Annotated in this window: 52 protein-coding genes and 2 pseudogenes (1 of these 54 cut by a window edge); 24 read left to right on the forward strand and 30 right to left on the reverse strand. The window is 67.2% G+C overall.

Annotated elements, in window-relative coordinates; translation table 11 throughout:
- Positions 1–147: 147 nt before the first annotated feature.
- Both ACFU8W_RS40650 and ACFU8W_RS40655 read right to left on the reverse strand, forming a co-directional pair.
- Positions 148–2061 carry a propionyl-CoA synthetase gene (locus ACFU8W_RS40650; RefSeq protein WP_384048896.1) on the reverse strand — a complete coding sequence of 638 codons (1914 nt, stop codon included), beginning with the start codon at positions 2059–2061 and terminating at the stop codon, positions 148–150.
- Between the two features lie 68 nt (positions 2062–2129).
- Positions 2130–2825, reverse strand: a complete 696-nt coding sequence (locus ACFU8W_RS40655) for an acyclic terpene utilization AtuA family protein (protein WP_384048899.1) — start codon at positions 2823–2825, stop codon at positions 2130–2132.
- 81 nt (positions 2826–2906) lie between these two features.
- Here ACFU8W_RS40655 and ACFU8W_RS40660 point away from each other — a divergent pair, with 81 nt between their 5' ends.
- Entirely contained in the window at positions 2907–3323 is a 417-nt protein-coding gene (locus ACFU8W_RS40660) for a hypothetical protein (protein WP_384048902.1), read from the forward strand.
- Here ACFU8W_RS40660 and ACFU8W_RS40665 read toward each other — a convergent pair.
- The 4 genes from ACFU8W_RS40665 to ACFU8W_RS40680 form a co-directional block, all read right to left on the reverse strand.
- Complete coding sequence (locus ACFU8W_RS40665; protein WP_384048905.1) at positions 3215–3733, reverse strand: DivIVA domain-containing protein; 519 nt, start codon at positions 3731–3733, stop codon at positions 3215–3217. The two genes, ACFU8W_RS40660 and ACFU8W_RS40665, sit on opposite strands and share 109 nt — an antisense overlap.
- Positions 3734–3791: 58 nt before the next feature.
- Positions 3792–4898, reverse strand: a complete 1107-nt coding sequence (locus ACFU8W_RS40670) for a globin domain-containing protein (protein WP_384048908.1) — start codon at positions 4896–4898, stop codon at positions 3792–3794.
- Between the two features lie 101 nt (positions 4899–4999).
- Positions 5000–5413: a globin family protein gene (locus ACFU8W_RS40675; RefSeq protein WP_384048911.1), complete on the reverse strand. Its 414-nt coding sequence runs from the start codon at positions 5411–5413 to the stop codon at positions 5000–5002.
- A gap of 198 nt (positions 5414–5611) precedes the next feature.
- A complete protein-coding gene (locus tag ACFU8W_RS40680) occupies positions 5612–6073 on the reverse strand; it encodes a MarR family winged helix-turn-helix transcriptional regulator (protein ID WP_384048914.1) in 462 nt (153 codons plus the stop codon).
- A gap of 65 nt (positions 6074–6138) precedes the next feature.
- Here ACFU8W_RS40680 and ACFU8W_RS40685 point away from each other — a divergent pair, with 65 nt between their 5' ends.
- Complete coding sequence (locus ACFU8W_RS40685) at positions 6139–6507, forward strand: VOC family protein (protein WP_384048917.1); 369 nt, start codon at positions 6139–6141, stop codon at positions 6505–6507.
- A gap of 88 nt (positions 6508–6595) precedes the next feature.
- Here the strand turns inward: ACFU8W_RS40685 and ACFU8W_RS40690 are convergent, their stop codons facing one another.
- The 6 genes and pseudogenes from ACFU8W_RS40690 to ACFU8W_RS40715 form a co-directional block, all read right to left on the reverse strand.
- Complete coding sequence (locus ACFU8W_RS40690) at positions 6596–7444, reverse strand: ISAs1 family transposase (RefSeq protein WP_384049037.1); 849 nt, start codon at positions 7442–7444, stop codon at positions 6596–6598.
- A complete protein-coding gene (locus tag ACFU8W_RS40695; RefSeq protein ID WP_384048920.1) occupies positions 7444–7866 on the reverse strand; it encodes a transposase family protein in 423 nt (140 codons plus the stop codon). Before ACFU8W_RS40695 ends, ACFU8W_RS40690 begins: the two co-directional genes overlap by 1 nt.
- Positions 7867–8086: 220 nt before the next feature.
- Positions 8087–8543 (reverse strand): annotated as a pseudogene (locus ACFU8W_RS40700) (IS5 family transposase); the annotation flags it as partial.
- A 100-nt stretch (positions 8544–8643) separates the two neighbouring features.
- Positions 8644–9645, reverse strand: coding sequence for a ribokinase (locus tag ACFU8W_RS40705; protein WP_384048923.1), 1002 nt, complete (start codon positions 9643–9645; stop codon positions 8644–8646).
- 395 nt (positions 9646–10040) lie between these two features.
- Positions 10041–11471 (reverse strand): MFS transporter, encoded by a 1431-nt coding sequence (locus ACFU8W_RS40710; protein WP_384048926.1) that lies wholly within the window; start codon positions 11469–11471, stop codon positions 10041–10043.
- Positions 11468–12454, reverse strand: coding sequence for a nucleoside hydrolase (locus ACFU8W_RS40715; protein ID WP_384048929.1), 987 nt, complete (start codon positions 12452–12454; stop codon positions 11468–11470). Before ACFU8W_RS40715 ends, ACFU8W_RS40710 begins: the two co-directional genes overlap by 4 nt.
- A 169-nt stretch (positions 12455–12623) precedes the next feature.
- Here ACFU8W_RS40715 and ACFU8W_RS40720 point away from each other — a divergent pair, with 169 nt between their 5' ends.
- The gene (locus ACFU8W_RS40720; RefSeq protein WP_384048931.1) at positions 12624–13673 is read left to right on the forward strand and encodes a LacI family DNA-binding transcriptional regulator; all 1050 of its coding nucleotides are present in this window, start codon (positions 12624–12626) and stop codon (positions 13671–13673) included.
- 431 nt (positions 13674–14104) lie between these two features.
- Here the strand turns inward: ACFU8W_RS40720 and ACFU8W_RS40725 are convergent, their stop codons facing one another.
- Both ACFU8W_RS40725 and ACFU8W_RS40730 read right to left on the reverse strand, forming a co-directional pair.
- On the reverse strand, positions 14105–14779 hold the full coding sequence (locus ACFU8W_RS40725; RefSeq protein ID WP_384048934.1) for a response regulator: 675 nt from the start codon (positions 14777–14779) through the stop codon (positions 14105–14107).
- Positions 14776–16422: an ATP-binding protein gene (locus tag ACFU8W_RS40730; RefSeq protein WP_376667585.1), complete on the reverse strand. Its 1647-nt coding sequence runs from the start codon at positions 16420–16422 to the stop codon at positions 14776–14778. The genes ACFU8W_RS40725 and ACFU8W_RS40730 overlap by 4 nt, the downstream gene beginning before the upstream one ends.
- 97 nt (positions 16423–16519) lie before the next feature.
- Here ACFU8W_RS40730 and ACFU8W_RS40735 point away from each other — a divergent pair, with 97 nt between their 5' ends.
- The 5 genes from ACFU8W_RS40735 (at position 16520) to ACFU8W_RS40755 (ending at position 21166) form a co-directional block, all read left to right on the forward strand.
- Positions 16520–17524: a Bug family tripartite tricarboxylate transporter substrate binding protein gene (locus tag ACFU8W_RS40735; RefSeq protein ID WP_384048937.1), complete on the forward strand. Its 1005-nt coding sequence runs from the start codon at positions 16520–16522 to the stop codon at positions 17522–17524.
- Positions 17521–18054, forward strand: coding sequence for a tripartite tricarboxylate transporter TctB family protein (locus tag ACFU8W_RS40740; protein ID WP_384048940.1), 534 nt, complete (start codon positions 17521–17523; stop codon positions 18052–18054). The genes ACFU8W_RS40735 and ACFU8W_RS40740 overlap by 4 nt, the downstream gene beginning before the upstream one ends.
- A complete protein-coding gene (locus ACFU8W_RS40745) occupies positions 18054–19544 on the forward strand; it encodes a tripartite tricarboxylate transporter permease (protein WP_384048943.1) in 1491 nt (496 codons plus the stop codon). Before ACFU8W_RS40740 ends, ACFU8W_RS40745 begins: the two co-directional genes overlap by 1 nt.
- Before the next feature lie 20 nt (positions 19545–19564).
- Positions 19565–19960 (forward strand): universal stress protein, encoded by a 396-nt coding sequence (locus ACFU8W_RS40750; protein WP_384048946.1) that lies wholly within the window; start codon positions 19565–19567, stop codon positions 19958–19960.
- A 78-nt stretch (positions 19961–20038) separates the two neighbouring features.
- Positions 20039–21166, forward strand: coding sequence for a DUF475 domain-containing protein (locus ACFU8W_RS40755; RefSeq protein ID WP_384048949.1), 1128 nt, complete (start codon positions 20039–20041; stop codon positions 21164–21166).
- Between the two features lie 254 nt (positions 21167–21420).
- On the opposite strand, the gene ACFU8W_RS40760 is transcribed toward ACFU8W_RS40755, so the two are convergent.
- The 4 genes from ACFU8W_RS40760 to ACFU8W_RS40775 form a co-directional block, all read right to left on the reverse strand.
- Positions 21421–22104, reverse strand: a complete 684-nt coding sequence (locus ACFU8W_RS40760) for a hypothetical protein (protein ID WP_384048951.1) — start codon at positions 22102–22104, stop codon at positions 21421–21423.
- 864 nt (positions 22105–22968) lie between these two features.
- The gene (locus ACFU8W_RS40765) at positions 22969–23400 is read right to left on the reverse strand and encodes a protein-tyrosine phosphatase family protein (protein ID WP_384048954.1); all 432 of its coding nucleotides are present in this window, start codon (positions 23398–23400) and stop codon (positions 22969–22971) included.
- On the reverse strand, positions 23397–23597 hold the full coding sequence (locus tag ACFU8W_RS40770; protein ID WP_384048957.1) for a hypothetical protein: 201 nt from the start codon (positions 23595–23597) through the stop codon (positions 23397–23399). Before ACFU8W_RS40770 ends, ACFU8W_RS40765 begins: the two co-directional genes overlap by 4 nt.
- 11 nt (positions 23598–23608) lie before the next feature.
- Positions 23609–23902 (reverse strand): hypothetical protein, encoded by a 294-nt coding sequence (locus tag ACFU8W_RS40775; protein WP_384048959.1) that lies wholly within the window; start codon positions 23900–23902, stop codon positions 23609–23611.
- 98 nt (positions 23903–24000) lie between these two features.
- Between ACFU8W_RS40775 and ACFU8W_RS40780 the strand changes: the two genes are divergently transcribed.
- Positions 24001–24168, forward strand: a complete 168-nt coding sequence (locus tag ACFU8W_RS40780) for a hypothetical protein (protein WP_384048962.1) — start codon at positions 24001–24003, stop codon at positions 24166–24168.
- Here the strand turns inward: ACFU8W_RS40780 and ACFU8W_RS40785 are convergent.
- On the reverse strand, positions 24165–25664 hold the full coding sequence (locus tag ACFU8W_RS40785; protein ID WP_384048965.1) for an APC family permease: 1500 nt from the start codon (positions 25662–25664) through the stop codon (positions 24165–24167). The genes ACFU8W_RS40780 and ACFU8W_RS40785 overlap by 4 nt on opposite strands.
- A 727-nt stretch (positions 25665–26391) precedes the next feature.
- Here ACFU8W_RS40785 and ACFU8W_RS40790 point away from each other — a divergent pair.
- From ACFU8W_RS40790 to ACFU8W_RS40820, 7 genes are all read left to right on the forward strand, one after another.
- Positions 26392–27312, forward strand: a complete 921-nt coding sequence (locus ACFU8W_RS40790) for a LysR family transcriptional regulator (protein ID WP_345517040.1) — start codon at positions 26392–26394, stop codon at positions 27310–27312.
- 144 nt (positions 27313–27456) lie between these two features.
- On the forward strand, positions 27457–28668 hold the full coding sequence (locus ACFU8W_RS40795) for a PLP-dependent aminotransferase family protein (RefSeq protein WP_384048968.1): 1212 nt from the start codon (positions 27457–27459) through the stop codon (positions 28666–28668).
- A complete protein-coding gene (locus ACFU8W_RS40800) occupies positions 28665–29429 on the forward strand; it encodes an SDR family NAD(P)-dependent oxidoreductase (protein ID WP_384048971.1) in 765 nt (254 codons plus the stop codon). Before ACFU8W_RS40795 ends, ACFU8W_RS40800 begins: the two co-directional genes overlap by 4 nt.
- 43 nt (positions 29430–29472) lie before the next feature.
- The gene (locus tag ACFU8W_RS40805; protein WP_384048974.1) at positions 29473–30747 is read left to right on the forward strand and encodes an aspartate aminotransferase family protein; all 1275 of its coding nucleotides are present in this window, start codon (positions 29473–29475) and stop codon (positions 30745–30747) included.
- A gap of 5 nt (positions 30748–30752) precedes the next feature.
- Positions 30753–32231 carry an NAD-dependent succinate-semialdehyde dehydrogenase gene (locus tag ACFU8W_RS40810; RefSeq protein WP_384048977.1) on the forward strand — a complete coding sequence of 493 codons (1479 nt, stop codon included), beginning with the start codon at positions 30753–30755 and terminating at the stop codon, positions 32229–32231.
- A gap of 57 nt (positions 32232–32288) precedes the next feature.
- Complete coding sequence (gene ald, locus ACFU8W_RS40815) at positions 32289–33380, forward strand: alanine dehydrogenase (protein ID WP_384048980.1); 1092 nt, start codon at positions 32289–32291, stop codon at positions 33378–33380.
- Positions 33381–33762: 382 nt separating this feature from the next.
- Positions 33763–35202 (forward strand): L-lactate permease, encoded by a 1440-nt coding sequence (locus ACFU8W_RS40820; protein WP_384049041.1) that lies wholly within the window; start codon positions 33763–33765, stop codon positions 35200–35202.
- Positions 35203–35479: 277 nt separating this feature from the next.
- On the opposite strand, the gene ACFU8W_RS40825 is transcribed toward ACFU8W_RS40820, so the two are convergent.
- Positions 35480–35941 (reverse strand): pyridoxamine 5'-phosphate oxidase family protein, encoded by a 462-nt coding sequence (locus ACFU8W_RS40825; RefSeq protein WP_384048983.1) that lies wholly within the window; start codon positions 35939–35941, stop codon positions 35480–35482.
- 177 nt (positions 35942–36118) lie between these two features.
- On the opposite strand from ACFU8W_RS40825, the gene thpR reads away from it, so the two are divergent.
- From thpR to ACFU8W_RS40850, 5 genes are all read left to right on the forward strand, one after another.
- Positions 36119–36733 carry an RNA 2',3'-cyclic phosphodiesterase gene (gene thpR / locus ACFU8W_RS40830; protein WP_384048986.1) on the forward strand — a complete coding sequence of 205 codons (615 nt, stop codon included), beginning with the start codon at positions 36119–36121 and terminating at the stop codon, positions 36731–36733.
- Between the two features lie 621 nt (positions 36734–37354).
- Positions 37355–38731, forward strand: coding sequence for a C4-dicarboxylate transporter DctA (dctA, locus tag ACFU8W_RS40835; protein ID WP_384048990.1), 1377 nt, complete (start codon positions 37355–37357; stop codon positions 38729–38731).
- Positions 38731–39882: a glycerate kinase gene (locus tag ACFU8W_RS40840; RefSeq protein WP_384048993.1), complete on the forward strand. Its 1152-nt coding sequence runs from the start codon at positions 38731–38733 to the stop codon at positions 39880–39882. The genes dctA and ACFU8W_RS40840 overlap by 1 nt, the downstream gene beginning before the upstream one ends.
- A 70-nt stretch (positions 39883–39952) precedes the next feature.
- The gene (locus tag ACFU8W_RS40845; protein WP_384048996.1) at positions 39953–40852 is read left to right on the forward strand and encodes a LysR family transcriptional regulator; all 900 of its coding nucleotides are present in this window, start codon (positions 39953–39955) and stop codon (positions 40850–40852) included.
- A 113-nt stretch (positions 40853–40965) separates the two neighbouring features.
- Positions 40966–42048 carry a tartrate dehydrogenase gene (locus tag ACFU8W_RS40850; protein WP_384048999.1) on the forward strand — a complete coding sequence of 361 codons (1083 nt, stop codon included), beginning with the start codon at positions 40966–40968 and terminating at the stop codon, positions 42046–42048.
- Positions 42049–42251: 203 nt separating this feature from the next.
- Here ACFU8W_RS40850 and ACFU8W_RS40855 read toward each other — a convergent pair whose 3' ends face one another.
- From ACFU8W_RS40855 to ACFU8W_RS40870, 4 genes are all read right to left on the reverse strand, one after another.
- Positions 42252–44114 carry a CocE/NonD family hydrolase gene (locus tag ACFU8W_RS40855; RefSeq protein ID WP_384049002.1) on the reverse strand — a complete coding sequence of 621 codons (1863 nt, stop codon included), beginning with the start codon at positions 44112–44114 and terminating at the stop codon, positions 42252–42254.
- 784 nt (positions 44115–44898) lie between these two features.
- Positions 44899–45255 (reverse strand): transposase, encoded by a 357-nt coding sequence (locus ACFU8W_RS40860; protein ID WP_384049005.1) that lies wholly within the window; start codon positions 45253–45255, stop codon positions 44899–44901.
- Positions 45256–45407: 152 nt separating this feature from the next.
- A complete protein-coding gene (locus ACFU8W_RS40865; protein ID WP_384049008.1) occupies positions 45408–45746 on the reverse strand; it encodes a YciI family protein in 339 nt (112 codons plus the stop codon).
- 429 nt (positions 45747–46175) lie between these two features.
- A complete protein-coding gene (locus ACFU8W_RS40870) occupies positions 46176–48065 on the reverse strand; it encodes a LamG-like jellyroll fold domain-containing protein (protein ID WP_384049011.1) in 1890 nt (629 codons plus the stop codon).
- A 272-nt stretch (positions 48066–48337) separates the two neighbouring features.
- On the opposite strand from ACFU8W_RS40870, the gene ACFU8W_RS40875 reads away from it, so the two are divergent.
- Positions 48338–48766, forward strand: a complete 429-nt coding sequence (locus ACFU8W_RS40875; RefSeq protein WP_384049014.1) for a PPOX class F420-dependent oxidoreductase — start codon at positions 48338–48340, stop codon at positions 48764–48766.
- Between the two features lie 374 nt (positions 48767–49140).
- Positions 49141–49299 (forward strand): annotated as a pseudogene (locus ACFU8W_RS40880) (transposase); the annotation flags it as partial.
- Positions 49300–49315: 16 nt separating this feature from the next.
- Here the strand turns inward: ACFU8W_RS40880 and ACFU8W_RS40885 are convergent.
- The 5 genes from ACFU8W_RS40885 to ACFU8W_RS40905 all read right to left on the reverse strand — a co-directional run bounded on the left by ACFU8W_RS40885 (position 49316) and on the right by ACFU8W_RS40905 (position 55129).
- The gene (locus tag ACFU8W_RS40885; protein ID WP_384049044.1) at positions 49316–50557 is read right to left on the reverse strand and encodes a hypothetical protein; all 1242 of its coding nucleotides are present in this window, start codon (positions 50555–50557) and stop codon (positions 49316–49318) included.
- A 142-nt stretch (positions 50558–50699) separates the two neighbouring features.
- Positions 50700–53429 (reverse strand): hypothetical protein, encoded by a 2730-nt coding sequence (locus ACFU8W_RS40890; protein WP_384049017.1) that lies wholly within the window; start codon positions 53427–53429, stop codon positions 50700–50702.
- A gap of 112 nt (positions 53430–53541) precedes the next feature.
- Entirely contained in the window at positions 53542–53889 is a 348-nt protein-coding gene (locus ACFU8W_RS40895; protein ID WP_384049020.1) for a hypothetical protein, read from the reverse strand.
- On the reverse strand, positions 53886–54554 hold the full coding sequence (locus ACFU8W_RS40900; protein ID WP_384049023.1) for a hypothetical protein: 669 nt from the start codon (positions 54552–54554) through the stop codon (positions 53886–53888). Before ACFU8W_RS40900 ends, ACFU8W_RS40895 begins: the two co-directional genes overlap by 4 nt.
- Positions 54555–54586: 32 nt before the next feature.
- On the reverse strand, positions 54587–55129 hold the full coding sequence (locus ACFU8W_RS40905) for a hypothetical protein (protein WP_384049026.1): 543 nt from the start codon (positions 55127–55129) through the stop codon (positions 54587–54589).
- Positions 55130–55483: 354 nt separating this feature from the next.
- Between ACFU8W_RS40905 and ACFU8W_RS40910 the strand changes: the two genes are divergently transcribed.
- Positions 55484–55885: a transposase gene (locus tag ACFU8W_RS40910; RefSeq protein ID WP_384049029.1), complete on the forward strand. Its 402-nt coding sequence runs from the start codon at positions 55484–55486 to the stop codon at positions 55883–55885.
- A gap of 151 nt (positions 55886–56036) precedes the next feature.
- Here the strand turns inward: ACFU8W_RS40910 and ACFU8W_RS40915 are convergent, their stop codons facing one another.
- A protein-coding gene (locus ACFU8W_RS40915; protein WP_384049047.1) for a hypothetical protein crosses the window boundary here: on the reverse strand, positions 56037–56365 show its 3' portion. 265 nt of this gene lie beyond the right edge of the window; the window shows 329 of its 594 coding nt (coding positions 266–594); the start codon falls outside the window, past its right edge — the gene reads right to left on this strand; the stop codon is at positions 56037–56039.

Genomic DNA, 56365 nt, shown 5'->3' on the forward strand with positions numbered 1-56365 from the left:
CCCGCTTGAGATCAGCTAGACGAACCGCCGGATGCGGGCCCGCATGTCCGGTGGTGTGGGGGGCGGGCCGGGAGAACCGGCTCGCCTACCCGATAGCTTGACGAGCCCGACCCTCATGGGCAGGTAGGGGATGACTGAGCGGTGTTGTCACGCTCGCTCTGAACGTAGGACTGGGCGGAGGGTGTCGAGCACCGAGGCATCGTCGATGGTGGAGGGCACCGGCTCGTCGAGGCCGTCGGCGATGTTGCGCATGGTCTTGCGCAGGATCTTCCCGGAGCGGGTCTTGGGCAGCGCCGGGACGATCGCGACCTCCTTGAGCGAAGCCACGGCACCGACCTGATCGCGCACCATCTGGACCAGCTCGGCGCGCAGCGTGTCCTCGTAGCCCTCCGCGGAGGCCCCTTCGCGATCCATCACACCGGTCTTGAGCACCACGAACCCGCGCGGGATCTGGCCTTTCATCTGGTCGGCAACGCCGATGACCGCGCACTCGGCCACATCGGGGTGGCTGGCGAGGACCTCCTCCATCCCTCCGGTCGAGAGGCGGTGCCCGGCAACGTTGATGACGTCGTCGGTGCGACCCATGACGAACACGTAGCCGTCCTCGTCGATCCGGCCACCGTCGCCGGTGAGGTAGTAGCCCTCGAAGGCCGACATGTAGGACTTCACGAACCGCTCGTCGTCGTTCCACAGGGTCGGGAACGCGCCCGGCGGGAGTGGCAGCTTGGCGACGATCGCGCCTTCCTCGCCAGCCGGGACCCGGCGGCCGTCGATGTCGAGGACCTGGATGTCCCAGCCCGGCAACGGGCGCGTCGGCGAGCCGGGCTTGATCTCGAGCAGCTCGATGCCAGCCGGGTTCGCGACGATCGGCCACCCGGTCTCGGTCTGCCACCAGTGGTCGATCACCGGGATGCCCAGCAGCTCCGACGCCCAGCGGTAGGTCTCCGGGTCGAGACGCTCCCCGGCCAGGAACAGGTACTGCAACCCGGACAGGTCGTACTTCTTCGCGTAGTCGCCCTCCGGGTCCTCCTTCTTCAAGGCCCGGAACGCCGTCGGCGCGGTGAACATGCTGCGCACGCCGTACTCGGACATGACCCGCCAGAACTGCCCGGCGTCCGGGGTGCCGACTGGCTTGCCCTCGTAGAGCACCGTGGTCGCCCCGGCCAGCAGCGGCGCGTAGACGATGTAGGAGTGCCCGACGACCCAGCCGACGTCGGACGCGGTGAAGATTGTCTGGCCGGGACCGACGTCGTAGACGTTGAGCATCGACCAGGCCAGCGCGGTCGCGTACCCACCACCGTCGCGGACCACGCCCTTGGGCTTGCCCGTGGTGCCGGAGGTGTAGAGCACGTAGAGGGGGTCGGTCGACTTCACCGGCACCGGATCCGCGGGGGAGGCCTTCCCGACGGCGTCGGCCCAGTCCACGTCGTCCGGGCCCATCACGGCCTCGGCCTGCGGACGCTGCAGGATGACCTGCTTCTCGGGCTTGTGCGCCGACAGCTCGATGGCCTTGTTCAGCAGCGGCCTGTACTCGATGACCCGCTTGCCCTCGATCCCACACGAGGCCGACACGACGACCTTCGGCGCGGCGTCGTCGATCCGGACCGCGAGCTCCTTGGCCGCGAACCCGCCGAACACCACCGAGTGCACCGCGCCGAGACGGGCGCAGGCGAGCATCGCGATCGCGGCCTCGGGGACCATCGGCATGTAGATCACCACGCGGTCCCCGGGCCCGACGCCGAGATCGCGCAGCACCCCCGCGAAGGTGGCGACCTCGTCGCGCAGCCGGGTGTAGGTGTAGGTCCGCTTGGTGCCGGTGACCGGAGAGTCGTAGATCAGCGCGGCCTGGTCGCCGCGCCCGGCATTGACGTGCCGGTCCAGCGCGTTGTGCGCGACGTTGATCTCCCCGTCCGGGAACCAGCGGTAGAAGGGCGGGTTCGAGTTGTCGAGGGCCTGCGTCGGTGCCTTGTGCCAGTCGAGCGCTTCCGCCGCCCGCAGCCAGAACCCCTCCCGGTCCTCCACGCTGGCCCGGAAAACGTCTTCGTACGCCTTCGCATTCATCGTGTGACCCCCAGTATTGCGATGCCGCTAGTCGGATCGTCGGTTGTTGCGTTGCCGGTGGCCCTTCCTCAGCCGGAGGCCGATGGACGAAGGGCACTTCTTAGCGCTTGTGCAAGGTCACCTCGCAGGGGACGTGCTGGCGCGGGATGAGACACGAGTTGAGCCCGACGATCGGCGAGACCCTCCCACTGGAAGAGGCTGTCGCCCGCTTCCCCGTTGCCGCCAGCCCGTTCACGGCGAGGGGATCGACTTCGAGTCTGAGCTTCTGAGCCGCAGCACGTTAGGTCGTCACCCACGGGATCGAGCCAGCCCTGGTTGGTGACGATCCGGACCCCGTGGGCCCTGGCCAGCAGGGGCCGCATCCGCGTCACGAGGTAGGGCGCGTAGGCGGGGGTGCCGGGGTTCTCCGCAAGGCTGACCTGAGCCATGCTCATGATCACCTCGGACGTCGAGTCGACGCAGAGGTAGTCCAGGTCACCTCGGGTCACCAGGTCGAGGGCGGCGTCGAGGCGGTCGCGAGACCAGCCTGTACCTGAACCGAGCCGGACGGTGGAGGAGATCGCGGAGTGGGTCACACACCCACCTCCTGCCCGCCACGACCGACGTAGCCGACGAGGACTGGATCGGTACCGTCCGCACGAGTGACGAGAGTACGTGCCCGGACTCCTCGATGGCGATGGTCCGGGACCGGCCGCCCTCGAGGACCTCCTCGAGTACGAACTCGAGGGCGCCGATGCCGGGCACCTCGTAGCGGGTGATCGCACCCTTTGTGATGGGGCCGCAGACGGCCCGCACCGACGGCGGGGAGCCGGTGGCGGGTCTGCTGAGATCTGGCAACGCGGGCAGTGACACCGCCGCCACGACGCCCCCTGCCCACCGCGGACCGCGTCGCCGGACTGCTGCTGATCCTCTACGCACAGAAGATCGCGACCATTCGCCAACTCACCGTCGACAACGTCGGCGTCTCCTGTGAGACCGTCGAGATCACCTTCGGAACCTCGCCTGTCATCCTCCCGGCGCAGCTGGCCGCCCTGGTCCGTGAGCTTGTCGCGACCCGACGTGGCAAGGCCAGGATCGGCACCCCGGACGACGTCCCCCGGCTCTTCCCCGGAGGACACCCGCTGGCCCGGCGCCTGTTCGCGGTGTGCGCCGGTCAGGTGCCGTCTGGGGTGGCGGGTGCGGCCGGGGAGGAGGTGGCGGGGCGCTTGGTGTCGTACTGGTCCGCGGTGACGGTCAGCGACTGTGCGATCTGGCGCAGGTAGGTGATGAGCCGCTCGGTCTCCTCCTGGTCGCTTTCGTTCGCCTGGGTGGCCTGTTCCCACCTCTGTTGCAAGATCGCCTCGGCCTGCGCTCTGGCGGCCCGCACCATGTTGCGGGCCTGATCGCGGGCCGCGGAGACGGTCTGCTCGGCCGACTGCTGGGCGCGGGCCTGCTGAAGTACGGCGTCCACGGTCGGCACCCCCGTGGGGCCGCTGCCGTCGCCGATGTTGTTCGCCCGGATCCAGTCCCGGTGTCGCTGCATGTCCCCCCGGAGCCGGTCGTTCTCCTCCATGAGCTCGGTCAGCACCTGGGAGCAGCGTCGCAGGGCGTCGTGCACCGCATCTTCGTTGTAGCCACGACGGGTCAGGGGGGCGCGGGGGAAGGTCATCGACCGCAGTGCCTCGGGTGTCACCCGGGGCTCCCGTGGCTCCTGTGGCTGGTGGGCTCCTGTCTCGTTCACGTGTCTCCGATCACCGAGCGTCTTCATAGTGCAGCAGGTCGTGGGCAATGCCTGCGTCCGCCAGTTCGCGCACTGTCGCAGAGACCATGGCCGACGAGCCGCAGATGTAGAAGGAGCATCCACTCCACGCGGCGGAGCGCAGGACCGGGCCGGCGAGACTGCGGTTGTCGAAGGTGCCGGCATCGGCACCGACCAGCGGTGTGACGCGAAGCCACGGGTGGGCCTGGGCCAGTTGCCTGAGCGCGGGAAGGTCGTACAGGCCGTGGTTGTCGCGTGCCCCGACGAACAGGTCGACCCGGCGATGCGGACCTTGCTGGGCGAGCTCTTCGACCAGGGCGCGCAGCGGGGCCAGACCGGTGCCCCCGGCGATCAGCACCAGATCCCGGCCCCGGGACGCCCGGAGGGTGAGCCTGCCACCGATCGGGGCCCCCAGGCGCAGTACGTCACCTTGGCGCAGCCCGTACACCAGGGCCGGGCTGACCAGGCCGCCGTCGACGGCGCGTACATGGAACTCGATGGTCCCGTCGGCACGTTGTGCGTTGGCCGGGGTGTAGGGCCGCCAGGTGCTCGGCAGCACCGGGGTCTCCACCATGACGGACTGCCCGGCCAGGTACGCCATCGGCTGGTCCAGACGCAGCGTCAGCACCGCGAGATCGAAGCCGCGTTGCTCGTGTCGCACCACCTGGGCGTTCCACCAGGCCGGATTCGCCACGCTGTCGGCTTCGGCGGCCTGAATCATGGTGCGAGCCACCAGGGAGTAGGCATCGGTCCAGCCACGCTGGAGTTCCGGGGTCCACGCCTCGCCCAGGAAGTAGGCCAGCGTGGCCAGCAGCGCCTGTCCCACCGCCTCGTAGTGCTGAGCGACCACCTGGAACCTGCGGTGGTCGCGGCCCAGTTGCTGAACAAACGGAAGGAGTCGGTCCGGGTCGTCCGCCTCCGCGACGATCCGGCCCAGGGCGGCGACGAGCCGGTCGCGCTGCGCACCCATGGCCACCGGGAACATCGGCCGGACCTCCGGCGCGATGAGGAACAAGTAGGAGTAGAAGTACCGTGGCACCTCGTCCCCAGATTTGCCGACGAGAGCGAAGGAATCTCTCAGCGCCTGGGAATCGCTCACGTCCGCCCTCCGGTTGCTGACATTGGGGCTGACATCAGGGGTGACCTCCAAAGATCGGGAGCCGTTCGGCGCCTCGTCCCAGGAGCCGAACGGCGACTGGGTCAGTTCGGTGCTGACTCGCCGGCCGCGACCATCGTGCTGCTGATCACGCCGTAGACCGCCGTCCATGACTCCTCGACGGCAGGTGTCCACGCATCGCCCGCGAAGTGGCGCAGGGCCGCGATCAGGCTGGCCCCCACGGCCGGATAGTGCTCGGCCAGCGCGCCGTATCCCGCATGGCGCCGCCCCAGGTTCTGCAGCATGCCTATGAGCGTGTCGGTGTTCTCCAGGTTGGCGACCAGTGCGCCCAGCGCCGCCCACAGGCGGTCGCGCTGCTCGTCGAGGTGAGCCGCGAACAGGGGGCGCACACTGGGGTGATGGGCGAACAGGTGGTCGTAGAAGTACTCGGTCACCTGTGAGCCGTACGGCTGAACAGCTGCGAAGCTGCTCCGGATCAATGAGAAGTCAGCGCTCATGGCGGCCGACTGTAGTCAGCGGAGTTCTATTCGAACAAGTTGGGTCCGCGATGAACCGATCTGCGGAGACGCCGCCGACTTGCCTGGACAATCCCTGTGCGCGCGCTATGGGTTCAGTCGAAACTCCGGAGGATTCGCATATGTATCGACCCGCCCCCCAGGGCCAGGGACACGGCAAAGTCGTAAATTCCGGAGCAGTTACGTCGCCGATTCGGGCGGTTCTTTCAGTGAGGCGATGCACGTAGTGAGCAGGCGCCGCATCTGATCTTGTTCGTTGGCATCCAGATTGGCCAGCATGTCTTGCTCGACGCGGCGAACCGCGGCGCTGGCCATCTCGAGCTGGCGGCGCCCGCGGGCGGTCAGCTCGGTGGGCAGGGCCCTGCCCACGGGTGCCCGCGCTGGGCGGATGACGAGTCCCTGACGTTCGAGGGCCTGCAGGAGCACATTCATCGACTGCCGGGTGACGAAGGCGCCGCGGGCAAGCTCGGAGTTCGACAGACCCGGTCGCTGGGCGAGCAGCTCCAGGCAGGAGTAGTGGGTGATCGTCATGCCAAGCGGACTCAGCACGGCCTCCAGGGCGGAGTGCAGAGCGCTCGCGGCCGCCTTCAGCATGTACCCCAGCGATGTGTCCAGCTCGATTCCGGGCTCACCTTGACTCATGTCAGCAGTCTGACATACATTCCGGTATGTCAGAAGACTGACATACCCATGAGGAGGTAAGAATCGTGGCCGTTACCGGACCCGACTTCATTTCACTGCAGGTGCGCGACCTGGAGCGCTCTGCCGTTTTCTACGAGCAGTACCTGGGGCTGAAGCGCTCTGACGCAGGACCGCCGCACGCTGTCGTGTTCGACACCAAGCCGATCGCGTTCGCTGTCCGCGACGTCGTCGCGGACGTCGACCTGGACGCGATCGCGCAGCCGGGCCAGGGGATGGCGCTGTGGCTGCACGCCCCCGACGCGCAGGACATCCACGACGCCCTCGCCGCCGCCGGCACGACGATCGTCTCAGCGCCCGTCGACGGGCCGTTCGGCCGCACTTTCACGTTCGCGGACCCTGACGGCTACCAGGTGACCCTCCACGACCGCGGCTGAGCCGGGCGGCCTGGTCTCCGGCGCAGCAGGCGCCCTGAGCGGGCTTCTCACAACGGCAGGCCAGCCGCCAGGGACACGGCAAAGCCGCTCATGCAGTTTGAAGCAGCTTTAGCGTTCGCTGCGGGTCGCGGGCGTGGTGGCGGTTAGCGGCGGCGATGTTGGCCTGGCCGTCCAAGCGCAGCAGGCTGATGGCCAGGCTCCGCAGCGAGGCCATTACACGGGGCGCGCTTCCTGTCCTGACCAGCGATTTATCCTCCTGATAAGTCACGTCGCGGACCCAGTGAAGCCGGTTTTCTATCTCCCAGTGGCCGCGGACCCAGGCCGCCAGGGTGGCGGGATCGGCGCCGCGGTCGCTGGTAATGAGGTACACGACCTCGACGGTCTTCTTGCCTTTCTTCGTGACCGTGCGGCGGACCTGCGCGACCTGGGCGGCGCCGGCGAACTCGATCCAGGCCGGCGCTAGCACGGCCTTGATCGTGCGGCGGGCCCGGCGGCCGTGGCCCGTGCTCACGGCCGAGGTCGCGGGGATCGCGGTCCAGGGCAGCTTCTTCAGCTGCTTGTACAGGGTCGGCATGTTGGCCTTGACGGTCATCACGTAGTCGGCGTGCCGGCCGGTGATGGCCTGCGCGGTGTCGCTCTGCGTGTGCAGGGCGTCGACCGTGATAACCGCCCCGGCCAGGTCAGTGAACGCTTTCAGTAGTTCCCGGACGGCAGGGATCTCATTGGACTTCGCGTCCACGGCGACCTGGCCGAGGACCGCGTCGATACCGTGCGCCAGGGCCGCGACTAAGGGCTGTCCCGTAATCCCTGGCGGAACAGCGCGCGGCGTCAGATGCGGTGTATCGCAAGGCGGAGGAGCGTCCTCATACTGGGCGTATTCGGTCGTTCCGACAACGCAGCGAGGTGCCGTAGCTGTCGTCGTGCGCCCGCCAAGGATTACGGGACAGCCCTTAGGTGCGGGGCTTTCCCTTCCCTGTTCCGGGCGCCGCGGACGGCCTTGCCGTCGACCGCGATTACCAGCCGGCCGTCGGCTTGCGTCGCCCTGGTGTGAAGCCAGGCGCCAATGACCTGGTCGAGCACCTCCGCGCTGATCAGCGCGAACGCGCGCCGGAACGTGGACTCCTCCGCTGGCCCGCGGACCGCTCCGAGCCCGGCCAGCACGTCGGCCCCGGCATCGGCGGCCCACTGGCCGATCGCGGCGAACGACCTTGAGCCCGCGGTCACCGCCGCGATGCCGACGGCAAGCAGCCCAGCCAGCGAGTGCCGCCGCCCGCGTCTCTTCCGCGGATCCGGGAGCTGGGCAAGGAGATCAAGAAGGTGCTGGCTGCGGGCAGTAGCCCTCAGGGAGGAAGATGGCATGAACGGGCGGGCGTCCTTCGTGGCAGACGACGGTGAGTGTGAGAGCTTCCATCGTTCCGCCTGGGCCCCGCCCGCCACCCTCAGACCCGCCGGGCACATCGCGGCAGTTATGACACCGCAGGTCACGGCCTAACTTCATGACTTTGCCGGGCCCCTGCCCCCAGGGCGGCGCCGGCCAGGCAAGTCCACTGAAGACTTCGGATATTTCTTACTGCCCCATTCAGAATGAGGTCCGGAGTCCTCTCAAGCAGATGATGCTGCAGGCGAGTTGGAGCAGACCGAGGTGGAAGGCGGCACGTATCTCGTAGCGGATCCGCAGGCGTTTGAACTGGTGGAGCCAGGCGAAGGTGCGCTCGACGACCCAGCGGGTCTTGCCCAGTCCGGAGCCGTGGGCTGTGCCCTTGCGTGCGGTCTTCGGCGTGATGCCGCGGGCCCGGGAGAACACGGCGGTACTTGTCGTAGTCGTAGCCGCGGTCGGCGTACAGCCGGCCCGGCCGGTGACGCGGACGACCCCGGACACCGCGAATGCGGGATATCGCGTCCAGCAGCGGCATCAGCTGGGTGACGTCATGACGGTTTCCGCCGGTCAGCGAGATCGCCAGCAGTGTTCCGTGCCGGTCGGTGATCAGGTGGTGCTTGCGGCCCGGACGCGCGCGGTCGACCGGCGAGGGTCCGGTGTGAGCACTTCAACGCACCGTGATCCGCGAAGACACGCACCTCGACCAGACCGATCTGTGCCCGCAACCTTCGTTCCTGGGTGTCGGGTCAACGGCCGAATCAGTGTGCCGAGGCGGCGGCATCGTCATGGTCGAGTGAGTCGAGCAAGGCTTGCAGTTCGGCGCTGGTCGGGTAGGAGTCCTGGGCTCCGCGGCGGGTGGCGGCGTAGGCGGCGACCGCTGCTGCCGTGTGCGCGGCGTCGACGACGGTACGGCCGTCGGCAAGGCCCGCGAGTACCGCCCCGAGGAAGGCGTCCCCGCAGCCGGTGGTGTCGACGGCGCTGACGGTGATCGGCGCGATGCGGACGGCGTGGGCCTGGGCGTCGGGGCCGGTGCCGTCGGCATGGTTCAGCACCATGGCGCCGCGGGCTCCTGCGGTCACCACCGTGTGGCGGATACCGAAGCGTTCGAGCAGCACGCGGCAGATGTCTTCCCACGACTTTGCCGCCAGGTCGCCTCCCACCATGTCGGCGAGTTCGAGTTCGTTGAGCACGAGGAGGTCGACCATGGCCAGCAGGTCAGGATGCGGTGTGCGATAAGGCGAGGGGTTGAGCACGACCCGGCCTCCGGAGCTGTGGGCGATCCGAGCCGCGGTGAGGAGCACCCGGTCGTCGACTTCGAAGGCGAGGCCGAGTACCGCTGCCTGGGCGATGGTCTCTCGGGCAAGTTCGATGTCCCGGTCGCACAGGACGCCGTTGGCTCCCGGGGAGACGACGATGGTGTTCTCGCCTTCGTGGTCGATGGTGATCAACGCCGTGCCGGTGGCGACGTCCGCGAAGGACTGCACCCGGGAGGTGTCGATGCCTTCCCGTTCGAGCGCGCCGCGCAGGATGCCGCCGTGCTCGTCGCGGCCGACCGCGCCCACCATGCTCACGGATGCGCCGATGCGGGACGCGGCCACTGCCTGGTTGGCCGACTTGCCGCCGGAACCGATCACCAGCCCGCCGCCGCGGACGGTCTGTCCCGGCTGGGGCAGGTGCTCCGTGGCGACACTCAGGTCTGCGTTGATGGAACCGACCACACATACGGTGTCCGTGCGGTGGGGAGAGGCTGTCGTGTCCATGTGATTGTGTTTTCCGTTCGATCAGTGCGATGGGTGCCGGGTAGCACGCCGGTTTCCGCGGGCTGCTCTGCGAGCGCCCCCTGGACCAGCCCGTGCATCACCTGGGTGAGCGCCCTCAGGCCCCGTCCATGACCTCGTTCTTGGAGAACTCGCGTTCGCAGTGGCGGATGTCGAAGTCGCTGACATTGACCTGGATTCCGCTCCCGGGCCGACAGCTCGATCTGCCTGCGGAGCGAGCTGTCGGCCCTCAGACGGTTTCCCGCTGTCGGAGCGAAGATCGGTCGGCATCTGCACCCTGCGCGCCACCACGATCGGTGCGTCGGGCTCGACGGGCGTCCGGCCGTTCGAGGGTCAGAAGCGTCGGATCCGCGTGGGCGAGCCGACGGTGCTGCCGGTCAGCGCGGCACCTCGGCTTCCACCGGGCGCGGGATGAGGAACGACACGGCAAGTGCCGCGAGAGTGACGAGGAAGCCGGCCAGGACGACGATCTGGTACGAGGTCCGGGTGTCGCCGAGCGACTCTGTGGCCTGGCGGACTGCGGGCAGGACGAGGAAGCTCAGGCCGGCGCCGAGGTTGAACGCACCGGCGTTCATGCCCGGCAGAAAGCCGGGGTTGGCCTTCGGGGAGAGGACGATACCGAGCCCGTTGAGCATGATGTTCGCGGTTCCCGCGTACGCGATGCCCAGGAGTGCTGTGCCCGCCACCATGACGGGAAGGCTCGCCAGGCCCAGGAACGCGATGACCGCGAGCGCCACGAGACTTCCGAGCAGACCGATCCGCAGCATTTTTCCGTAACCGAGCACGGGGGCGAGGCGGCCGCTGAACGGGCCGGCCGCCCAGCCGAGCAGGGCGTAGGGGGTGAGGATGATCAAAGACATTTCCGTGGGGCCGACCGCGAAGCCGGGCGCGGCAGCCTGAACATAGGCGGGCACGATCCCGTTGATCACCGCGAAGATGCCGGTCATGGTCATCACGGTCGTCAGCAGCGGAGCCCACGTCGCGCGCTGGCGGAGGTGCACGATCTCGACCATGGGCTGGGCCGCCCGCTTCTCCACCGCCCAGAAGCCCGCGAAGGCCGCGACGCCAAGGGCGGCCAGCAGTACCGAGACGAGGAGAGTGCCGCTGTCGAACGCGGCGACGAGACCGGCCGCCTGGTTGAGCGCGACAAGAACGGCGCCGACGGCGACGACGATGCAGAACACCCCGGCCCAGTCCATCGATGTGCCGGCTCCCGGGCGGGTCTCAGGTGCCTTGGCCGCGACGAGGACGGCGGCGACGACGGCGAGGACCATCATGATCCAGAAGAGGCTGCGGAAGCCGAAGTGCTCGGTGAAGTAGCCGCCGACGAACGAGTCAATCCCGGCCACGCCCCCGTTGACGGCGGTGATGACACCCAGGAGCGCCCCGTAGCGGCGCGGATCCGCCGTGGCAGAGCGGAGCATCATGAGGCACAGCGGGACCGTAGGTCCGGACACACCCTGGATGATGCGCCCCACGAAGAGCCAGCTCACGTCGGGGGCCAGCGCAGCGATCATGGAGCCCGCGGCCATGAGTACCATCATCGCGACGAGGACGCGCTTGCGGCCCACGATGTCGCTCAGCCGCGGCAGGAACAGGGAGAAGAGCGCTGCAGCCGTGAAGAACCATGTCTGGGACAGGTCGATCACGGCCTGGTCGGTGTGCAGCTCGCGCGCCATCGACACCAGTGCGGGGCTGAGCATCGATGCATTCAGCTGGAAGGCCACGCACGCTGCAAGGAGCGCTACGGTCAGGACGCCGGTTCTCGTAACCGACGTTTCGATACTTGGGCTCGTCTGCACGCTCATCCTGCAGACACCTCCGAGGACGGCTCGCCGATGTTCCTCACGGCGTCGACGACGAGGTCCCAGAACCTCTCACGGTCCAGCTCGACGGCCACCGAGGTGTTGCAGTTCTCCGGCGCCGGGGAACGGAAGTCGGCGACGGTCATGCCGAGGGTGAGTGTGCCGGTGAGTTCGATGTCCACGGGGACGCGCCTGGTGGTCATGACCGTGGGGTCGATGACGTAGGCGACGGCGCACGGATCGTGCACGGGCGGGTGGTCGAAGCCCTGAGCGTCCTTGTACGTCGCCGCGAAGAAGTCCATCAGCTCGACGACGAACTTCGCAGGACCCGTGCCGATCGCGGCGAAGCGCTCGACGACATCCGGCGTCGCGAGGGCCTGATGGGTGAGGTCGAGGCCCACCATGACGACAGGCCAGGACTCGTTGAAGACGATGTGAGCGGCCTCGGGGTCGATCTTGATGTTGAACTCCGCGACGGCGCTCCAGTTGCCCACGTGGTATCCGCCCCCCATCAGGACGACCTCGCGGACCCGCTCGACGATCCGCGGCTCCTTCCGGGCGGCCATCGCGATATTCGTCAGTCCCGCCGTGGGGACGAGGGTCACGGTTCCGGGCTCATGGGCCATGACCGTGTCGATGATGAGGTCGACGGCGTGACGCGGATCGAGCTCGAACGCCGGCTTGCGAAGGTCGGGCCCGTCGAGACCCGAATCGCCGTGGATGTCCGGCGCGATCTCGATCGGGCGGACCAGGGGGCGGGAACAGCCGGCCGCGAAGGGGACCCCGGTGATACCGGCGACGGCAGCCACGGACAGTGCGTTGCGTGTGACCTTCTCCAGTGTCTGGTTGCCGACCACGGTCGTCACGGCAAGCAGCTCGATGTTCGGGTTTCCGTGGGCCAGAAGGAGGGCCACTGCGTCATCGTGGCCGGGGTCGCAATCAAGGATGATCTTGCGCGGACTGGATTCATGTGGGGAAAGGGACATGGCGGGGCTCCGCGTCGTCGGGAACTGGGGCTGCTGCAGGCGGCCGGGGGGATCACACGACTGTGACACCGGCAAAGATTCACGTCAAGCGTTTGACGTCAAGCGTTTGACGTCAAGCGTTTCACCCCATGGTGAGGCTGGGCAGGACGCCCCCAGTACAATGCGGCACATGGATACGGCCGACGGCAGTCCGCTTGCCCGCCCCGCAGGCTCCCGGCGCGTGACGGCAGCGATGGTCGCGCGCGAGGCGGGGGTCTCGACCGCCACCGTCTCACTCGTGGTCAGCGGCAAAGCGCGCGGGCGTGTCTCTGCCGCGAACCAGGAGAAGGTCGAGAACGCAGTCGCACGCCTGGGCTACGTGGTGGACACTGCCGGCAGCTCCCTCTCCAAGGGGTTCAGCCCCGTGGTCGTACTCATCGCAACGGACATCACCAACCCCTTCTACGCCGAGCTGATCTCCGCCGCCCGTGCGGCGCTCGGCGATCGGTACGAGCTGTTGTTGTCCGTGAGCGACCCCGGCAGCCCGACCGACCCCGCGAGCATCCCCCGCCTGATCTCGCAGCGCCCAGCAGGCTTCCTCATCGACGCCCCGAACGCGGAGCTGGTCGCGAGCCTTCCCGCCGGAACACGGGCCGTTCTGCTGGACGCCCCGGGGCTCAGCACCACCTGGCCCACCGTCAACCTCGACGTAGCGGGCGGCGCAGCCGAGTTGGCCCGTCATCTCGCGGACCTCGGCCACCGGCGCGTCGCCTACCTCGACAGCGTCGTCGAGGTGGAGACCTTCCGGGTACGGCGCGAGGCGTTTTGCGACACGGCAGCGGATCTGGGGCTCGAGGCCTGCTATCAGGCCAGCTCGCTCACCGCTGTCGACGATGCCGCCAGTGTCTTCGCCAGAGTCTGGCCCGCGTGGCAGGCGGCCGGCATCAGCGCGGTGGTCGGCTGCACCGACACCCACGCATACGGGATCCTTGCAGCCGCCCGCGTGGCCGGCGTGAGTGTCCCCGATGCACTCGCCGTCGCCGGCTTCGACGACCTCCCGTATTCGCGCCACATGAGCCCGAGCCTTACAAGCGTGAGCCTCCCCGCCCGCGAACTCGGCGACGCGGCGGGCAGGGCTCTGCGCGCGATCATCGACGGCGGGGACCCCGGAGACCACCAAGTCATGCTGACAAGCAGACTCATCCGCCGGGACTCGACCGTACCGGCGCCAACCCGCTGACGGGACTCACTCCCGCTCGCTACAACTCACGTCAACGCAGCAAACCAACAGCAGCTCGCAACCCCACCTGGGGATATAGGCGAACCCACGCGAGTCAGTAGTCCTGGGCGTGAAGCCGGCCGGCTTCGTCAGCGAGACGATCGCCCTGGACGAGGTCGAGGCGGCGTTCGAGAAGATGCACCGCGGTGAGGCCCTGCGTTCGGTGGCGCTCCTGTGACGGCGCGGAACAGTCGCCCCGGAAACGACGGAACGCCCGCCTGGGGACCCGGCAACCTGTCGCGGAAGTGGAACGGGTCCGCGGGCCCAGACCGCTGGGGTGTGCCGCATCTTCCAAGCTCACGTCGCGTTGCCCTCACTGCTCCCCATGCCTTCGCTGCTGTGTGAGTGGGGGAGGGATTGGCCCCATGGCGGCCGGACCGGCAAGAGCGAACTCAGGCGCGCCAACCGTAGCGGCGCTCGGGTCTGCCGGCGGCTCCGTACCGCAAGGACACCTCGGCGCGGCCGGTGTCGTTGAAGTATTCGAGGTAACGGCGGGCGCTGACCCGGGAGATGCCGGTCAGGGCCGCACACTCGGCGGCGGACAGCGTTCCGTCGGTACCGCGCAGTGTGCGTTCGATCAGCTCTGCGGTCTCCACGCTCATGCCCTTCGGCAGTGCGACACTCGACGCCGACAAGCCGGCCCCGGTCAGTACCCGGTCCACGTCGGCCTGACCTCTGACGACTGTGGTGAGCAGGCTGTTGCGCTGGGCGGCGTACCGTACGAGGCGGGGACGCAGGTCTTCGAAGTCGAACGGCTTCAGCAGGTAGTTGACCACGCCCTGGCGGACGGAGCGGCGGACCACGTCGGTCTCGCGCGAGGCGCTGATCACCATGACGTCACAGTCGTGCCCGGCGGTCCGCAGGCGTGGAATGACGTCCAGGCCGAACATGTCCGGAAGGTAGAGGTCGAGCAGGACCAGGTCGGGGCGCAGCTCGCCGACGGCCGTGATCGCCTGCTCGCCGGTGTTCGCCGTGCCGACGACCCGGAAGGGCTCGACGCGGTCGACGAAGTTCTGGTGGACACTTGCCACCATGAAGTCGTCGTCGACGACCAGTACGTCGATCATCGGGAGGCTCCTTCCGGTACCGCGCCGGCCAGGTTGCCGACGGACATCCTCGCGGTGAACATGGCGCCGTCGGGCGTGTTGGTCACCGCGACCTCGCCGCCGCGGCGCTCGCAGACCAGCCGGGTGAGCGCCAGCCCGATACCGCGATCCCCCTCCTGGGCAGCCTTCGTGGTGAAGCCGTGCAAGAAGACTTCCTGGGCGAGCTCGGGCGCCACGCCGGGGCCTGAGTCGCGCACCACGATCTCCACGCTGGATGCGTCCTGCCGCAATTCGACCTCCACCCAGGCATCGTGGCCGTCGTCGCCCGCCGTCGCGGCGTCGACGGCGTTGTCGACGAGGTTGCCGATCACTGTCGCCACGTCCACCGAGTCCTCCGGCGCCAGCCGGTCGAGCGCCGTATGCTCCGAGACGCGCAGCACGACCTTCCGTTCGGCCGCGAGCGAGGACTTCGCCATCAACAGAGCGCTGACGGCCATGTCGCGAACCCGCCTGGTCAGGGTCGTGTCCAGCGAATGGCGGTGTCGGCTCAGCGCGCGGACGTACTGCACCACCTCGTCGTGCTTACCGATCTGGATCAGCCCGGAAATCGTGTGGAGCTGATTGGTGAACTCGTGGGCCTGCGCGCGCAGTAGCTCGGCGGAGCTGCGGAACGATCCGATCTCGCGTTCCAGTTGCGCCAGTTCGGTACGGTCCCGCAAGGTCGTGACCGAGCCGAGCTGGCGGCCGTCCTTGGTGACGGTCATCCGGTTCATCACCAGAACCCGACTCCGGCGTATGACGACTTCGTCACGACGCTCGGCTGTGTCACTGGGGGATCCGGCGAGTACGTCGTGCAGTCGGCCCTCGATCCGGAGGTCGGTCAGGCTCATCCCCACACAGTGCTCGGGCAGATCGAGCAACCGCCTGCCGACCTCGTTCACCAGGGTGAGCCGCAACTGCGGGTCGAGGGCGATCACGCCTTCTGCGATCCCGTACAGCATTGCCTCGCGGTGCTCGGCGAGCCCTGCGATCTCGCGTGGCTCCAACCCGAGGGTCTGGCGTTTGGTACGCCGGGCCAGCAGCCACGATCCGATCAGGCCGAGTCCGCTCGCAATGCCGAGGTAGGCGAGCAGATACGATGACGCGCCATTCAGCCGCTGCCAGACCGTCGGTGACGCCTCACCGATCATCACCGTGCCGAGATGTCGGCCGAGGTTGGGTTGAGCCGCTTTGAGCACCGGCACCTGGGCCACCAGCTCGTGGGCACCGTCCAGGACCAGCTTGCCTGACCAGCCGCGGGCCTGGGCGACGCCGGGGCCGAGCGGCAACCTGGTACCGATCGCTGTGGGATTCGTGGAGCTGACAATCCTGCCGCTGCTGTCGGCGACCGTCACGGACGTGACACCCGACTGGGTCAGCGTGGTCTGGACGAGCGGGGCGAGCGTCTCACCCGACGCCGGCCGGCCGAGCTGGCTGGACATCAAGGGGTTGCCGGCCAGCTGCTCGGCCAGCGCGGTGACCCGGCGTCCTTCGACCCGGTTGAAGGTCGCTTCCGACTGGGCCAGTGAGACGGCGGCGACCGCCAGCAGCACCACCACGACGATGGCGAGCTGGAGTACCAACAGCTCGCCCGCGAGGGTATGGCGGCGAAAAGTTACGACCACAATTAACTCAATCTTCAATGCTGACACAACACAGACGTGGCGTCTGCCGAGTCGCACAATCATGGCGTCCGACTGCCGGAAGTGAAAGAGACAAGCCATGAGAACTCGCAGAGCTGCTGTCGTCAGTGCGCTGGCCGCCATGTCCATGCTCGCGGTAGGCGCCTGCGGCGCCACCGCGGAGAAGAAGGAGGGGACGGGCAAGAGCGACGAGCCCGTCACCGGCCTGCGGATCATGGTCCCCAACACCCCGGGCGGTGGGTATGACACCACGGCGCGGACGGCGGCCAAGGTGATGGAGGACACCAAGATCGCGTCCGGAATTCAAGTGTTCAATCTTCCGGGCGCCGGCGGCACGGTCGGTCTGCAGCGCACCGTGAACGAAAAGGGCAACGGCAAGCTCACGATGCAGATGGGGCTGGGAGTCGTCGGTGCTGCGTACGCCTCGAAGTCGAAGGCGACGCTCTCCCAGACCACGCCGATCGCCAAGTTGATGGAGGAAGCGGGCGCGATTGTCGTGCCCAAGAGCTCTCCGTACAAGACGATCGACGATCTCGTCACCGCCTGGAAGAAGAACCCCAAGAGCATCGCTGTCGGGGGCGGCTCCTCGCCCGGCGGACCTGACCACCTGCTTCCGATGCAGCTCGCCAAGACGGTCGGCATCGACCCGAAGAAGGTCAACTACATCGGCTACGACGGCGGTGGTGAGCTGCTTCCGGCGATCCTCGGCAACAAGATCGCCTTCGGTGCCAGCGGTTTCGGCGAGTTCCTCGACCAGATCGAGGCGGGTCAGGTGCGGGTGCTCGCGGTGACCAGCGAGAAGCCGATCGACGCCCTCAAGGATGCCCCGACACTGAAGTCTTCGGGTATCGACATGGTCTTCACCAACTGGCGCGGAATCGTCGCCCCGCCCGGCATCAGCGACGCCGACAAGAAGGTCTGGATCGACTCGCTGACCGCGATGCACGGCTCCAAGGAGTGGAAGGCTGAGCTGACCAAGCACGGCTGGACCGACGCGTTCACCACAGGCGACGAGTTCGCCACCTACCTGACGGAACAGGACAAGGCCGTTGCCGGCATCCTCGCAGAGCTCGGCCTGGCATGAGCCTGGACGTCGATGAGCGCACCGACTCGGGTTCCCGCCGGCCCTCGGGCTCGGACCGCGCACAGTACGGTGTGTGCGCGTTCCTCGCCCTGCTGGGCGTACTGGTGATCGTCGATGCCACTGGGATCGCACACACGACGAGCAGCACCGACCCGATCGGGCCGCGCACGGTACCGGTGCTCCTCGGCGTACTGCTCGTCGTGATCGCCCTGGTGTACACCGTCGACGTCGCGCGGGGCGGCCGTGCCGAACCGGAGGCCGGCGAAGACGTCGACCTGACGAATCCGATCGACTGGCGCACAGTGCTGCTGTTGATCGGCGCGTTCGTCGTCAATGCGGTGTTGATCGAACCCCTCGGCTGGGTGATCAGCGGGGCCCTCCTGTTCTGGGGAACAGCCTTCGCCCTGGGCAACCGGCACTACCTGCGCAATCTGGCGATCGCGGTAGCGCTGTCGCTGATCACCTTCTACGCCTTCGCGATCGGGCTCGGCGTCAATCTCCCGGCCGGCGTGCTGCAAGGAATCCTGTAATGGACAACCTGAATCATCTGCTCGAGGGGTTCGCGCACGTCGTCACCCCGATGAACCTTCTGCTGGCGTTGATCGGCGTCACGATCGGCACGGCGGTCGGGGTCCTGCCCGGCATCGGCCCGGCCATGACCGTGGCCCTGCTACTGCCGGTGACGTACGGAATGGAGCCGACCCAGGCATTCATCATGTTCGCCGGCATCTTCTACGGAGGCATGTACGGCGGTTCGACCACCTCGATCCTGCTGAATACGCCAGGCGAATCGTCCTCGGTCGTCACGGCCATCGAGGGCAACAAGATGGCCAAGGCCGGCCGGGCGGCGCAGGCGCTCGCCACCGCGGCGATCGGATCCTTCGTCGCCGGAACGATCGGCACTCTGCTGCTGGTGCTCGTTGCCCCGCTCGTGGTGGACTTCGCGATCGGCCTCGGCGCACCGGACTACTTCGCGATCATGCTGCTGTCCTTCATCGCGGTCACCGCAGTACTCGGCTCGTCGCGCATCCGCGGGTTCGCCTCGCTGCTCGTCGGCCTGGTGATCGGGATTGTCGGAATCGACTCGGTCTCCGGGCAGCAGCGGCTCACCTTCGGCGTCCCCCAGCTCGCCGACGGCATTGATGTGGTGGTGGTCGCCGTCGGCATCTTCGCCGTCGGCGAAGCCCTCTGGGTTGCGGCGCATCTGCGGCGTAAGCCCGCAGGGGTGATTCCCGTCGGCGTGCCGTGGATGGGCCGGGAGGACTGGAAACGGTCCTGGAAGCCATGGCTGCGCGGCACCGTCTTCGGCTTTCCCTTCGGGGCCATGCCGGCCGGTGGCGCGGAGATCCCGACGTTCCTGTCGTACGCCACAGAGAAAAAGCTGACCAAGCACCCAGAGCAGTTCGGCAAGGGGGCGATCGAGGGAGTTGCCGGCCCGGAGGCAGCGAACAACGCGTCCGCGGCGGGCACCCTGGTGCCGATGCTCGCCATCGGGCTGCCGACGAACGCGACCGCCGCGGTCATGCTCGCGGCATTCCAGTCGTACGGCATCCAGCCCGGCCCTCTGCTGTTCGAGCGCGAGTCGGGGCTTGTCTGGGCGCTGATTGCCAGCCTGTTCATCGGCAATCTGCTGCTGCTCCTGCTGAATCTTCCGCTTGCGCCGGCCTGGGCCAGGCTGCTGCGGATACCGCGCCCCTATCTGTACGCGGGGATTGTGTTCTTCGCGTCGATGGGTGCCTACGCGGTCAACGCCCAGCCCTTGGACCTGTTCCTGCTCCTGACGCTGGGGCTGATCGGTTTCGGGATGCGGAGATTCGGGCTGCCGGTGCTGCCGCTGATTGTCGGCGTGATCCTCGGCCCCCGCGCGGAACTGCAGGGCCGGCGATCGCTTCAGCTGTCGGGCGGCGAACTGTCCGGTCTGCTGGGCGGACCGGTGTCCTATGTGATCTACGCGGTGATCGTGCTCGTACTGGCCTGGCCGCTGGTCCGCCGGCACATCGTGCGTCCGTTCGTTCAGTAACGGGCCTGAAAGGGGCAGTCATGACGGTACTGGTTGGATATGTGCCCTCGCCGGAAGGAGAGGCGGCCCTGCGCGCGGGAGTCGACGAGGCCCGCACCCGGGGCGAGAACCTGCTGGTGATGAATGCCTCGCGAGGAGACGCGTACGTCGACCGCGGCTTCGCACAGCAGAAAGACCTCGACCATGTCCGACGGGACCTGACCGAGCTGGGTGTCGACTTCGACATACGCCAGGTGGTCGGCGGGCGCGATGCTGCCGAGGAGATCGTCGAGCTGGCGGGGTCGCCCGAGGTCTCCCTGGTGGTGATCGGGCTGAGGCACCGCAGCGCGGTCGGCAAGCTCCTCCTGGGATCCTCGGCGCAGCGGATCCTCCTGGATTCGCCGTGTCCGGTCCTCGCGGTGAAAGCAGATTCCTGACATTCCGTCGCCTCGGGGTGCGTCCTGGCCAACCATGCACGAGTTCGTCAGCGCCCCCCTCTACACGATTGGGTACCAGTGGTTCTGAAAACCTTCGGCTGGTCGTTCGCTGTCACCGCACTCGGTCTGGTCGCAGCGGTGCTCTACGGCGGGTGGACCGCGTTCGGGGTCGTCTTGATCCTGTCCATCCTCGAGATCTCGCTGTCCTTCGACAACGCGGTGGTCAACGCCGGAGTCCTGAAGAAGATGAGTGCCTTCTGGCAGAAGATCTTCCTCACGGTTGGTGTGCTCATCGCTGTGTTCGGTATGCGGCTGGTCTTCCCCGTCGTGATCGTCGCCGTCAGCGCGAAGATGGGGCCCATCGAAGCGGTCGACCTGGCATTGAACGATGCCGAGCGCTACGAACAGTTGGTCACCGACGCGCATCCGTCGATCGCGGCCTTCGGCGGGATGTTCCTGTTCATGATCTTCCTCGACTTCGTCTTCGAGGAGCGTGACATCAGGTGGCTGGCCTGGCTGGAGCGGCCGCTGGCCAAACTCGGCAAAATCGACATGCTGTCGGTCTGCATCGCCCTGATCGTGCTGCTCATCAGCTCGATGACCTTCGCGGTCAACGCCCACCAGCACGCCGGGCACGCGGACAAGGCTCAGACCGTGCTGATCTCCGGTATCGCCGGTCTGATCACGTATCTGGTCGTCGGGGGCCTCTCCGGCTTCTTCGAGAACAGGCTCGAGGAGGAAGAGGAGCGAGAACACGAGGCCGAGGAAAAGGCGAAGAAGGCGGGCAAGCCCGTCCCGGCCGTCGTGATGGTCGGCAAGGCCGCGTTCTTTCTGTTCCTCTACCTCGAAGTCCTCGACGCGTCCTTCTCCTTCGACGGCGTCATCGGCGCCTTCGCCATCACCAACGACATCGTACCGATGGCGCTCGGTCTCGGCATCGGCGCCATGTACGTCCGCTCTCTCACGGTCTACCTCGTCCGCCAAGGCACCCTGGACGACTACGTCTACCTGGAGCACGGCGCGCACTACGCGATCGGCGCGCTCGCCGTGATCCTGCTCGTCACCATCCAGTACCAGATCAATGAGATCATCACGGGTCTGGTCGGCGTGGTGCTGATCGGCTGGTCGTTCTGGTCCTCGGTGCGGCGCAACAAGGCGCTCGCCGCAGAGGAGTTGCAGCCGCAGGAAGCTCTCACCGGGGTGTGACCCAGACAAGCCTTAGGAACCGGTCACGGTCGCGTTGAGGGCTTCACTTGGCTGCTGAGCCGAGACTCCTCAGGTGGAACCTGGTCCAGAGAGTTGGATCCAAGGATCTTGGTGCCGGTTCCGAGGGCGCAGGCAACTGCGTGGGGAGGCCCACTCCCGCACCGTCGAACACCAGCCGGATCGCTGCACGAGGTTTCGGCCGGGCGTCACCGGGCTGCCCCTGGTGGCGGTGAGTTGGGCGCTCCTGCGGGTGCTCAGCCGGCCACTGCCTCCTGCTGAGGCTCGACGGCAGCAGGCTCCGAGACGTCCGTCGTGGTGTAGAAGACGGACGAGCCCTGCTTGCTGCGCTGAGCCTGGCTCTTGGCGACCAGCCCTTCGAGGGTGGTACGCACAACGGTGGTCTTGACGCCGCGGTCAGGGTGGGCCTGCGTGAGCGCGGCGGAGATTTCGGCGGCGGAACGCGGCTCGCTCTGCTGCTCCAGGTGACCGCGGATCAGGTTGACGAGGGTCGGCTTGGCGTCTGTCTTGGGTGCCTTCGCGGACGGTGCCTTCACGGATGAGGCCTTCGCGGACGGTGCCTTCGCGGACGAGGCCTTTGCGGATGAGACCTTGGAGGCGCTCTTCTTGGATGCCGTCGCCTTGGCACTCGTGGCGGCCGCCTTCTTCGGCTTGCTCTGCTGGGGTTCGGCCGTGGCCTGGCGCGGAACGGCCGGCGTGGCCGTGGTGTCTGCCTCGCCGACGGGGCTCGCGCCGCCGAGCGCCTCCTGGATGTTCACCAGCACGGAGTGGTCGTGCTGCAGGGCACCCAACTGCTCCTGCAGCGCCTCGATTTCCCCGCCGATACGCTCCTGCTCCTTGACATTGCGCTCAAGGTCACCCGTCACCTGGGCGATGTACTGCGACGTCAGTCCTGTGGTGTGGGCCTGAATTTCAGACATGTCATGGGCCTTTCTGCAGCTCGCGGGTACGGCTGTGAAAACCACGAACCCGGTCCACGAGCGGGTGGAGGCAGGTGCTCCGTCTGCGCTGACTGGGACACCCGCAGGGCAAAACTGCCGCAATGTGCAGCAGTGTCTAGAGATAGTACTCACGAGTAGAGCCCTGATGTGCCAGTCGAGTGATGTCTCACTCTTTACTTTAGGGTGAGGAACCAGCAAATGCGGGGCATCCAACGATGACACTGACCGGGGCACTGTCACTGCTGATGCGCCGTGCGGCCTGTGGGTGCCGACGATCCTGTCACCTGTGCTGAGCTGCGGCCTCAGGGTCACGACGTGATCACTTCGAGGGTGTTCGCAAGCCCGTCGACGCACGCTTGGGCATCGTGACGTTCCGTCTGGTCTACCGACTCGGCTGCTCGGCTGGCTGCGCCTGCTGGCCCGCTCCTCCGCGGCCAAGGATGTCGAGATACTGGTGCTCCCGCACCAGCCGGCCGTCCTGCAGCGCAGCGGCCCCAAGTCGGCCTTCACCCGCAGGGACCGCGCCGTGCTCGCCGCCCTGCTCCGATTGCTGAGCAAGCGTCACCGTTCGGCGCTGAAGTTGCTGGCACCCCGCGTACCGTGCTGCGCCGGCACGCGAGGCCCTCGACCACGCCCCGATCCTGGGCGAGGACCACGCCAGGAAAGTCCTGACCGACTAGCCAGGACCACTACACCGGACATCGGCCGCACCGATCCCGGCAGCAGCTACCGCCCAGCGCGACCGAGCAGCCCGCAATCGTGTACGGCCTCGATGACCGAAGGCTGCTCCGCACCTGGGTCCTCGGCGGCATCATCAACGAGTATCGAGCCCTACAGGGTGGGTCAGTCGGCGAAGCGGCGGACGTAGCGTTTCTGCCAGGGGGTTTCGACGGCGTGGTGGTCGTAGTTCTGGCGTACGAAGTCCACTGCGTGACCGGCTGGGACTCCGTCCAGGACAGCGAGGCAGGCCAGGGCTGTGCCGGTGCGGCCACGGCCGCCGGCGCAGGCGATCTCGACGCGTTCGACAGCGGCACGAGCCCAGGCCTCACCGAGGATGGCTTGGGCCTGGGTGTGGCTGCTTGGCAGCCAGAAGTCCGGCCAGCGCAGCCACTGGACTTCCCAGGGTGCCTCGGGGGGCTGCTTGCCGAGCAGATGGACGGCGTAGGCAGGCGTCGGACCGGCCGGGACTGGCCGGCGAAGCCCGCGGCCACGGACCAGACGCCCGGAGGGAAGCCGCAGCACGCCAGGGTCAGTGACGCTCCATGTCGCGGTCACCCCTGCCGGGCCCACTGGTACTCCGAGATCGTGTCGACGAAGAAGCTCTCCTCGCCCTGCGCGGACGGCTGGGCCTCGCGCTGCCGCTGGAGCGTCACCACATCGGCCAAGCCAGTCTCCACCGGCTGCCGAGCAGGGACCGTCTCGGCTGCCGACGGCGGGACGAGCGTCAGGACGCGAGTTTCAGAATCTGTCACGAGGCGGCAGATTACAGCAGCCACACGCAGATGCCGCAAGCTGCTCGCAGATTCCTGGAGAGCACGAAGCGGCGTTCGGACAGGCCATTGACCTGCTGAGATGCACCAACACTCGCAGACAGCGCCACGAACCAGAACCGGTCCGCGGGCTTGTAGCGGACCGGTCCCTTCAACTGCTCGCGCAGCACGGCGTTCTCGTGTCGCAGCACGAGCAGCTCGGCGTCCTCGGAGGTGTTGCGGCGCAGCAGCACCGCCGGCTCGGACAGCAACTTCCGAGTCACCTTGTACACCAGCGAAACGATCACGCAGAGATGGTGCCAGGGCGCACCCGTCTGGTTGCCGTCCTCGCCTGCAGCGATGACTTTTCGAGCCCTGCAGGTTCGGGCTGCTGACGGACAAGCGGATGCGGCGAGGCGCCCACGAGAACGTCCAGGTCCTGGAGAAGGACATACGTAAATGGCTCAAGATCTGGAACGAAGGCCCGAAGCCTTTCGTCTGGACGGAGACCGCGGACGAGATCCTTGAACGCCTCACCGGATATCTGAACCGAATTCCGGACTCAGGACGCTAGTGCGAGGACACGCCTGCGGCAAGATCCTCTTCTTCGGCAGGGCGGGCCAGGCGGGAGTGCTTGATGCTGTAGCCGAAGTAGATCGCGGCGGCGCCGGCGAGCCAGACGCCGAACATCAGGAACGTGCCGGAGTGGAGGCCGTAGACCAGGTAGAGACAGAAGGCGATGCTGAGGATCGGGGTGAGCGGGTAGCCGGGGACCTTGAAGCCCCGGTTGAGACCGGGCTGGCTGCGACGCAGGATGATCACGCCGGCCGAGACGACGGTGAAGGCGACCAGAGTGCCCAGGCTGGTGAGGTCGGTGAGGGCGTCGAGAGGGACGAACGCCGCGAGGAGCGCGACTCCGACTCCGACCACGACGGTGTTCCAGGCGGGTGTGCCCGTGCGGGGCCACACACGTGCGAAGCGCTGCGGCAGCATGCCGTCGCGGCCCATGGAGAACAGGATGCGCGTCTGGCCGTAGAGCTCGACCAGGGTGACGCTGAAGATGGAGATGATGGCACCTGCGGCAAGCACCAGGGCGGGCCAGCCGTGGCCGGTGACGTCCTGCAGGATCTGGGCGAGTCCGGCCTCCTGGCCGGCGAAACGGTTCGAGGGCTGCGCGGCGACCGCTGCGAGCGCAACACCGATGTAGAGCAGCGTGACCACGGCCAGAGTGATGAGGATTGCCAGCGGCATGGTGCGCCGAGGGTTCTTGGTCTCCTCGCCGGCTGTAGAGACGGCGTCCAGGCCGATGAATGAGAAGAAGATGCTTGAGGCGGCCATACCCACTCCTGCGACACCGTGCGGGGCGAACGGAGTGAGGTTGCCCGCTCGGAACGCGCTCAGCGCCACAGCGACGAACAGGACCAGAATGGTGATCTTGACGCCGACCATGATCGCGTTGACGCGCGCGGATTCGCTGGCGCCGCGGATCAGCAGGATGCAACACAGCACAACCAGGACGACGGCAGGGAGGTTGAAGTAGCCCCCCGAGCCCGGTGGGGCGGCGAGGGCGTCGGGAATGGTGACACCGAAGGTCAGGTCGAGGAGCTTGTTGAGGTATTCGCCCCAGCTCACGGCAGTGGCGGAAGCGGCGACTCCGTACTCGAGCAGGAGGCAGGCACCGACACCGAAGGCTATGCCTTCGCCCATGGTGGCGTAGGCATAGGAGTACGAGGAACCGGCCACGGGAATGGTGGAAGCCAGCTCGGCGTAACAGATACCCGTCAGCCCTGCGGTGATGGCGGCGAGAACGAAGGAGATCAGGACGGCGGGGCCGGCCTCGGGTACCGCGGTGTTGAGGACGAAGAAGATGCCGGTGCCGACCGTACAGCTGATGCCGATCGCGGCCACCTGCCACAGTCCGATGGAGCGCCGCAGGTGAATGCCGGATCGCCCGCCGTGCTCGGGAGCGCCGGGAGGCAGCGCGCCTGATTCGCTCTCCGCGATCAGGGTCGCGACGGGCTTCTTGCGCAGCAGTGGGTTGACTGCCTTGGTGGTGCTGTTGCCTTGCATGTGCACCTTCCTTCGAGGGAACTGTGAGCGGTGAACTACATGGATTCCGCGCCGGGATGACGCGAGCCTGGTGGTCCTGCTGCGGTGGGACGCGGTAGGCCGGACGTGTAGCGGAGAAGAGAAACAGCAGCGTGAGCCTGAGCGGTGGACGAAGGCCGCCGCGGAGGCGGATCACACCGGGTGGGGCAGGTCGGGGAAAGCCTGGGGAACGCCGCCCGACATATTGGCGAGCAGAGTCGGCGTACGTGATGGGCCGGGGCGTCTCGAAGGAGCCGCGTTCGTCGATGACGATGTCGATGAGTAGGGCGATCGCATCGAGCGGGGGAGGGGGGAGGTCCTCGCGACGTACGACCTCGAACGCGGACCGCCTCAGGATCATGGCGGCACCGATGTCCATGTCGGCCTGGGTCGGCTCGAGGGTGTCGGGCAGCGAAAAGAGAAGTCGGCAAGTCGATGACCGCTCCGGCCAATGCTGACGTCATATGCGCCAGAGGGAGAGTTCTTCCAGCCATGCCGGGGAGCGTAGGTTCCCAGCCATGTAAGGAAAAGCGAATCTTTCCGACAGGTGGCTGTTAGCTGAACTTACGCATCGCATTCTCGCCGGCGTGGACACGTAGCCCTCTGCTGCCCTTCAGTGCGGCCCGTACGGCACTGGCACGGAGAGTTACAGTGGTCGCGCGCCGGGCCGCGGAACGCCTTGGCCCGGGCAGACCGGAAGGTGGCTGGTGTGCTCGATCTGCATCGTCTGATGCTGCTCCGCGAGATCAAGTTCCGCGGAAGCATGAGCGCTGCGGCGCGTAACTTGTCGTACAGCCACTCGGCGGTGTCGCAACAGATGAGCCTCCTGGAGAAGGAGGTGGGCGTCGTCCTTCTGGAGCGGGTGGGCCGTGGGGTCCGGCTTACGGACGCTGCCGAGCAGCTGGTCAGGCACACGGAGTCGGTGCTGGCCATTCTGGAGGAGGCGGAGTCCGACCTCACTGCGGGCCTCGGTGAGATCCGCGGCTCGATCACCATCGCCACCTTCGGAACCGTCGCGCGGGCTGTCATCCCGGAGGCGCTGGCCCGGCTGCGCCAGATGTACCCACAACTGCGCGTGGATTTCGAGCAGTACGAGCCCGAGGAGGGCCTGGCTCGGCTCGCAGGCCGGCGGCTGGACCTGTTGATTGCCGACCACTATCCGGATTCGCCCATGTCAGTGGGTGCGGCGCTGGACACACAACTGATCTATCGGGACCCCGTCGCCGCCTACCTCCCCGCCGGTGCAACCGCCGAGTCCGTTTCCGATCTCGCGCTGTTGCCATGGGTCACGGAGCCCCGCGGCACCGGATCATTCGCGTGGGTGCAACAGACATGTCGCAGCGTGGGATTCGAGCCCGACGTGCGGTATCAGTCCGCGGATGTCCTGTTCCATCTGCGACTTGTGGAAGCGGGCTTGGCGGCGGCTTTCCTGCCCGGCCTGGTCGTCCAGGAATCCGTCGGTGGACTGCAACCCAGTCCACTCTTCCCCAGTACCTATGCACGGGGCATCCATGCCATCTCTCGCGAGGGGAGCCAGAACCGTCCCGCGATCACGGCTTGTAAGGCGGCCATCCGGGACGTCATGACGACGGTGTGCGGCCCGGAGCGCCTTCCGAGCCAGGATATGTAAGTTTCACTGACAGCTCATTGTTCGAAACAGTCGCTTTTTCTTTCATAGGGATGTCTCTACGCTCGCAGTGACGGCCGCTCCTGCGCCGCCGACCCAGCCACACTTGATCTCCGGCGGGTCGATCGCTCCCTCCAAGAGGCACTCATGTCTGCGACACACCTTCCTCTGGCACGCCGTGCACCGAACCTGGTCGGCTCGGTCATCGATTCCTCCACCTCACTGCTGGCCTCCCAGACGCACGACATCGTGCGGTTCGCCATGGGTGCGCCAAGCGACGACCTGATGCCGGTGGGTGTCTTCAATCAGTACTACGGTGAATCCACGCCCGGAAAGTACACATACGGTGCCACCGACGGAGAGCCGGAACTCGTCGAGCAGGTGCTGGCCCTGACACAGCTGCAGGGCATCGAGACCTCCCCGGATCGCATCACGATCACCACAGGTGGCATGCAGGGCCTGGACCTTGCCTGCAAACTGTTCGTCGATCCGGGCGACCTGGTTGTCGTCGAAGGACCGACCTACACCAACGGCATCGCCACCGCACTCAGTTACGGCGCCGAGGTGCTGGAAGCTCCGCTGGACGAGAACGGGCTGGTCGTCGAAGAGCTTCCCGAGCTCATCGCGCGGGCCGGCCGGACGCCCAAGGCGATCTACACCATTCCCACCTTCCAGAACCCGTCCGGAGCCACACTGTCCCGGGCCCGCCGCGAGCAGTTGCTCGAACTGGCCGAGCGTTGGGGATCGGTGATCATCGACGACGATCCCTACGGGCTGCTCCGGTTCGAGGGCGGTCCCGTGCCGAGCTTCACCCAGATCGCGCCGGGCCACCCGCTCGTCTTCTCGGTACGTACCTTCTCCAAAATCCTCGCGCCGGGACTGCGAGTCGGTTGGGTCGATGCGCCCACCGAGTTGCAGCAACTGCTGATCAACGCCAAGCAGGCGATGGACACCTGCACGAATGTTCCGGCGCAGCACCTGGTGGCGAACTTCCTCAAGGACGGCCACCTCGACACGCACCTCCGGTGGGTGAAGGGGCTGTACCAAGAGCGGAAGAACGCCATGCGGGACAGTCTGCGGACTCACTTCGGAAACGGAGTCCGCAGCACCAACCCTGAAGGCGGCTTTTTCCTCTGGCTCGCCTTCGCCGGCGCCTACGCGGACATCCACACACAGAAACTGTTCGAGCCTGCCCTGCGGCACGGCGTCGCCTGCATTCCCGGACCGGCCTTCTCCACGACCGGCGCCTTCAGCGACGCTTTGCGGCTGTGCTTCGCCACCTCTTCGCCAGAGCGCATCGACGAGGGCGTCGTCCGGCTCAAGCGGGCTGCCGACGAGATGCTGGAGGGCATAGCATGAGCAGAACTTCTCTCCCGGCCCCTTCCGTCGCCGTCGTTACGGGAGCGACCTCAGGGATCGGCGCGGCCACCGCTGAACGACTGCACCAGGACGGCTTCCATGTCGTGGTGACTGGTCGGTCGCAGGAGCGGGGCAAGGCCGTCGTTGCCGAACTGGGCCCGCGTGCCCACTTCCTCGAGGCCGACCTCACGTCGGACGGTGAGCCGGACCGCCTCCTGCGGCACGTCGCCGACCACGTCGGACGCGTGGACATCGTGGTCAACAACGCTGCACAGGACCACACCGGGGATCTCCTCGACGTCCCCGTCGCTGAGATACGCAGCACGTTCGAGATCAACACCATCGCCGCGATCACCGTGTTGCAGGCGGCAGGCCGCCTGATGCGGGACAACGGCGGTGGCTCGATCATCAACATCACGTCCCGGCTGGCTTCCATCGGTGTGCCGACGATGGCCATCTACAGCGCCAGCAAGGGCGCCATCAAGGCCCTGACCACCGCAGCGGCTGTCGAGTTGGCGCCTCACAACATCCGAGTCAACGCGGTGGCGCCCGGCATGACCCGCACGCCGCTGTACGAGACCTGGCTCGCCGCGCAGCCGGACCCGCACGCCACAGCCGCCGGAGTCGTCGACGGCATCCCGCTCGGGCGCCTTGCCAGTCCGGACGACGTCGCTGCTGCAGTCAGCTACCTCGCGTCGCCCGGTGCCGCGTACATCACCGGAACGACGCTGCCCGTCGACGGCGGCTACACCGCACGCTGAGCAACACCGAGCAACCCATCACACTCCTAGCAGGGAGACACCCATGCCCAATGAGACCCCCCCTGTCCTGGACGGACCCGCCCTATGGAGCGCCCAGGCCCACCTCCCCTCCGTCCTCGGCCGCCAGTTGGTGATCGAACGCGGCGAAGGCTGTTACATCTACACCCGCGACGGCCGCCGCCTGTTCGACGGCACCGCCGGCCTGTGGCACGCCAACGTCGGCCACTCCCGCACCGAGCTGGCCGAGGCCGCCTACCAGCAGATGCAGCAGCTGGAGACGTACCACATCTTCGGCCGCTACGTGAACGACCGGGCTCTCGAACTGGCGGAGCGTCTGGCCGCGCTCTCGCCGATCGCCGATGCCAAGGTGATCCTCAACAGCGGCGGCTCCGACGCCATCGACGTCGCCTGCAAGCTGGCCCGCCGCCACTGGCAGCGCGAAGGACGCCCGACCAAGACGATCGTCCTCAGCCGCGAGTTCGCCTACCACGGTCTTCACGCCTACGGCACCAGCATCGCGGGCCTGGACTTCAACCGCGCCGGATACGGCAGCGAGTCCCTCGTGCCCGAAACCGCGCGTGTGTCCACGTACGACATCGCCGCCGTCGAGCGCACCGTGAACGAGATCGGCGCGGACAACATCGCGGCCTTGGTGGCCGAGCCGATTCAGGGCACAGGCGGTGTCATCCCGCCGGCCCCCGGCTACCTCGAAGGCCTGCAGCGCATCTGCCGCGAGAACGACATCCTCCTGGTCGTCGATGAGGTCATCACCGGCTTCGGTCGCACCGGGCACATGTTCGCCTCCGAGCGCTACCGGCTCAAGCCGGACCTGCTCACCTTCGCCAAGGGTGTGACCAGCGGCTACGCGCCGCTGGGCGGAGTGCTCGTGGCCCCCGAGATCTGGCAGCCGTTCTACCGCGACAACTCCGGGACCCCGATCTTCCGGCACGGTGCCACGTACGCGGGCCACGCCACCGCCAGCGCCGTCGCCCTGCGCAACCTCGACCTGCTGGAGCAGGACAAGCTGCTGCCCCGCGTCAGCAAGCTCGAGACGCTCCTGAGCAGCGAACTGACCCGGCTCCAGAGCCACGACGCCGTCACCGACACACGTGTCGCCGGTCTGCTCGGCGGAGTCACGCTGGCCGAGCACCTCAGCGCCGAAGCGATCACGGACCAGCTCATCGAGCGCGGCTTCATCACCCGTCCGCTGCGCGGCAACACCGTCCAGATCAGCCCGCCGTTCACCACCACGGACGACGAGATCAAGCAGCTCGTCGAGGCGCTCTCCGACGTCCTGACCGAGCAGGAAGGCAACTGACCTCCATGACCACTGTTCTGACCGCTGATCAGACCGCAGTGACCGCGTCCGAGAAGGTGCTCGCCCGGCTCAAGCCGGGAGCCGCCGGAGCACGCGGCAGTCTCACCGTCCACGACCCGTTCGACGGTTCCCCGCTCATCGATGTGCCCGACCACGATGCCGAGCAGGCCATCGACGCAGTGGTCCGGGCCGACGAAGCCGGCCGGGCCTGGGCGGCCACGACGCCCCGACACCGGGCGGACGTTCTGCGCCGCTGGTACGAGCTTCTCGTCGCCAACGCCGAGGACATCGCCCTGCTCATCACCCGTGAGATGGGCAAGCCGCTCGCGGAGGCCCACGCCGAGGTGACCTACGGCAGTGACTTCGTCCGCTGGTACGCGGAAGAGGCGGTCCGACCGGCCGGCAACCTGCGTGAGGTGCCGACCGGAGGCGCCCGCCTCTTCACGCGGCGCGCTCCCATCGGGCTGTCCGTGCTGATCACACCGTGGAACTTCCCGCTCGCCATGGCCACGCGCAAGATCGCGCCCGCGCTCGCGGCGGGATGCCCCGCCGTCGTCAAGCCTGCTGCGCTGACCCCGCTCACGACCCTGTTCGCGGTTCAACTGGCCGTTGAGGCCGGTGTCCCCGCCGACCTGGTCCACGTGGTGACCACCAGCGACGCCTCCGGCTTCAGTACCGCCGTGCTGGCGGATCCCCGCGTGCGCAAGGTGTCCTTCACCGGTTCCACGGGCGTCGGCAAGGTGCTGCTGAGGCTGGCCGCCGACAACGTCCTCAAGAGCTCGATGGAACTCGGCGGCAACGCGCCGCTTCTCGTGTTCGACGACGCCGACCTGGACCGTGCCGTGGACGGTGCCGTGGCCGCGAAGCTGCGCAATGGCGGCCAGTCGTGCATCGCCGCCAACCGGATCCTGGTGCAGGACGGAATCGCCGACGCGTTCACCGAAGCCCTGGCCGAGCGCCTTGCCTCCGTGCGCCTGGGCAGTGGGCTGGCGCCTGGAGTCCAGCTCGGTCCCGTCATCGACGACCGCGCGGTCGCCCGGCTCAGCGGCCTCGTCGAAGACGCCACCCAGCGTGGAGCGAAGCTGCTGACGGGCGGGTCCGCACCTCAGGGTCCCGGAACGTTCTTCGAGGCCACGGTCCTGGACGAGGTGCCCGCGGACGCAGATGTGGTGACTACGGAGATCTTCGGACCGATCGCTTCAGTCCAGCGCTTCTCCACCGAGGCCGAGGCCGTCGCCCGGGCGAACGACACCGAGTTCGGCCTGGCGGGATACGTCTTCACCCAGGACCTCGACCGTGCCTTCAACGTGGCCGACCGGTTGGCGACCGGCCTCGTCGGCATCAACCAGGGCGTCCCCTCCAACGCCGCGGCCCCGTTCGGCGGCGTCAAGCAGTCCGGCCTCGGCCGCGAGGGAAGCGGCGAGGGCCTGGAGGAGTACCAGGAGATCCGCTTCTACAACCTCGCGCTCCGGCCGACCGACTGAGACCCATCCACTCGCCACTTCACCGGCGAGTCATTCCGCGAGAAACGAGAAACAAGCATGCGCGTTGGCGTTGTCAAGGAGATCAAGACCAAAGAGGCCCGCGTCGGCCTCACCCCCGCCGGAGCGGCGGTGCTGGTCGCGGATGGCCACGAGGTCCTCGTGGAGCAGGGCGCGGGTGTCGGCGCCGGCTTCGACGACCACCTGTACGAGCAGGCGGGCGCCAAGCTCACCTCGCGGGAAGATACCTGGAACGACAGTGAGCTCCTCGTGAAGGTCAAGGAGCCCATCGCCTCCGAGTACGGCTTCCTTCGCGAGGATCTGACCCTCTTCACCTACCTACACCTGGCAGCGGACCGCCCGCTGACCGAGGCGCTCCTCGGCGCGGGCACCCTGTCGATTGCGTACGAGACTGTCCAGGACGCCACCGGGCTGCCCCTGCTGACCCCCATGAGTGAGATCGCGGGACGACTTGCCGCCCATGCTGCGGCGACCTACCTCACCGCGCCAGAAGGTGGCCCCGGTCTGCTGCTCGGAGGGTCGCCGGGCGTCACGCCTGCCCGCGTCGTGGTGATCGGCGGCGGCGTCGTCGGTACCCAGGCCGCCCTGCTCGCGCTCGGCATGCAGGCAGAGGTCACCATTCTCGACACCTCTGCCCGCCGTATCCGCGAACTCGAGGCGCTCTTCGGCGGACGCGCCCGGGTCGTGGTCTCCGACCCCGAGTCCCTTGCCCGCGAACTCGCCCAGGCCGACGTCGTCATCGGCGCCGTCCTGGTGCCCGGCGGAGCGGCGCCCAAGGTCGTACGCCGCACGGACCTCGGGCTGCTCAAGCCCGACGCTCTGCTCATCGATGTCGCCATCGACCAGGGCGGCGCCTTCGAGTCGTCCCGCCCCACCACCTACGCCGACCCCATCTACATCGAGGAGGACATCCGGCACTACTGCGTCGCCAACATGCCCGGCGGCGTTCCGCAGACCTCGACCCGCGCCCTGACCAACGCCACGTTCCCCTACCTCCGCCGTCTTGCCGCCGACCCCGCCGACGCGATCGTCGGCGACCCGGCTCTTGCTCTGGGCGTGAACACCCGAGACGGAAAACTGACACACCACGCGGTGGCCCTCGCTTTCGCGGACCTCCCGCAGCAGGACTGACCTGATCCCGGCCCACGAGACGGATCCACCGGTCCACCCAACCCGATTCAAGACCGCGTGCCGCCCGTGGGCCGTGCACGGCGGGGCATGCCCGGCTGACCACGGACCCGTAGCCGGACATGCCCCGCCCGATGTTCCGCACCTGTCCAGGCCTTCCATCTCAGGATGTTGGAGGCCGGTCTGGTGGCTGCCGCCCTGCCCAAGGGTTGTCCCGTAATCCCTGGCGGGCGCATGACGACAGCTAGGGCACCTCGCTGCGTTGTCGGAACGCCCGAATACGCCCGGTCACCCTCAGTCGTGTGTTCCATCGTTCTGCATTTCGGTCGGTGGGCTCTGCGCATTTCGGCAGCGAGATGAAACCACCACGAGAAGAGTGCATAGAGTGCATGCTGTCCTGGCTGCGACCCCGCCCGTCCTGGCCCTGGTCCTCATTCTGTCCCGGCGCTTTTGCCCGGAAGGTGTGGCGGCGGCCATCCTCGTTCTGTCGGTCGTCATAGCGGTCACGGCTTTCGGCGCGAGATTTTCCGATTTCGCAGGCGAATATGTGGATATCTCTCCCACTCTGCTGGAAGTGGTCCTCATCCTCCTCGGCGGGACGCTGCTGAACAAGCAGTTGACGGCCGTCGGCGCCTACGAGCTTGTCGCGGACTGGATTCAGCGATTCAGCGCCGACCGGTCGCGGTCGGTTCTGCTCATTTGTCTCGGAATCACGCCGTTCGCGGAGTCGGTGACGGGATTCGGTATCGGTATCGTCGTGGCGATTCCCCTGCTGCTGGGGCTCGGCTTCACCCGGTTCCAGGCGGCTGCGCTGGGACTGTTGGGGCTTGTGCTCGTGCCATGGGGCGCCCTGGCCCCCGGCACTCTGGTGGCATCCGAGCTGACGGGAGTGGGGTTCGACCGGCTGGGCATGGATTCGGCCCTGCTGACGCTGCCGGTCTTGTTGCTGACGGGGCTGGCAGCGTTGCTGATCGGCTGCGGTCGGCGTATGGCGCTGCGCAGACTGCCTGAACTGCTGGTCGTGGCAGGCCTTTTGTGGGCGGGGGTCCTGACGGCCCAAGCAGTCGCGGGCACATCACTGGCGGGGGCGCTCGGATCGTTGGCCGGTACCGCCGCGGCTGTCGCGCTGATCTGGTTCCGGGACGGCTCTGGTCCCCGGCCCAGCCGTGCGATCGGAGTCGTCCTGTCCCCTTACGGCCTGCTGCTGGCCGGCCTGTTGGGCTCGCGGCTGCTTCTGGCCGTGTTCGGCTCCCAGGGGCCGGTCCCGACGGTGGTGAGCAGCCCGGCGTTCTGGCTGCTGATGACCTGCGCTGCGGCCCCGTGGCTGCTGGGTGGAAAGGCTCGCGGGGGTGAGCCGGTGGTGGCCGCGGTACGCCAGTGGTGGCCGGTTGCACTGGCCACTGCCCTGTTCCTCCTGGTCGGGGCCACGTTGGCGGCGTCCGGCATGAGTGCGGAACTGGCCCGCACCGCCGCGGGGCTGGGGCGTCCATACGTTGCGCTCGCGCCGTGGACCGGCGCAATGGGCGGCTTCCTGACAGGATCGACCACCGGCGCGAACGCCATGTTCGCCGCCAGCCAGGCAGGGGCCGCGCATTCGCTGGGCTACTCCGTGCCCACTCTGGTCGCCCTGCATAACGTGGCCGGCTCGCTGCTGACGATGGCATCGGTGCCACGCGTCGTGTTTGCCTTGGAACTCACCTCCGCCGGAGGGAGTGCGGCAGGATCCAAGCCGGGACACTCCGAACTCCACCGGCTGCTCCTGACGATCCTGGGCATCGATGCAACCGTTCTCGTGGTTTTCTCGATGATCGCTCTCATGGCCTGAGCCCGCCCGACATGGCATGAGCGAAACCGTCCGGCTCACCTCAAGCCAGAGGTGAGGTTGAACCGCCCCGGGTTCGACAGGTGCGCTGGGCTCTTCCAATGCAGCAAGTGTGGTGCCATCGCTGGATCGGGTGAGCTTGTGCAAGCGGGAACGGATCGCCGACGACGCCCAACTGCATCTTCGAGCTTCCTGAGGGCGCAGCTCAATACGGGACGGGGGCTTGATACTCCAGCTGTAGATCGTGTTTTGAGAGAGGCGCGTCGGCGAGGGACGGCCGTTATTCCAGCCACATCCCGTCGCGCATGATGACTCTCCCACGTAGTTCCGGCTCGCCGCGCCAAGCGCGCACAGTCCTCGGGACCACGCGTACATACAGAAAGGAACCGTCTTCCACGCGTGGATCCCACCCGAACTTGTCGGCGAACGCCTCCGCTGCGCCTCCAGGCACCTCCTGGTCCGGGAAGCACTCCGCCTCACCCTGGAGGAGCACCACGTCGAAGGTGTCCGGTAGCGACAGGCGCACGCGCGGCTCTTTGCGGACGTTTCGCGCAGTCACGGAAGTGGCGCTGGTGCACATCCACACGGCTCGCCCATCCCACAAGAACCACAGCGGCACCTGGTGCGGCCCGTGATCAGGGTGAGCCGTCGACACCCATACATCCCGCTCGGTGACGAGCCGCTCCATAACGTCGCGCATGCGCTCCGCCGTCTGGCGACGAACGATTCCTGTGGTCTCCATGAGGACTGACCCTAGCCAAGCAGGCGCGAAGCGCGCCTGAGGCGCAGGACCTACTACCAGCGACCGATGAACCGTTCCCCGGCCGTGATGCCGCCTGCCGGAAGTGGCTTCCTCGTCATCGCGACCGCGAGCACCTCTCTCGCATTGCCTGGGCCGGCGGCTGTGTCCACTGCCCCGATGCGGTACGAAGTCCGTGTGAACGAACAGACTCAGCCCGCGACCGTTCGCGTGTTCATCGCCCTTGCCCCGCCCGATCATGCGAAAGAGGAACTGGCCCGGGAGCTGCGCCCCGCCTATGACACACACCCTCACATGCGGTGGAACCGCATTGAGGACTGGCACATCACCCTGGCGTTCCTCGGGGAGCTGCCGGTCGGGACAATTCCGCTCCTGCGCCCGCCTCTCGCCGGCCTCGCAGCGGACCGCCAACCCTTCTCTTTGGCATTGCGCGGCAGCGGGAACTTCGACGACCGGGTGCTGTGGAGCGGAATCGACGGAGACCTAGATGAACTGCACATGCTCGCCACCGATGTGCGTAGCGCGGTCAAGAGCTGCGGTGTCGCCTTCGAGGACCGTCCCCTGCGCCCACATCTGACATTGGCCCGTGCCCGCCGGGGAGATCGGTCCTCGGCACGGGAAATCGCCGAAGGGTTCGCCGGATTCACCGGCCGCCGCTGGCCTGCCGAACGCCTGCACCTGGTCGGCAGCAACGTCGGCCGTAGCCGTGGACCGATCCACTACCGCGACATCGAGGCTTGGGCCCTCGGCACCGGGAACTGCACTGGATCCTGAACGAACCAGCCAGGGCAGCCGGCCGGCAGGCAGTGATCGACCTGCGATGAAATGGTCGAGTGCGGTGCGTCGTCCGGGGCTGGGGCTCACCATTCCATCACCGCGTTCCAGGGGGCCGGTGCCGGCGGGGCTCGGTGGCACCGGTCCTGGTCCGTTGTCACGGGACACCTGTCACATGCAGGTCGTGACTGACTTGTCCGGGCTCAGCCGGCCTGTGTCTGGCATCCCCGCCGGAGCTTGAGCAGACCAGAGGTCCTCCGAGCTGATCCGCGACCCGTATCAGGATGTCTGGGTACGTTTTCACAGCCTGCCGGAGTCGAAGCGGTACGCGGAGGACGAGAGCGAGTACACCGTTGTCCTGGAGCGTTACAACACCGTCCTCGATGAGTTGTTCGCTGGTGCGGACGTGTATGTGATCACTCCGCTCTGGACGACCGAAGCCGAATTCCTCGCCACGTCCGAGGAACGGGACCGGATGGGTCCGCGCCGGGACAGATAGGCCATGCCTATACAGGGCATCGATTTTTGGTCGTGGACCCCCTGACCTGTGGCCCGGTTCACTGTGGCGCAAAGCTGGCGCGTACCGATCGGGATCGGTGTCGCGCGATCAGGGAGGCTGCAATGACGCATACCCAGGACCCCGGGCGAGCCGCAAGGAAACCTTGGTACCGGCAACTGTACGTCCAGGTACTCGTAGCGATCGTGATGGGTATCGTGCTGGGCTGGAGATGGCCGGATCTGGCCACCTCCATGGAGCCGATCGGTACGACGTTCATCACGGCGATGAAGATGCTGATCGGACCGATCGTCTTCCTCACCGTCATCGGCGGCATAGCCGGTGTCGCGGACCTGAAGAAGGTCGGGCTGACCGGGATCAAGGCGCTGACCTACTTCCAGATCGGCACGATCGTCGCCCTGCTGACCGGTCTGGTGGCGATCAACATATTCCGCCTGGGCGACGGCGTGCACGCCGACCCGTCGGCCTTGAAGACATCCGAGGACGCGGGCCAGTACATATCCCAGGGTGAGCATCAGCACTGGTGGGAGTTCCTCACGGGTATCGTGCCGAACAGCTTCTTCAGCCCGTTCGTCGAGGGCGACATCCTCCAGGTGATCTTCCTGGCCGTGATCTTCGGCATTGCGCTGAAGGCGGTGGGTAAGACGGGGGAGCCGATCATTGCGGGCGTGCACCGGCTGACCGGCGTCGTCTTCAAGGTGCTGTCGTACGTCATGAAGGTTGCGCCGCTCGGGGCCTTCGGCGCGATGTCGTACGCCATCGGGAAGTTCGGCCTGTCCACGCTGACCAGCCTCGGCTCGTTGATCCTCCTCTTCTACGTCACCTCGATCCTGTTCGTCGTCGTCGTGCTCGGCGGCGTGCTCGCCGCGTATGTGAGGCTGAACATCTTCCAGCTCGTCCGCTACTTCAAGGAGGAGTTCTTCCTGATTCTCGGCACCTCCACGGCGGAGCCGGCGCTCCCCGGGCTGATGCGCAAACTGCAGTTCATGGGCGCCGAGAAGTCCACGGTGGGTCTGGTCGTGCCGACCGGCTACAGCTTCAACCTCGACGGCGCGGCGATCTACCTTTCTCTGGCAACTCTCTACATCGCCCAGGCCACCGACACCCCCCTGTCAGTCACCCAGCAACTCGGCCTGCTGGCAGTCATGTTGCTGACTTCCAAGGGCGCTGCGGGTGTGGCCGGCGGCGGTTTCATCGCGCTCACCGCGACGCTGTCGACGGTCGGCCATGTCCCGGCTGCGGGCATCATGCTCATCTTCGGCATCGACAAGTTCATGTCCGAGTGCCGGGCGCTGGTGAACTTCTTCGGCAACGCCGTCGCCACCCTGTTCGTCGCCAAGTGGGAAAATGGCCTGGACCTCGCGAGAGCCCGCGCCGTGCTGGCAGGCAAGGCGGGGGAGCCGCCGATGACCGCCGAGGCCGAGGACGCCCGACCGGCCGCCGCGTCTCCCGCCGCCAAAACCGTCGAGGTGACGCCCTGATGGTGTCCGTACTGATCGCCCCGGACAAGTTCAAAGGCACCCTCAGCGCCGACGATGTCGCCTGCGCCCTGGAACGCGGACTGCTGGAAGCCGCCCCGCACGCACAGGTCAACCGGCTCGCGTTGGCAGACGGGGGCGAGGGGAGCGTGGCCGCAGCCTGCGCGGGCCGGTTCAGCCCCGAGAAGATCACGGCGACCGGGCCGACCGGGCAGCCCGTCACCGTTTCCGTCGCGGTGCACGGCCGTACCGTTCTCATCGAAGCCGCGGCCGTCTGCGGACTCGGCATCCTGCCGGGTGGACGCCAGGCACCGCTCACGGCCACCAGCCGCGGCCTCGGCCAGGCCGTCCGGTACGCGCTGGCAAGCGAGGCGGACACGATCGTTCTCGCGCTCGGCGGCGTCGCCACCACCGACGGCGGCGCGGGCCTGCTGCAGTCCCTCGGCGCGGTACTGGCCCGCGAGGACGGCACGCCGATCGGCCCGGGCGGCCAGGAACTCGCCGACCTCTGCACGGTCGACCTCTCCGGGGCGCGCGCCGCGCTGGCGGGGGTCGACCTCGTCCTCGCCACCGACGTGGACAACCCGCTGCTCGGGCCGACGGGCACGGCCGCCGTCTACGGTCCTCAGAAGGGGGCGAGTGCGGACGACGTGCGGGAACTGGACGCCGCACTCGCCGGCTTCGTACGGCGGCTGGAGGCTGCGGGCGTTGCAGAGGCAGGACGTCTTGCCGAGGCCCCCGGCGCCGGAGCGGCCGGTGGCCTCGGATACGCCGGGCTGCTGCTGGGTGGGCGGGTGTGTTCGGGGGCCGACTACTTCCTCACCCTGCTCGGAGCCGACGAACTGCTGGCTGCGAGCGACTTCGTCGTCACCGGCGAGGGGAGTCTCGACGAGCAGTCCCTGTCGGGCAAGCTGCCGGTGGCGCTCGCCCGGCGGGCCCGTCGGCAGGGCACGGCGGTGCACGCGGTGGCCGGCCGTTGCACCTTGCCCGCCGACCGGACCGCCCTCCACTTCCGCTCCGTCCAGGCCCTGACAGACCTGACCGACCAGGACTGTGCGAACGACAGCGCCCTGAGTGCGCGGCTGCTGGGCCAGTGCGGGCGGACCCTCGCGGACAACTGGATCGGCCACGGAGAGACGGAAACCGGCAGATGAGTGGGCCGGGCGGCTTCTGCCCGGCGGATAGGTTGGGTCTGCCGCAGCCCAACACGACCGCGGAGGCACCATGGACGCCCGGCAGCTCGAGTACTTCCTGGCCATCGTCGAGCACGGCGGCTTCAGCAAGGCCGCCGCCGCCCTCCACGTTGCCCAGCCCTCGCTGTCGCAGGCCATGGCGAACCTGGAGGCCGACCTCGGGGTCGCCCTCTTCCATCGGGTGGGACGAGGAGTCGTTCTCAGCGAGGCCGGGGCCGAACTGCTGGAGCCGAGCCGACGCGTCCTGCGGGACCTGGCCGCCGTCCGCGACACCGCCGCCGCGCTCGCCGGACTGCACGGCGGCACGGTCGAGGTCGCCACCATGCCCTCGCCCGGCATCGAACCGCTCACCGCGCTCATCCACCGTTTCGCCGAACTCCACCCGTCGGTGACGGTGAGCACGCAAGCCGCCTTCACCCCGGACGAGGTCGTCTCCTTGGTCCGCAGCGGTGCCTGCGAACTGGGTCTGCTGGGCAGCGCCGCCCCCGTGCATCCGTCCGGGCTGGACGTCCTGCACGTCGAGGACCAGCCGTTCGTGGTCGTCGCAGCGCCCGGCGGGGCGATCGAGGACGACGTCACGATCCGGCCGGAGAACCTCGCCGGGCAGAAGCTCATCGCGTCCCGAACGGGCAGTCTGATGCGTAGCATCGTCGACGACATCACCGCGGGCGGCACCGGCACGGAGATCGTGACGGTCGTCGACCACCGCACGTCCATCCTGCCGCTGGTCCTCACCGGGGTGGGAGTCGCCGTCCTGCCCTCCTCCTGGACCCGGCTGGCCCGCCGCTGCGGCGCGGTGGTAGCCCCCATCGAGCCAACCGCCCACCTCCACGTGGCGATGGTCAGCCTGCCCACTCACCTCACCCCGGCCGCCCGCGCCTTCCTCGCCCTCACCGGCTCCCTTGCCCAGCGACGGGCATGCGACGCCTGACGCAGGACCGATCGGCCCCACCTATACGTCGTATCGAAAGCAGGTCTTGGACGCGCCACGACCGCTCTGTGTTGACTCGAACCGACAGCACGACAGCGAGCCGGAGGCACCCCATGACCGCACCCCGCACGTTCCGCATCGCCGCCATCCCCGCCGACGGGGTCGGCAAGGAAGTCGTCGCCGCAGGGCGAGCCGTCCTGGACGCTCTGGCCGAGGATTCCGCCGGGGCCTTCGCGTTCGAGTGGGAGGAGTTTCCCTGGGGCTGCGAGTTCTATGAGCGCACCGGCAGGATGATCGACGACGACGGGCTCGACCGTCTCAAGGACTTCGACGCCATCTACTTCGGTGCGGTCGGCTGGCCCACCGTCCCCGACCACATCAGCCTGTGGGGCCTGCGTCTGAAGATCTGCCAGAACTTCGACCAGTGGGCCAACGTCCGCCCCGTGCAATTCCTGCCCGGTATCGCCAGCCCGTTGCGCAAGGCCGACGACACCGAACTCGATTGGGTCGTCGTCCGCGAGAACAGCGAGGGCGAGTACGCAGGCCTCGGCGGCCGCAACCTCTCCGGGCGCGGCCCCGGCGGTGAAGTCGCCGTCCAGTCGGCCCTGTTCACCGAGGTCGGCTGCGAACGCATCATGCGCTTCGCCTTCGACCTCGCCCGCACCCGTGCCCGCCGCAAGGTCTCCTCCGTCACCAAGAGCAATGCCCAGCAGTACGGCATGGTCCTGTGGGACGACGTCTTCAAGCGCGTCGCCGCCGACTACCCGGACGTGGAAACCGAGAGCGTGCTCGTCGACGCGATGTCCGCCAAGTTCGTCCTGCACCCCGAGGATCTGTCGGTCGTCGTCGCCTCCAACCTCAACGCCGACATCCTCTCCGACCTCGGCAGCGCCCTGGCCGGCAGCCTGGGCCTGGCCGCCAGCGCCAACCTCAACCCCGAGCGCCGCTTCCCGAGCATGTTCGAGCCCGTGCACGGCTCCGCCCCGGACATCGCGGGCCAGGGTCTGGCCAACCCGATCGGCGCGGTCGGCAGCGCGGCCCTGATGCTGGAGCACTTCGGCCTGCCCGACCAGGCGGCCCGCCTGCACAAGGCGATCGAGGCGACCACGGCCGCAGGCATCCTCACCCGTGACCTCGGCGGCTCCGCTTCCACCGAGGATGTCACCAAGGCCCTCATCGACGGCCTGAACGCCTGACACTCCGGGTACAGGACGAGGGCGGGGCCCGAAGACCCCGCCCTCACACAATGATCTGCGCCTGATGATGACGGTGCCGACGGAACTGTTTCTCGGAAGACCTCGGCGCCATGAGTCGTTCAGCCTGAACCTTGATCACCGTCGCCACGCGATACGCCACGCTGCCCGGCACTCGCACACGCGGGTGCCGGGCAGCCGCTAGGTCATCCGTTCTTTGAGATGCTCAGCGGGAAGGTAGGGGTACCGACGTTGTTCAGCGTGGTGGTGTTCGCCCTCACGTACGTGTCCAGGTACGGCGAGCGGTCACCCTGGGTCGGCGAGTCGAACCGCGGGTCCTGCACCTCGAGGGCGAGCCGCGCGTCGGAAACCGTGATCGTCTCACCCGAGGGAACGCTCCGCCAGCCGTTCGAGGTGATGGTTCCGATCTGGACCCCCAGTCGGTGCCCTTGCTCGAAGGTCCAGTCCGTCGCCTTCAGCGCGAAGGAGGTTGATCCGCTGCTTTCCAGCAGTGCGACGTTCTCGTTGAACATCGTCGCCTTGCCATCCGGAGCGACGTCCCACAGCCGTGCCCAGACGTTGCCCTGACCGCTGGTCTTCAGCGTGATCTCCGGACTGCCCGTGATCCGCACCTGCTCAGCGGCGGGCGTGGACCAGGTCCAGTAACTGTTGGCGGGTGCGTCGGCACTGATCGCACTCGTCTGGTCGGTCGGCAGCGAGCCGACCTCCGGCGCGTACTCGATGTCCCAGCCCTGAGACTCCGGCGCCGTCATCGACAGGGCGGCCTTCTGCGCCTTGCCCCCGTCGTCGACGTACTGCCCGGGAGCCAGCCGCACCTTGTACGAGTCGTTGGTCACCGGCCAGGTCGGCTGGGCGCGCCAGTGGCCGAGGCTGTCCTCGAGGGAGAACGCAGGGTCGGTCACCGACGGTTCGATGCCGCGGAGGTACTGGTCGTAGAACCGCATCACCTCGTCGAACCAGCCCGCCCGCCCCATCTTGAGCTGGCCCCTGGCATTGGTCTCGTTACCGCGCACGTGTTCCCACTGGCCGATCCAACCGCGTTGCGGACCCTGATGGTTGGCCAGGTACTTCTGCATCTCCTCGGGCTTGGTGTTGTCCTCGATGAAGCCCGACGTGACGAACAGCGGCGTCTGGGATCCGGCGGCGCGGGAGGCAAAATCGCGGGCACGCCAGAACGGCGACTTCGGGTCGGGGTTCTGGGTGTTGGTGAGGTTGTCACTCTCGCACTCGGGGTGGTTCTTCTCGTACCCCGCGTTCGCTTTGTAGTGGTCGCCGTCATCGGCCAGCGGCGCCATCGTCGCGATCGAGTAGTAACCCCGCGGGGTGCTGGTCACGTTGGAACGCGGCACCCCGTTGCTGTACAGGTAGTTGTACCTGTTCCACGTCGGTTCTTGGGAAACGATCGCCCGCAGAGGCTTGAGCTTGAGGGTATTGGCCGCCAGCCCGGTGTTGGCGTCGTACGACTTGCCGTACATGCCGACCTTGCCGGTCGACCACGGCTGGCTCGCTGCCCACTCGACGGCCGCCTTGATGTCGGCCTGCTCCCCGGGGCCGAGGAAGTCCAGGCACCCGGTGCTGCCGCCGAAGCCGCGCAGGTCCACCATCACGAAGGTGTATCCACGCTTCATGAGCCGCGCGCCGTTGATGAAATCCTGAAAGCGCGCCGATGGCCCGACCCGGTCCCACCCCGCGGGAGAAGTCTCCCCCGCGTGGGAGAAGTACGGGCCCACCGACAGGATCACCGGCGTCTTCGCATCCGCCGGCAGGTCTGCCGGGCGCAGCACGTCGGCGTGCAGTTCGACCCCGCTGCCGTCCGAGGAGGGGAAGTAGTGCTGCGTCCAGAGCGAGCCTTCCGGGACGCGGTCGTTCTCCTCGTGCGTGACGGGGTCGGTCGCGGTGGCCACGACCTCCGACGGGGCCTGTGCTGCGGTGGCAGACCCGGGTGTCGTGCCGGGCGCTGCGGCGGCGGATCCGGCGAGCGTGCCGGTCAATGCGAAGGTGGTGATGACGGCTGAGGCGGCCCAGGCGGCCGCGCGACGTCCTCTCACTTGCTCCTCCCAGAGTTGTCTGTACGGGGCGGTGCAGGTGGTGCTGTCGGGCAGCGACCCCTGACCCCGCCGTCGACGGGTCGACGAGGGGCGGCCGCGCGCAGACGGACGGAATCTGGATTCCGGGTGCGCGCCGGAGCCGACGGCGAGGGAGCCTATGGTGATCATTGGCACGCGTCAACAGGGCAGTGTGAGCCACGTGTTGCTGGTGTGGCCGCAGATGTCCCGACCGGGGCTGGTCACGGCGGCTCACGGGAGCGCGTAAAGCGACGGAGCCCGGGCGCGCCCGAGGGCAGGGTCGAGCATCAACTCCCTGGGCTGCCTCAGCATTTCACAAGCCGCTTTCCGGTCGTGCGGTCGTTCTTGATCGAACATGGTCCTGGATCGGGTGAGCCGGCAGCCGTGCGCGTATGAAGGAAGGGCCTCCTGGTAGCTCGCGGTTGTTGAAGCCGGCGAGGAACAAGAGGTGGCGACTACGACGGCACGCCCGCACTGCCACCCGAATTCGCCGACGTCTCCCGCTAACCGGCCCTGTTCGACGAACTCGCCACACGTGGCTGGCCGCTCGCTGAGCTGCGCGCTCTCGCGTCCGACAACATCCCGTGCGTACTTGCCGCGTGATTCAAGTGGCCTGGCCGCGCTTCATGGCCACCGCGATGCCACACGGCACCAACTGACTTGACCACTCCTTCGCCGGCGAACCCACAGCCTGTGCGGGCGAGCTGAAAAGCCGGCGATCAGATCCCCGTCGTCGGCGGCAGCGCCGACCTCAGCGTCCTGGACATCAGCCATGACACCGAGACTGACGCCGCCACCCTGCACATCGACGCGGCACCCAGCAGGCCCGGCCCGTTCCTGCTCGCCTGACATGGGCGCCGGCGGCATGCTGGTGCGCCCGAGTGATCGTGGAGTCGACCGAGACTTCCCAGCAGATCTGCCCGCCCCCGTCGGCCAGGGTCCGCAGCGCGTCCAGGACCTGGTTCCAGACGCCCTCGCGCTGGTAACGGTGGAACACCCGATACAGGCTCGACCACGGCCCATACCGTTCGGGCACGTCTCGCCACGGGCACCCCGCCCGGACGCGGTGCCGGATCCCGTCGACCTGCCGGTCGCAGGTTCCGCGCCCGACGACCGCACGCACCCTGCGACCGGCAGCAACGCCTCGAGCGCCGCCCAGGCCTCGTCCGTCAGATCATGCCGCCCAACCGCGTCGCCCACAGGCCCGCAGCATGCCGATCCCGCAGGTCGCAAGGCACTTCCGAACCAGGCCCAGCCGCGGCGGGTCGTCTTCGATCAGAGGGTCGGGTCGGGCATGATCTCCCGGACCTCTTGCGCACAGCGGCACGCGGCAGCGATCTTGGCAGCCCACTCCAGCGCGTCCTCACGTGAGGGCACATCGATGATCGCAAACCCGCCGAGCACCGCCTTGGTCTCCGGGTACGGGCCGTTGGTGACGGTCCCGTCGGTGGCCACGACGCTCGCCTGCTGCCTTTCCAGTCCACCGCCGAAGACCCACACAGCGGCGTCCCGAGCCTGACGCACCACCTCGAGCGAGGCCTCGGCCACCTTGGGCAACTCCTCCTCGGGGAAGGTCATCGCGCCGTCATCGAACGAGATCAGGTACCGCGTCATACATGGCTCCCTTGGCCGTTGGCCGCCTTCGGCCGCCTCTCACCCTACGACGAACGCCTCCCTTCAGAACCGACAATCCCCCGGCTTCCGAAACATGCCCTGACTTGATCTTTAACGTCCGTCGCCGCATGGTGCGTCGAACTTGATCACTCGGTTCGGTAACCGGCGTACGTCGGAGCGGCCTTCGTCTGAAATGTGCGCCGATGGGCCTGCCGGCCTCGATCACCCTGGCGGACATCGGCCGTTATCGCGGCCTCCTGGACGGCGCCGGCCTGGATTCATTGTCCGCGAACGCCGCGCGGATGCCCCGGCCGAAGGTGCCCTCGGCCCACCGCCGGAGGACGCAACACGGCCCGGGAGCGACAACCGCGTGGCTCCCGGGCCGGGCATCGGACTCAGATGGTCATCCGGCCGCTCGCTGCGACCGGTTTACGCGAACGGGGCCATGAAGTCCTTCGGGGTCAGCGCTCGGTCCACGATGCGAGTGTCGCCGATCCAGCCGTAGAAGCTCTGGCCGAACTTCTCGGCGAACTGGGTGCCGCCGATGACGAATGGCTTTCCGAGCGTCGCGATGCCGGTGGCCCGCTGGGACGGGTTCCGGGCGATTTTCGACCCGTCGACGTACATCACTGTGCGATGACCGTCGTTCACGACCGCGATGTGGGTCCAGCGACCCACGGGCAGCGCGTGGCTCCACGAAGTCGGGTCGGCGTCCTGGACGTGCGGGTAGAGCACGAACTGCAGGAAGCGCTCAGGCGTGACATTGAGGCTGCAGGTGGGCTCCTCCGTCGACCAGCCGGTGGTTTTTCCGGCGTCGCCGTTGCGACCCTCCCAGCTCAGGATGCCCATCCAGGCGTGGTCGCCTTCGAACGGCTCCGGAAGCTTGATGAAGGTCTCGATGGTGAAGCCCGAGGTGAACGTCAAGCTGTTCAGCGGCGCCTGGGCGGCCGTGGTGAGGATCGCGCCCCGGTCCGGCGACTTGCCGCCGTCGAAGCGGAGGCTGGCGTGGGCCGGCTGCTCGGAATGGTGGTCGCCCGACCAGGTGAGGGCCTTCGAGGCGCTGTCGTGGAGCAGCTGGACCCGGAGGTCGTTTCCGTGCCCGGACAGGTCGCGTGCCACGGCGCCCGCGGCAACCGCGGAACCGGCAGTGCCGGCACCCGCGAGACCGGCGGAGTCGAACCGCCAGTAGGCGACGGTGCCCCGAGGCATCACCCGGGACGCCGGACGCGGCGCCGGGCGAACCACCGGGGCGAATCCCTGGAAACGCTCCGCGAAGTCGATGTCCAGCGAGAACCGGTCCACCGGACCGGTCAGTTCGATGGTCTCCGCCTCCAGCGGCGTGCGCTTCTCCGGGTCGCGGGCGAGGAACCACGGCGAGAACGTCTCGACGTCGACGACGTTGCGGACCAGGTCGAAGGAGTAGAGCCGGACCATGCCTGCACCGCCGTAGTAGCGGTCCTGGTAGTTGGTGATGTGCACATGCACGTCATGGCCTGCGTCGTTGGTGAGCACGGTGCGCCCCGGAGGCCAGTAGTGGCCGCCGAGCGCCATGAAGATCTGGTCGTTGCCGCGGATGATGCGGTCCCAGAGCCGCTGTCCGTTGTCGGACAGGTGCGCCCGGCCGTTGTCCTCGGCCCAGGCGATGTCATGGGTCGTGAGGATGGCCGGCAGGGTCGGGTGGGCGTCGAGGACGCCCTGCGCCCAGGCCAGCCCCTTCTCGGAGGCGCGCCAGTCGAGGGCGAGTACCAGCCACTCGTGCCCGGCCGCCTGCAGTACGTGGTAGCTGTTGTAGCCGTCGGGCGATGCGCCGCCGAAGGTCGGCATGGAGGTGAAGCGCTGCGGCCCGAACGCCCGGAGATAGGCGGTGTCACCGCGTTGGTCGTCGGTGCCGGAGTTGATGTCGTGGTTGCCGGCGAGGACGCTGTAGGGCACCTTGCCGTGGATGGTCCGGAAGGTGTCCGCCGCGAGACCGATCTCCTCCTCGCTACCGTGCTCGGTGACGTCGCCCAGGTGCGTCATAAAGGCGATGTTTGCCTCCTGGCGCTGGGCCACCAGGTAGTGGAACGTCTCCTTCAGCGGCTCCGGGTCCGCGCTGTCCGCGTCGAAGAGGTACTGGGTGTCCGGCAGGACCGCCAGTGCGAAGCGCGGGCTCTCCGCGTCGAAACGGTGGTTGCCGGAGCCGGCTGTCGATGGCTGCGCCGTGGCGGCCTGTGCGGACTGCGTGTCCAGCACCGTGCCGGCCGCTCCGACCACCGGCACGGCCAGCGCGGCCTGCAGCAGGCTGCGGCGACCCGGTCCGGGATGACTGGTTCTGCTCATGCGATCTCCCTGAACTACCCCCGTATGACAGCAGGGATGATGCTGATCGCCGATAGCCGGACGGTGACGGTGGTCTAAACCACAAGGGCCGGATGGCGGACGCCTTCGGGCGGCCAGGCGCGCGGCTCCGGTGACTTTGCGCGTCGTCGCGGTGGTCGGTGATCTCCGGAGCGTGTATCGAAAGTGGATCAGTGGCTGGGCCGGATGGAGGGAAAGGGCCGGTCCGCGCGTCAGTTCCCGTCAGTCGGCTTTCCATCAGGCAGCATGCGGCCATGGCACAGAAGATGAGCGAGGCCGAGTGGCGCGCATTCGTCATGTCCGGCACCCGGACCGGCAAACTCTCCACTGTCCGCGCGGACGGCAGCCCGCACATCGCCCCCGTCTGGTTCCTGCTCGACAGTGACGAGCTGGTGTTCAACACCGGTCAGGACACGGTCAAGGGTCGCAACCTCGCCCGCGACGGCCGGGTCGCGCTGTGCGTGGACGATGAGCGGCCGCCGTTCGGGTACGTGGTACTGCAAGGTCGCGCGGAGCTCAGCGACGCCCTCCCGCAGGTCCGGGAGTGGGCCACCCGGATCGCGGCCCGTTATGTGGGCGCCGACCGGGCCGAGGAGTACGGCGCCCGCAACGGCATCCCCGGCGAGCTGCTCGTCCGGGTACGGATCGACAAGGTGCTCGCAATGTCGGGCATCATCGACTGAAGGGCCACTCTCGAGGTGGGCATCAATGGCAGCGGCGTGTCGTGGTCAGTGGACCCGCGGTCCGGCGTCCGTGGTGCGCACCGGTTCGGCCGGGGCACTGTCGTGGTCCTCCAGCCCGAGGAGAACCTGTGTGGTTCGCCTCAGTGGTCGTCCTGGAAGAAGGCGGCTACGAAATGTCCGCCGTGACACCACTCGCAAAGAGCACCAGGTCGTCACCTCGACCAGCATCAATGGCATCGCCCACGACCTCACCATCTGGTCGGCCGCCCGCCACCACTCCTGGCAGCCAACCAGCCAGGCACCTGAACCGCCCCGGGTTCGGCAGGGACTCCGATGTGCCCCGGGTCTGGTGGAGTCACTTTGCTGGACGGATGATGCTCCAGACGCTCAAGGAGGCTCCCGCGCCCCGTAGTTACCCAGCCGAGTTCCGACGCAAGGTCCTCGATCTCGTCGAAGCCGGCCGGCCGATCCGGCAGATCGCCCACGACCTCGGCATCAGCGAACAGACGATCTACGTCTGGCGCCGTCAGCACCTCATCGACACCGGACTCAAAGCGCCGAAGTCAGTAGGCAGCATCCCGTCCCGCCGAGGGAGTGGACCCCGACAATGCCCATGGGCAGGTCCAGGCCACTGGCCGTTCCCGCCAGCCGGAGGACATCGTCGCCGACACCGCGAACGTCGCCGCGGCTGGAGATCGGGACGCCTGGCCAGACGTGGCTGGCCAGCTGCTCGGCGCACTGCAGATCGAGGGAGCTCAGTCCGCTGAGCACGACATGCGACGGCTTCCTGCCGTTCGCCAGGCCGGTGGGGACGCCGGCAAGGTTCATCGTGACGGTGGGCTGGGACGGGACGGCTGGGCTGACCAGTGAGCATGCCTGCAAGATGGGGTGGCGGCCGTCTGGCGTCCCTGGTTGCAGCATCAGGGCGCTTGCTCCCCCGCGCATGTGCGGCAGGTCGTCGCAGCGGAGCAGCCCAAGGGCCTGTGCCAGGACGCCGTGGACCAGATCGACGCCGCAGACCACGACAGAGTCGGCCCGGTCCAGTGCTATGAGGTCCTGGCCCAGCCCGAGGGCGGTCATGCTGGCCCCGGAGGAACCTATGAGGACGAACAGCTCGCTGAAGCCGAGCCGGCCCGCCAGCGAGCGGATGGCGCCTTCCAAGGGCGGACCGGGGTCACGGGGAGACACCTCGGCGAGCAACGACTCGCCCGCGTCGGCGAGCATGGAACCCACGATCAGTGCGGTACGCCGGCCGCCGACCGGGGCCAGCGTTTCGATGACCTGGCCGGCCAGCTCCGCGCACGACACGCCCTCGCTCTGGTGCGTCCGCTGGACATAGGCGGTCATGGTCAGGGCTGGCGTGGTGTCGGCTCGCCGACCTCCGAGCCACAATTCCGCTGTCGCGTGCGCGGTGGCACCATCGGGCGTCGCGTCGGCAGCCACCAGCACCACCTGCTCGGCACGCCCGGCCGTCAACCACACCTCAGCCAGAGTCCGAGCTCGCTCGAGGTCGGCGGGGACACTGACGACCGGCCCCCAAGCTTGCAGCTTCTCCGCGATGCTCTTCGCTACCCGGCCCACCGGAAAGTAGGCGATCGCCCGGAAGAGATCGGTCGGCGCCCGCTCCCCGAGGCTCATCCGCTGGGCGACATCGGCTGTGCGCCGGGCCACCATATGCTGGTCGCCACGCCCGGTGGCGAGGATCAGCCCGAGGTGGCCGCCCTCGGCGAGTTCCGGTGCGCCGGCACGAAGCTTGGCTACGGCACGCCTGGCCGTGCGGGTCACGTGCAAGCCACGACCGAACTGCCGGGCCCGCAGCACCGCTGTGGCAGCGTCGGTGGAAATCCCTTCCGGAAGCGGTCCCAGATCATCCGCACCTTCCTCGGCGAATCCACACGATGCCCGCTCGACGGCCGACAATCTCATAGCCGGGTCACCCTTCCCCAGCCGGTAATGACACCTGCTGCGCATGCCAGTCCGCGAAGGCTGAGGGCGGGTAGATACCCCAATACACCTCACGCACCTGCGTGCCGTTCGGTGCCGGCACGCCGTACACCACAACGACAACCACCTGGTCCTTCTGTTGCAAACTCATTTTCATGCTCATCGTGGTGCGCCCAGTCGGCAGCAACGTTTCCAAGCTCTGGCGTCCGACCATATTCCCAGACGGCGTAAGCTTGCTGTCGACTACCGTCGGCGGTCCGTGGTAGAACTCGCAGGCGATATTCTGGATTTCCTTCAAGCTGTTGTTGAAGACCTCGACGTTGACGTCAACCGTGCCGTCGTCGTTGTCGTGGAAAGAAATTGATCGGCTGAACCCCTGCAACACCGGATCCGTGGAATTTGAGTACAGCGACTGCAGCATGACACGGGGTCCGTAATAGCTGGCCCACAGTTTGCCGGGCATGGCAACTTTGTAACTTACCATCAGGCATCCCATCGTCTGATGGTAATAAATGTAGGGTGCGATCTGGTATTCATATCCGATGTCTTTGACGCTTCCCGACGTGACGGTGATGTTCATGGTGGTGGTGTGCGACAGCATCGTCGTCCGCACGTCCGACTCCGAGTATGTCTGTCCTTCGCTCAGGTCCAGCCCGAAATCGATCGGGATGTAGTCGAGCAGGGTGGTGCTGATGGAGAAGTGCGCGCTGTCCGTCGTGGAGTTGTGGACCATGAATGATTGGCTGATGTTCTTGCTGACCATCTGGTTCTGGTCGTAGTTCAGGGTGCTTCCGCCGGGCTCGTTGGTTACCGACATGTTGGTCAAGTTGAACAGCAGTTGGGACTCGTCGTAACCGTCCGGTTGCAGGTTGACATAGCTCAACAGGACGCCGTTCTGCGAGCGGGGTATGTAGCCCAGGCTGGGATCGCTCGCGGGGATGATGCTCTGGACCGGCTCCGGCGTCATCGGGAAAATGACCGCCATAGTGCCGTCCGGGGCGTCCTGGCCGGCCTTGCGGTAGATCGGGTAGGTCCAGACGTAGTAGCTCATGGCGTACAGCACGATCAGGTCGTCCACGGAGATCGTTGTGGTCGACTGCACGAGCCTGCTGGTGGAGTAGTCGTCGAGCTGGTCAAAGCCGTAGCCATAGGAGCTACTGACGTGCTGCCCCAAGGTTTGCCCGGAAATTCCGATGGAACGGCCGGTGTCCTGGCTGAACGTCCATACCTTGTTCGACGAGACATTGCAGCCCGTGACCTTGGAGACGCTCTGGCCGAAGGTGAGGGTCGGGTTGCTGCTCGACACATCACCGGACTCGAACGGCGGCGCCTGAATGACGGCCAGCAATTGCCCCTTGCCCACCGACTGGCTGAGCGTCGGCGGACCGAGGATCACGCTCTGCCCAGTGACATCGCTCGGCAACGCGAAGAAACCGGACTGGTAGTCGATGGTCATCACGTTCGTCAGGTGCTGTGGGAGACCGGGCGAATTGTTCAACCGTGGGAACGTCTTCTCGACCGCATCAACGGGCACCAGGCCGGCCAGAATGGAAGCCTCCCCCTTCATGAGCTGGTCGAAGGTGGCGCCACCGCCGACGACCAGCACCCCCAGCACTCCTGCGGGCGCATCGGCCGATACCGCCGTCTGGTCCGGAGGCAGTGCCTCCCCGAACAGACCCACCGCCAAGTGCAGGTCGATTGAGGCGAGAGGTTGTGAACCGGTGTTCGCGGCGGCGTACTTGCTGAGTTGCTTCAGGTTCTGAGTACCGTGGGCCCCTTCCTCCAGCTCGAACAGTAACAGCGCGGCGCAGCCCTTCACGGACTGATAGGTCGCGCTGTATCCGACCACCAGCTGGTCGACGCCATTTCCGAGCAGGTCGCCGGCGGCCACCCGGAACACCGCGCCCTCGGGCGGGGCGAAGCTGAGATCAGGGGTGGCCGTCGCGACCGAAACCAGAGTCTGCTTGGTCCAGCCGAGCACAGTAACGTTCAGGACGCCCTGTGGATCGAGATGGGTCACTACAACCTGCTGGTCCGAAGTGCCTGCCGCCAGCGAGGCCGTGGTGATGTCGACGACTGCCGAATTCTGTACCGCGCCCAGCGAAATGGTGTTGACCGATGGCATCGCTGGATTCGCACCGAGCACACTCGAACCGAGATCGTTGACCGTCAACTGCCCGTTGTGCACGGTGCAGACGATCGCGTGCGCATCGAGTTGATTGCGTGCCAGCAGTGCGCCCACCACCCTGCCCGTGACGGTGGCCGGCAGGCACAATGGGGTGGACAGGTGCCCGGTGGAGCAATCGAGCGATTGCAGGAAGATGCTCTGTTCATCCTGGCCGAACAGCAGGAGGTGCGGATCCTGAATCTGCTGCGGATCGAGATCCACGATGTTGCTCAGGTTGGAGACGGGCCAGGTTCGCGAGGTGGCTTTGCCCTGTTCGCTTCCGATGATCTGTATCCTGTCGGCTGTCAGCACATAGACGTTCTGCACGGCGGCGTGCATATCGGTGGCCGCCTTGATGTCCCGGATCTGATCCTGTGCTTGCAGGTCGAGCGGCTCGACCGGGCTGCCACCGTCCGCGTTGTATATCACCCGGTTATAGCGGGCGGCGGCCGCGCTCCGGGGAGTGCCGATGACCGTGACATCCAGTACCTCATACAGCGTTTGGCCGAGTTGTAGCGGGTTCTGCGGCTGCGATTGTTGGCTCCCGGTCATAACGTCTCTCCACAAAGCGGATCAGTCGAACGTGAGCGGGTACCGGTGTGTCGGTGCAGTGTGGCATCAGGTTGCGGTGGGCGCCCTCAGTCGCTGACACGACAAAGCTCTGTCAGCGCACCTCGAATCGCACATCGGCGGAGCCGAAGCCGGACAGCAGGATCGCCTTGGTCTGCTGGCCGGCCACTTGTTCCTGGTTGAGGTGGAAGGCGAGTTTGTGCTCGGCGTCTGTCTCGCTGACCTTGCTCTCCCCGATTCTGGTGCCGGCCGGCACACTAGCCATCAGCTCGACGTTCAGGCCGCCGTCCGGCATGGGCGTGCAGGTACCCCGGTAGGTGATGCCGCGGCGATCCGTTCCCGTGACCTGACCATCGTTCAGGCTGAACTGGCCGACTGACACATCCCCAGAGGGAGTCTGCAGATGCACGTCGACAGTCGAGCTCTCCAGATTCACAGTCATGTCCGGTCACCTATCCGCTGGTTGAGCAACGCGATCAACGTTTTGCTGAAGTCAGCAGTCAGGAAGACGTTCTGTAGTGTCGAGCGCAGCGCATCCTCCTCCTTGAAAGTGGAAAAGAAGTTGCCGATCGCTACCAGCCAGGAAGGCATCCCACCCGTATCCGGGGTGACGGTGACCGGCGGAGCACCATTGACCACGACGTTACTCAGAGTCACAGTGTCTCCCAACTTGGCAGCGTAGTAGAGCGAGTTGTTGCTGATGGTCTGGACGATGGCGCCGTGGCCGCTGGCGGTTGCGGAATCCGTTTTCTTTCCCAGGTCGTAGAGCGCGCAGGGCTGGCCGTAGCTGTAGTTGCCGGAGATTCCTAGCTGGGAGAACGACAACGGCAGGTGCACCGTGGTGCCGTCCACTGCGGCTGCGGTCTGGATCTTCACACCGGACATGCTGGCGATCTTGAGAGAGGTCAGCGTAATGGTGGCGTCGCCGTCACTACCCCAGCCCACCGAGCCCTCCCCGGGAGTGTTGAAAACACTGCAGGCGCCGAGGTCGCCGGGATCGTACGTCTCCACAGGCAAACTCTGCTGCTGCGCCAGTTCAGGCAGCGTGTCCTGCACCCATGTCGTGATATCCGCCCAGGCGTCGATCACATCCTGCGGGGTGGCCATGAATGCCATCTCCTTTCTGCGACGGAGTTCGACTACTGCACGGTGAGCGTGTAGGGGCAGTTCACCTGGCGATCCTGTGTCTGTCCGGTGACACGCTGCTGACCGGGCTGTACGGCCGCAGGAACCGTCACGCGGACCATTTCAGAGTTCAGGTGCTGCAGGCTCAGGACATTCACGTTGCCGATGCGCAGGTACTTGATCTGGTTGAGGTTCTGACCATTCAGGGTCAATGGCGTCTGACCCCGAATGGCTGTGCGCGGTTGCATGCCGGTAATCTGCACCGCCCCAGGCGTTGCATCTACGGTGAAGATGGTCGAGCTCTGCGCACTGACGGGACCTGCCGGGCCTTGAACCGTCACTTCGAAGTCGCCGCTCTGCGAATTGGCCAGAATGGTGACGCTGATCGTTCCACCGCGTATGTCGACAGCAGTCACATCGACCGTAGGCGATCCGCTCAGCAGCACCGTGGTGTTGCTGATACTCGCATCTGACGGCATATCCGTCAGCGACAAGGTGACCCTCGTGTCGACGGGGCCATTCGTAGGATTGAAGCCCGTGATCTGCACTGTTCTCATTCCCTCAATCGTTCCCCGCGATCGCGAGGGCCGTACTTACGTCAGTCGACCCTTGAATGCGATCGAAGTAGGTGGCAGAAGAATTGATTCGCGCCGCACCCCCGCATACGCGGGGACCTCGGGAGCCATATGGGCAATCTGCTGGATGCTGCGATCAATCGTGATCGATTTCGACCGCAGGTCGAGTGATCTGCTGGTGCGGTACGTTGGATGGCCTTTTCGGAACCAGCGCCCTGGTGAAATTCGGCACCGCATCTCAAGCCGTAGACATCACGCCAGGTCAAGTACGCCTTTAATGTCGATGCCCTGTACATAAGCCTACCTCTTGCCCGGCATCACGCAATCCGCTGCCCCATGTCACATCCCGGCCGACGCCGTCGAGGAGGTCCTGCTCGGCGTGGACACCCACAAGGACGTTCACGCCGCGGCTGTCACCACCATGCTCGGTGCCGCCCCGGACGGCGGAGCTTCCCGGCGACCGCGCAGGGATACCGCCAACTCATCGACTGGGCCCGCTCGTTCGGAGTAGTGCGACGTGCCGGCGTCGAGTGCCCCGGCTACTACGGGGCAGCCTTGGCCCGCCACCTGCACGCCGAGGGAATCGAGGTCACGGTGGTCAACCAGCCGGACAAGGCCGCCCGCCGGCGTCACGGCAAGACCGACGCCGTCGACGCCGAAGCCACCGCCCAGCACCATCAGGCTGCGAACGCCATCCTCACGGTCAGCCGAGCAGCAGCCGCGTCGCGGACGGCGTGAAGCTGCGCTCGAGCACGAGGCTCGCCACACCCACCGCGGCGACGTCGCCGTCGACGCCCGTGCTCGCGACGCCGAGCCCTCGATGAGTCGTCGCGGAACGACTGGCCGGCGCGGGAGTGGCTACCACTCCCGCGCCGGCGGTTCCATCGGTTCAGTTGCTGGCGATGTAGGCCCGCGTCACCTCCTCGGTGACCCGCGAACCGGCAGCATCCCAGGCCTCGGCCTTGAGGGAGATCGCGCCGCTGCCCTTGGGTGCCTTCACCACAGCCGTCCACACGCCGTTCGTGGACTTCATCTGCGCCGCTTCCCACGTCTTTCCGTCGTTGCTGGACCACCAGGCGTGGACACCCTTGACGGCTGCACCCTGTGATCCGGCCTGGTGCCCGACAGTGAGCGTCACGTCGGTGTTGCGCTGGGTGGCACGGTTCAGGTTGTCCAGCTGCTGCGGCGCCATCGAGATGTCCAGCAGCGGCAGCACCG

Source organism: Streptomyces sp. NPDC057565 (genome assembly GCF_042801455.1).
Classification (GTDB): Bacteria; Actinomycetota; Actinomycetes; order Streptomycetales; family Streptomycetaceae; genus Streptomyces; species Streptomyces yanii.

Coding starts and splice junctions, on each gene's coding strand:
- ACFU8W_RS40650 (WP_384048896.1), bottom strand. CDS start 2,061: ATGAATGCGAAGGCGTACGAAGACGTTTTCCGGGCCAGCGTGGAGGAC.
- ACFU8W_RS40675 (WP_384048911.1), bottom strand. CDS start 5,413: ATGAGCGCTGACTTCTCATTGATCCGGAGCAGCTTCGCAGCTGTTCAG.
- ACFU8W_RS40680 (WP_384048914.1), bottom strand. CDS start 6,073: ATGAGTCAAGGTGAGCCCGGAATCGAGCTGGACACATCGCTGGGGTAC.
- ACFU8W_RS40695 (WP_384048920.1), bottom strand. CDS start 7,866: ATGCCATCTTCCTCCCTGAGGGCTACTGCCCGCAGCCAGCACCTTCTT.
- ACFU8W_RS40705 (WP_384048923.1), bottom strand. CDS start 9,645: ATGGACACGACAGCCTCTCCCCACCGCACGGACACCGTATGTGTGGTC.
- ACFU8W_RS40710 (WP_384048926.1), bottom strand. CDS start 11,471: ATGAGCGTGCAGACGAGCCCAAGTATCGAAACGTCGGTTACGAGAACC.
- ACFU8W_RS40715 (WP_384048929.1), bottom strand. CDS start 12,454: ATGTCCCTTTCCCCACATGAATCCAGTCCGCGCAAGATCATCCTTGAT.
- ACFU8W_RS40720 (WP_384048931.1), top strand. CDS start 12,624: ATGGATACGGCCGACGGCAGTCCGCTTGCCCGCCCCGCAGGCTCCCGG.
- ACFU8W_RS40725 (WP_384048934.1), bottom strand. CDS start 14,779: ATGATCGACGTACTGGTCGTCGACGACGACTTCATGGTGGCAAGTGTC.
- ACFU8W_RS40735 (WP_384048937.1), top strand. CDS start 16,520: ATGAGAACTCGCAGAGCTGCTGTCGTCAGTGCGCTGGCCGCCATGTCC.
- ACFU8W_RS40740 (WP_384048940.1), top strand. CDS start 17,521: ATGAGCCTGGACGTCGATGAGCGCACCGACTCGGGTTCCCGCCGGCCC.
- ACFU8W_RS40745 (WP_384048943.1), top strand. CDS start 18,054: ATGGACAACCTGAATCATCTGCTCGAGGGGTTCGCGCACGTCGTCACC.
- ACFU8W_RS40750 (WP_384048946.1), top strand. CDS start 19,565: ATGACGGTACTGGTTGGATATGTGCCCTCGCCGGAAGGAGAGGCGGCC.
- ACFU8W_RS40760 (WP_384048951.1), bottom strand. CDS start 22,104: ATGTCTGAAATTCAGGCCCACACCACAGGACTGACGTCGCAGTACATC.
- ACFU8W_RS40780 (WP_384048962.1), top strand. CDS start 24,001: ATGCGGCGAGGCGCCCACGAGAACGTCCAGGTCCTGGAGAAGGACATA.
- ACFU8W_RS40785 (WP_384048965.1), bottom strand. CDS start 25,664: ATGCAAGGCAACAGCACCACCAAGGCAGTCAACCCACTGCTGCGCAAG.
- ACFU8W_RS40795 (WP_384048968.1), top strand. CDS start 27,457: ATGTCTGCGACACACCTTCCTCTGGCACGCCGTGCACCGAACCTGGTC.
- ACFU8W_RS40800 (WP_384048971.1), top strand. CDS start 28,665: ATGAGCAGAACTTCTCTCCCGGCCCCTTCCGTCGCCGTCGTTACGGGA.
- ACFU8W_RS40805 (WP_384048974.1), top strand. CDS start 29,473: ATGCCCAATGAGACCCCCCCTGTCCTGGACGGACCCGCCCTATGGAGC.
- ACFU8W_RS40810 (WP_384048977.1), top strand. CDS start 30,753: ATGACCACTGTTCTGACCGCTGATCAGACCGCAGTGACCGCGTCCGAG.
- ald (WP_384048980.1), top strand. CDS start 32,289: ATGCGCGTTGGCGTTGTCAAGGAGATCAAGACCAAAGAGGCCCGCGTC.
- ACFU8W_RS40825 (WP_384048983.1), bottom strand. CDS start 35,941: ATGGAGACCACAGGAATCGTTCGTCGCCAGACGGCGGAGCGCATGCGC.
- thpR (WP_384048986.1), top strand. CDS start 36,119: ATGCGGTACGAAGTCCGTGTGAACGAACAGACTCAGCCCGCGACCGTT.
- dctA (WP_384048990.1), top strand. CDS start 37,355: ATGACGCATACCCAGGACCCCGGGCGAGCCGCAAGGAAACCTTGGTAC.
- ACFU8W_RS40840 (WP_384048993.1), top strand. CDS start 38,731: ATGGTGTCCGTACTGATCGCCCCGGACAAGTTCAAAGGCACCCTCAGC.
- ACFU8W_RS40845 (WP_384048996.1), top strand. CDS start 39,953: ATGGACGCCCGGCAGCTCGAGTACTTCCTGGCCATCGTCGAGCACGGC.
- ACFU8W_RS40850 (WP_384048999.1), top strand. CDS start 40,966: ATGACCGCACCCCGCACGTTCCGCATCGCCGCCATCCCCGCCGACGGG.
- ACFU8W_RS40865 (WP_384049008.1), bottom strand. CDS start 45,746: ATGACGCGGTACCTGATCTCGTTCGATGACGGCGCGATGACCTTCCCC.
- ACFU8W_RS40870 (WP_384049011.1), bottom strand. CDS start 48,065: ATGAGCAGAACCAGTCATCCCGGACCGGGTCGCCGCAGCCTGCTGCAG.
- ACFU8W_RS40875 (WP_384049014.1), top strand. CDS start 48,338: ATGGCACAGAAGATGAGCGAGGCCGAGTGGCGCGCATTCGTCATGTCC.
- ACFU8W_RS40890 (WP_384049017.1), bottom strand. CDS start 53,429: ATGACCGGGAGCCAACAATCGCAGCCGCAGAACCCGCTACAACTCGGC.
- ACFU8W_RS40895 (WP_384049020.1), bottom strand. CDS start 53,889: ATGACTGTGAATCTGGAGAGCTCGACTGTCGACGTGCATCTGCAGACT.
- ACFU8W_RS40900 (WP_384049023.1), bottom strand. CDS start 54,554: ATGGCCACCCCGCAGGATGTGATCGACGCCTGGGCGGATATCACGACA.
- ACFU8W_RS40905 (WP_384049026.1), bottom strand. CDS start 55,129: ATGAGAACAGTGCAGATCACGGGCTTCAATCCTACGAATGGCCCCGTC.
- ACFU8W_RS40910 (WP_384049029.1), top strand. CDS start 55,484: ATGTCACATCCCGGCCGACGCCGTCGAGGAGGTCCTGCTCGGCGTGGA.